General features: G+C 73.8%; 54 protein-coding genes and 1 tRNA gene (2 of these 55 running past the window's edge). 40 read left to right on the top strand and 15 right to left on the bottom strand.

Annotation, left to right across the window (positions count from 1 at the left end):
- The 3 genes from NP048_RS13910 to NP048_RS13900 form a co-directional block, all read right to left on the bottom strand.
- Nucleotides 1-897, bottom strand: the 5' portion of a protein-coding gene (locus NP048_RS13910) for a PPK2 family polyphosphate kinase (RefSeq protein WP_227576214.1). It extends 156 nt beyond the left edge of the window; 897 of the gene's 1053 nt are visible here — the first part of the coding sequence; the start codon lies at nucleotides 895-897; its stop codon lies beyond the left edge, outside the window.
- A gap of 107 nt (nucleotides 898-1004) precedes the next feature.
- Nucleotides 1005-1637 carry a potassium channel family protein gene (locus tag NP048_RS13905; RefSeq protein WP_227576645.1) on the bottom strand — a complete coding sequence of 211 codons (633 nt, stop codon included), beginning with the start codon at nucleotides 1635-1637 and terminating at the stop codon, nucleotides 1005-1007.
- An 88-nt stretch (nucleotides 1638-1725) separates the two neighbouring features.
- Nucleotides 1726-3099: a TrkH family potassium uptake protein gene (locus NP048_RS13900; protein WP_227576213.1), complete on the bottom strand. Its 1374-nt coding sequence runs from the start codon at nucleotides 3097-3099 to the stop codon at nucleotides 1726-1728.
- Between the two features lie 146 nt (nucleotides 3100-3245).
- Between NP048_RS13900 and NP048_RS13895 the strand changes: the two genes are divergently transcribed.
- The 4 genes from NP048_RS13895 (at nucleotide 3246) to NP048_RS13880 (ending at nucleotide 6591) form a co-directional block, all read left to right on the top strand.
- Entirely contained in the window at nucleotides 3246-4466 is a 1221-nt protein-coding gene (locus NP048_RS13895; RefSeq protein ID WP_227576212.1) for an acetoin utilization protein AcuC, read from the top strand.
- Nucleotides 4467-4627: 161 nt separating this feature from the next.
- Entirely contained in the window at nucleotides 4628-4864 is a 237-nt protein-coding gene (locus NP048_RS13890) for a helix-turn-helix domain-containing protein (protein ID WP_227576211.1), read from the top strand.
- Between the two features lie 185 nt (nucleotides 4865-5049).
- A complete protein-coding gene (locus NP048_RS13885) occupies nucleotides 5050-5148 on the top strand; it encodes a 30S ribosomal protein bS22 (protein ID WP_003792170.1) in 99 nt (32 codons plus the stop codon).
- 126 nt (nucleotides 5149-5274) lie between these two features.
- Nucleotides 5275-6591 (top strand): glycoside hydrolase family 27 protein, encoded by a 1317-nt coding sequence (locus tag NP048_RS13880; protein ID WP_227576210.1) that lies wholly within the window; start codon nucleotides 5275-5277, stop codon nucleotides 6589-6591.
- 22 nt (nucleotides 6592-6613) lie between these two features.
- Here NP048_RS13880 and NP048_RS13875 read toward each other — a convergent pair whose 3' ends face one another.
- Together NP048_RS13875 and NP048_RS13870 are read right to left on the bottom strand one after the other, a co-directional pair.
- Entirely contained in the window at nucleotides 6614-7159 is a 546-nt protein-coding gene (locus NP048_RS13875) for a GNAT family N-acetyltransferase (protein WP_227576209.1), read from the bottom strand.
- Nucleotides 7156-8022, bottom strand: a complete 867-nt coding sequence (locus NP048_RS13870; RefSeq protein WP_227576208.1) for an HAD family hydrolase — start codon at nucleotides 8020-8022, stop codon at nucleotides 7156-7158. The genes NP048_RS13875 and NP048_RS13870 overlap by 4 nt, the downstream gene beginning before the upstream one ends.
- Before the next feature lie 82 nt (nucleotides 8023-8104).
- On the opposite strand from NP048_RS13870, the gene NP048_RS13865 reads away from it, so the two are divergent.
- Both NP048_RS13865 and NP048_RS13860 read left to right on the top strand, forming a co-directional pair.
- The gene (locus NP048_RS13865; protein ID WP_227576207.1) at nucleotides 8105-8383 is read left to right on the top strand and encodes a glutaredoxin family protein; all 279 of its coding nucleotides are present in this window, start codon (nucleotides 8105-8107) and stop codon (nucleotides 8381-8383) included.
- A 52-nt stretch (nucleotides 8384-8435) separates the two neighbouring features.
- Entirely contained in the window at nucleotides 8436-9134 is a 699-nt protein-coding gene (locus NP048_RS13860; RefSeq protein ID WP_227576206.1) for a redox-sensing transcriptional repressor Rex, read from the top strand.
- A 126-nt stretch (nucleotides 9135-9260) separates the two neighbouring features.
- On the opposite strand, the gene NP048_RS13855 is transcribed toward NP048_RS13860, so the two are convergent.
- Nucleotides 9261-9806: a YceI family protein gene (locus tag NP048_RS13855; protein ID WP_227576205.1), complete on the bottom strand. Its 546-nt coding sequence runs from the start codon at nucleotides 9804-9806 to the stop codon at nucleotides 9261-9263.
- A gap of 110 nt (nucleotides 9807-9916) precedes the next feature.
- On the opposite strand from NP048_RS13855, the gene NP048_RS13850 reads away from it, so the two are divergent.
- From NP048_RS13850 to ccsB, 6 genes are read left to right on the top strand one after another with little or no spacing between them, the layout of a single operon-like run.
- Nucleotides 9917-10495 carry a MarR family winged helix-turn-helix transcriptional regulator gene (locus NP048_RS13850; protein ID WP_227576204.1) on the top strand — a complete coding sequence of 193 codons (579 nt, stop codon included), beginning with the start codon at nucleotides 9917-9919 and terminating at the stop codon, nucleotides 10493-10495.
- 45 nt (nucleotides 10496-10540) lie between these two features.
- On the top strand, nucleotides 10541-11197 hold the full coding sequence (locus NP048_RS13845) for a histidine phosphatase family protein (protein WP_227576203.1): 657 nt from the start codon (nucleotides 10541-10543) through the stop codon (nucleotides 11195-11197).
- 1 nt (nucleotide 11198) lies between these two features.
- The gene (locus NP048_RS13840) at nucleotides 11199-11822 is read left to right on the top strand and encodes a TlpA family protein disulfide reductase (protein ID WP_227576202.1); all 624 of its coding nucleotides are present in this window, start codon (nucleotides 11199-11201) and stop codon (nucleotides 11820-11822) included.
- The gene (locus NP048_RS13835; RefSeq protein WP_227576201.1) at nucleotides 11819-12760 is read left to right on the top strand and encodes a cytochrome c biogenesis CcdA family protein; all 942 of its coding nucleotides are present in this window, start codon (nucleotides 11819-11821) and stop codon (nucleotides 12758-12760) included. The genes NP048_RS13840 and NP048_RS13835 overlap by 4 nt, the downstream gene beginning before the upstream one ends.
- Nucleotides 12757-14568 carry a cytochrome c biogenesis protein ResB gene (gene resB, locus NP048_RS13830; RefSeq protein ID WP_227576200.1) on the top strand — a complete coding sequence of 604 codons (1812 nt, stop codon included), beginning with the start codon at nucleotides 12757-12759 and terminating at the stop codon, nucleotides 14566-14568. Before NP048_RS13835 ends, resB begins: the two co-directional genes overlap by 4 nt.
- Entirely contained in the window at nucleotides 14565-15584 is a 1020-nt protein-coding gene (gene ccsB, locus NP048_RS13825) for a c-type cytochrome biogenesis protein CcsB (protein ID WP_227576199.1), read from the top strand. The genes resB and ccsB overlap by 4 nt, the downstream gene beginning before the upstream one ends.
- 49 nt (nucleotides 15585-15633) lie before the next feature.
- Here ccsB and NP048_RS13820 read toward each other — a convergent pair whose 3' ends face one another.
- Nucleotides 15634-15993 carry a PLDc N-terminal domain-containing protein gene (locus tag NP048_RS13820; protein WP_227576198.1) on the bottom strand — a complete coding sequence of 120 codons (360 nt, stop codon included), beginning with the start codon at nucleotides 15991-15993 and terminating at the stop codon, nucleotides 15634-15636.
- Nucleotides 15994-16036: 43 nt separating this feature from the next.
- On the opposite strand from NP048_RS13820, the gene NP048_RS13815 reads away from it, so the two are divergent.
- Nucleotides 16037-16318, top strand: coding sequence for a DUF4229 domain-containing protein (locus NP048_RS13815; protein WP_227576197.1), 282 nt, complete (start codon nucleotides 16037-16039; stop codon nucleotides 16316-16318).
- 28 nt (nucleotides 16319-16346) lie between these two features.
- On the opposite strand, the gene NP048_RS13810 is transcribed toward NP048_RS13815, so the two are convergent.
- Both NP048_RS13810 and menE read right to left on the bottom strand, forming a co-directional pair.
- Entirely contained in the window at nucleotides 16347-17216 is an 870-nt protein-coding gene (locus NP048_RS13810; protein WP_227576196.1) for a 1,4-dihydroxy-2-naphthoate polyprenyltransferase, read from the bottom strand.
- Nucleotides 17217-17263: 47 nt separating this feature from the next.
- On the bottom strand, nucleotides 17264-18409 hold the full coding sequence (gene menE / locus NP048_RS13805) for an o-succinylbenzoate--CoA ligase (protein ID WP_227576195.1): 1146 nt from the start codon (nucleotides 18407-18409) through the stop codon (nucleotides 17264-17266).
- 252 nt (nucleotides 18410-18661) lie between these two features.
- On the opposite strand from menE, the gene NP048_RS13800 reads away from it, so the two are divergent.
- Together NP048_RS13800 and NP048_RS13795 are read left to right on the top strand one after the other, a co-directional pair.
- The gene (locus tag NP048_RS13800; protein ID WP_227576194.1) at nucleotides 18662-19747 is read left to right on the top strand and encodes a DUF3048 domain-containing protein; all 1086 of its coding nucleotides are present in this window, start codon (nucleotides 18662-18664) and stop codon (nucleotides 19745-19747) included.
- A 158-nt stretch (nucleotides 19748-19905) separates the two neighbouring features.
- Nucleotides 19906-20097, top strand: coding sequence for a hypothetical protein (locus NP048_RS13795; protein WP_227576193.1), 192 nt, complete (start codon nucleotides 19906-19908; stop codon nucleotides 20095-20097).
- A gap of 34 nt (nucleotides 20098-20131) precedes the next feature.
- On the opposite strand, the gene NP048_RS13790 is transcribed toward NP048_RS13795, so the two are convergent.
- Complete coding sequence (locus NP048_RS13790; RefSeq protein WP_227576192.1) at nucleotides 20132-21115, bottom strand: 1,4-dihydroxy-2-naphthoyl-CoA synthase; 984 nt, start codon at nucleotides 21113-21115, stop codon at nucleotides 20132-20134.
- A gap of 95 nt (nucleotides 21116-21210) precedes the next feature.
- Between NP048_RS13790 and NP048_RS13785 the strand changes: the two genes are divergently transcribed.
- The 3 genes from NP048_RS13785 (at nucleotide 21211) to NP048_RS13775 (ending at nucleotide 25755) form a co-directional block, all read left to right on the top strand.
- The gene (locus NP048_RS13785) at nucleotides 21211-22167 is read left to right on the top strand and encodes an o-succinylbenzoate synthase (protein ID WP_227576191.1); all 957 of its coding nucleotides are present in this window, start codon (nucleotides 21211-21213) and stop codon (nucleotides 22165-22167) included.
- On the top strand, nucleotides 22167-24101 hold the full coding sequence (menD, locus tag NP048_RS13780; RefSeq protein WP_431355887.1) for a 2-succinyl-5-enolpyruvyl-6-hydroxy-3-cyclohexene-1-carboxylic-acid synthase: 1935 nt from the start codon (nucleotides 22167-22169) through the stop codon (nucleotides 24099-24101). Before NP048_RS13785 ends, menD begins: the two co-directional genes overlap by 1 nt.
- Nucleotides 24102-24237: 136 nt before the next feature.
- Complete coding sequence (locus NP048_RS13775; RefSeq protein ID WP_227576189.1) at nucleotides 24238-25755, top strand: S1C family serine protease; 1518 nt, start codon at nucleotides 24238-24240, stop codon at nucleotides 25753-25755.
- A 208-nt stretch (nucleotides 25756-25963) separates the two neighbouring features.
- Here the strand turns inward: NP048_RS13775 and NP048_RS13770 are convergent, their stop codons facing one another.
- A complete protein-coding gene (locus tag NP048_RS13770) occupies nucleotides 25964-27289 on the bottom strand; it encodes an isochorismate synthase (protein WP_227576188.1) in 1326 nt (441 codons plus the stop codon).
- A 61-nt stretch (nucleotides 27290-27350) separates the two neighbouring features.
- Nucleotides 27351-28400 (bottom strand): TRM11 family SAM-dependent methyltransferase, encoded by a 1050-nt coding sequence (locus NP048_RS13765; RefSeq protein WP_227576187.1) that lies wholly within the window; start codon nucleotides 28398-28400, stop codon nucleotides 27351-27353.
- Nucleotides 28401-28514: 114 nt separating this feature from the next.
- Here NP048_RS13765 and NP048_RS13760 point away from each other — a divergent pair, with 114 nt between their 5' ends.
- From NP048_RS13760 to NP048_RS13670, 19 genes are all read left to right on the top strand, one after another.
- Complete coding sequence (locus NP048_RS13760; protein ID WP_227576186.1) at nucleotides 28515-29207, top strand: demethylmenaquinone methyltransferase; 693 nt, start codon at nucleotides 28515-28517, stop codon at nucleotides 29205-29207.
- A 248-nt stretch (nucleotides 29208-29455) separates the two neighbouring features.
- Entirely contained in the window at nucleotides 29456-30757 is a 1302-nt protein-coding gene (locus NP048_RS13755) for a geranylgeranyl reductase family protein (protein ID WP_227576185.1), read from the top strand.
- Nucleotides 30758-30826: 69 nt separating this feature from the next.
- On the top strand, nucleotides 30827-31189 hold the full coding sequence (locus tag NP048_RS13750; RefSeq protein ID WP_227576184.1) for an NADH-quinone oxidoreductase subunit A: 363 nt from the start codon (nucleotides 30827-30829) through the stop codon (nucleotides 31187-31189).
- 75 nt (nucleotides 31190-31264) lie between these two features.
- The gene (locus tag NP048_RS13745) at nucleotides 31265-31816 is read left to right on the top strand and encodes a NuoB/complex I 20 kDa subunit family protein (protein ID WP_013117933.1); all 552 of its coding nucleotides are present in this window, start codon (nucleotides 31265-31267) and stop codon (nucleotides 31814-31816) included.
- A complete protein-coding gene (locus tag NP048_RS13740) occupies nucleotides 31813-32748 on the top strand; it encodes an NADH-quinone oxidoreductase subunit C (protein WP_227576183.1) in 936 nt (311 codons plus the stop codon). The genes NP048_RS13745 and NP048_RS13740 overlap by 4 nt, the downstream gene beginning before the upstream one ends.
- Nucleotides 32748-34100, top strand: coding sequence for an NADH-quinone oxidoreductase subunit D (locus NP048_RS13735; RefSeq protein WP_227576182.1), 1353 nt, complete (start codon nucleotides 32748-32750; stop codon nucleotides 34098-34100). Before NP048_RS13740 ends, NP048_RS13735 begins: the two co-directional genes overlap by 1 nt.
- Nucleotides 34100-34981: an NADH-quinone oxidoreductase subunit NuoE gene (nuoE, locus tag NP048_RS13730; protein WP_227576181.1), complete on the top strand. Its 882-nt coding sequence runs from the start codon at nucleotides 34100-34102 to the stop codon at nucleotides 34979-34981. The genes NP048_RS13735 and nuoE overlap by 1 nt, the downstream gene beginning before the upstream one ends.
- The gene (gene nuoF / locus NP048_RS13725) at nucleotides 34981-36315 is read left to right on the top strand and encodes an NADH-quinone oxidoreductase subunit NuoF (RefSeq protein WP_227576180.1); all 1335 of its coding nucleotides are present in this window, start codon (nucleotides 34981-34983) and stop codon (nucleotides 36313-36315) included. The genes nuoE and nuoF overlap by 1 nt, the downstream gene beginning before the upstream one ends.
- Nucleotides 36312-38966: an NADH-quinone oxidoreductase subunit G gene (locus NP048_RS13720; RefSeq protein WP_227576179.1), complete on the top strand. Its 2655-nt coding sequence runs from the start codon at nucleotides 36312-36314 to the stop codon at nucleotides 38964-38966. The genes nuoF and NP048_RS13720 overlap by 4 nt, the downstream gene beginning before the upstream one ends.
- Nucleotides 38963-40339: an NADH-quinone oxidoreductase subunit NuoH gene (gene nuoH, locus NP048_RS13715; protein ID WP_227576178.1), complete on the top strand. Its 1377-nt coding sequence runs from the start codon at nucleotides 38963-38965 to the stop codon at nucleotides 40337-40339. The genes NP048_RS13720 and nuoH overlap by 4 nt, the downstream gene beginning before the upstream one ends.
- A gap of 118 nt (nucleotides 40340-40457) precedes the next feature.
- Nucleotides 40458-41141 (top strand): NADH-quinone oxidoreductase subunit NuoI, encoded by a 684-nt coding sequence (nuoI, locus tag NP048_RS13710; RefSeq protein WP_227576644.1) that lies wholly within the window; start codon nucleotides 40458-40460, stop codon nucleotides 41139-41141.
- On the top strand, nucleotides 41138-42106 hold the full coding sequence (locus NP048_RS13705; protein WP_227576177.1) for an NADH-quinone oxidoreductase subunit J: 969 nt from the start codon (nucleotides 41138-41140) through the stop codon (nucleotides 42104-42106). The genes nuoI and NP048_RS13705 overlap by 4 nt, the downstream gene beginning before the upstream one ends.
- Nucleotides 42103-42402: an NADH-quinone oxidoreductase subunit NuoK gene (gene nuoK, locus NP048_RS13700; RefSeq protein WP_046529033.1), complete on the top strand. Its 300-nt coding sequence runs from the start codon at nucleotides 42103-42105 to the stop codon at nucleotides 42400-42402. Before NP048_RS13705 ends, nuoK begins: the two co-directional genes overlap by 4 nt.
- A 10-nt stretch (nucleotides 42403-42412) precedes the next feature.
- Nucleotides 42413-44398: an NADH-quinone oxidoreductase subunit L gene (gene nuoL, locus NP048_RS13695; protein ID WP_227576176.1), complete on the top strand. Its 1986-nt coding sequence runs from the start codon at nucleotides 42413-42415 to the stop codon at nucleotides 44396-44398.
- 30 nt (nucleotides 44399-44428) lie between these two features.
- Complete coding sequence (locus tag NP048_RS13690; RefSeq protein ID WP_227576175.1) at nucleotides 44429-45976, top strand: NADH-quinone oxidoreductase subunit M; 1548 nt, start codon at nucleotides 44429-44431, stop codon at nucleotides 45974-45976.
- The gene (gene nuoN / locus NP048_RS13685) at nucleotides 45973-47676 is read left to right on the top strand and encodes an NADH-quinone oxidoreductase subunit NuoN (RefSeq protein ID WP_227576174.1); all 1704 of its coding nucleotides are present in this window, start codon (nucleotides 45973-45975) and stop codon (nucleotides 47674-47676) included. Before NP048_RS13690 ends, nuoN begins: the two co-directional genes overlap by 4 nt.
- A gap of 97 nt (nucleotides 47677-47773) precedes the next feature.
- Nucleotides 47774-48781, top strand: a complete 1008-nt coding sequence (locus tag NP048_RS13680) for a polyprenyl synthetase family protein (RefSeq protein WP_227576173.1) — start codon at nucleotides 47774-47776, stop codon at nucleotides 48779-48781.
- 10 nt (nucleotides 48782-48791) lie between these two features.
- Nucleotides 48792-49562, top strand: a complete 771-nt coding sequence (locus NP048_RS13675; protein WP_227576172.1) for a PP2C family protein-serine/threonine phosphatase — start codon at nucleotides 48792-48794, stop codon at nucleotides 49560-49562.
- A gap of 70 nt (nucleotides 49563-49632) precedes the next feature.
- Entirely contained in the window at nucleotides 49633-51192 is a 1560-nt protein-coding gene (locus tag NP048_RS13670; protein ID WP_227576171.1) for an RDD family protein, read from the top strand.
- A gap of 65 nt (nucleotides 51193-51257) precedes the next feature.
- Here NP048_RS13670 and rarD read toward each other — a convergent pair whose 3' ends face one another.
- On the bottom strand, nucleotides 51258-52178 hold the full coding sequence (gene rarD, locus NP048_RS13665) for an EamA family transporter RarD (protein ID WP_227576170.1): 921 nt from the start codon (nucleotides 52176-52178) through the stop codon (nucleotides 51258-51260).
- A gap of 209 nt (nucleotides 52179-52387) precedes the next feature.
- Between rarD and NP048_RS13660 the strand changes: the two genes are divergently transcribed.
- Nucleotides 52388-53773 (top strand): FAD-dependent oxidoreductase, encoded by a 1386-nt coding sequence (locus NP048_RS13660; RefSeq protein ID WP_227576169.1) that lies wholly within the window; start codon nucleotides 52388-52390, stop codon nucleotides 53771-53773.
- A 174-nt stretch (nucleotides 53774-53947) separates the two neighbouring features.
- Entirely contained in the window at nucleotides 53948-54817 is an 870-nt protein-coding gene (htpX, locus tag NP048_RS13655) for a zinc metalloprotease HtpX (protein WP_227576168.1), read from the top strand.
- A gap of 70 nt (nucleotides 54818-54887) precedes the next feature.
- On the opposite strand, the gene NP048_RS13650 is transcribed toward htpX, so the two are convergent.
- Complete coding sequence (locus tag NP048_RS13650; protein ID WP_227576167.1) at nucleotides 54888-55385, bottom strand: YajQ family cyclic di-GMP-binding protein; 498 nt, start codon at nucleotides 55383-55385, stop codon at nucleotides 54888-54890.
- 236 nt (nucleotides 55386-55621) lie between these two features.
- Here NP048_RS13650 and NP048_RS13645 point away from each other — a divergent pair.
- Nucleotides 55622-55703 (top strand) — tRNA-Tyr (locus tag NP048_RS13645).
- A 103-nt stretch (nucleotides 55704-55806) separates the two neighbouring features.
- Here the strand turns inward: NP048_RS13645 and NP048_RS13640 are convergent.
- Nucleotides 55807-56209, bottom strand: the 3' portion of a protein-coding gene (locus NP048_RS13640) for a hypothetical protein (RefSeq protein ID WP_227576166.1). 29 nt of this gene lie beyond the right edge of the window; only the last 403 of its 432 coding nucleotides appear in the window; its start codon lies beyond the right edge, outside the window; the stop codon is at nucleotides 55807-55809.

Below are 56209 nucleotides of genomic sequence, written 5' to 3'. Positions count from 1 at the left end.
CACGTCCGTGCTCGTGCGGTCCAGGACCTCCTGGTAGGCGGCCTCGTAAGCCGCGCGCCTGCTGCGGACGTCGACGTCGGACGGGTTGTACTTCCAGTGCTTGTCCGGGCGCTCGAGCCGCTCGCTCAGGCGCTCGTCCTGCTCTTCGGGTGAGACCCACAGCGCGACCTTGATGATCGTGGTCCCCGAGGCGGCCACCTGTGCCTCGAACCGGTTGATCTCGTCGAACCGCTTCTGCCACACCTCGGGTGCGACCGTCCCGTCCACCCGCACCACCAGGACGTCCTCGTAGTGCGACCGGTCGAAGACGCCGATGCTGCCCGCGGGAGGCAGTGCCCGACGGACGCGCCACAGGTAGTGGTGGCGACGCTCCTCAGCCGTCGGTACGCCGAACGAGCGCAGGGCGACACCCTGGGGGTCGACCAGCCCCAGCACGTGGCGCACGATCCCGCCCTTGCCCGCCGTGTCGAGGCCCTGCAGGACGAGCAGGACCGACCTGTCGCCGCCCGTACGGCCGTGGGCGAAGAGCCGTTCCTGCAGGTCGGAGAGCTCCGCGCCCACGCCGGCGAGGGCACTCTCGCCGTCGGTCCGGGAGCCGTCGAACCCCGGGGTCGCGGCGGCGTCGAAGTCCGCGATCCGGAACCCGGGACCGACGCGCAGCAGGTCCACGATGGCGTCCCGCCGTGCCAGGAGGCTCGCGGCGGCGTCCTGCGCCGCGGCCTTCTTCTTCTCCGTCTTGCGCTCGGCCTCGGCGGTCTTGCGGTCGGCCTTGCGCTCGGCCTTGGCGGCGGCCTTGCGCTCGGCCTTGGCGGCCTTCTCGGCCGCCTTCCTCGTGGCCTTCACCTCGCTCTTCGCCGTCGCCTTGTCGGCCTTCTTCTTCTTCGAGCCCTTCGCCATTGCGGTCCTCCTCGTTGCCACGTCGGGTGCGGGAACTGCGACGTTCGGAACTGCGGCGTGCGGAACTGCGGCGTGCGGAGCGGCGGCGTGCGGCCGCTGCGGTGCGCTCAGGGACGAGCCGCGAAGCGCTCGAGCAGGTCGGCGTGCCCGCCGACGATGATGAGGTCGTTGGCCGAGATGCGCGTCTCGTCCGTCGCGTACTGGAAGTCGATGCCCGGTGACTTGACGCCGATGACCGTCACGCCGTACCGCTCGCGCACCTTGGACTGCGCGAGCGTGAAGCCCTGGGTCTCCTTGGGCGGGCGCATCTTGACGACCGTGAAGCCGTCCTCGACCTCGATGTAGTCGAGCATCTTGCCGCTGACCAGGTGGGCGACCCGGGAGCCGGCGTCGGCCTCGGGCAGCACCACGTGGTGCGCGCCGATGCGCTGCAGGATGCGTGCGTGCTCGGAGCTGATGGCCTTGGCCCAGATCTGCGGCACGCCGATGTCGACCAGGTTGCCGGTGATGAGCACCGAGGCCTCCAGGTACGAGCCGACGCCCACGACCGCGACGGGGAAGTCGCGTGCGCCGAGCTGCTCGAGCGCGTCGGGGTTGACGGCGTCCGCCTCGACCAGGGGGACGCGCCCGGCCCACTGCGCGACGAGCTCGGGGTTCCGCTCGACGGCCAGCACGTCCTGCCCCAGGCGGTCGAGCGTCGCCGCGATGGCGGACCCGAACCGTCCCAGGCCGATGACCAGGACGCCCGAGTCCTTCTTGGGGGTGCGCGGTGCCGTCCGGTGGTCGGCACCAGCGGAGCCGGCCTCGCGGCCGTCCGCGCGCTTGCTGTCAGCCAATGATGGGCCTCTCCTCCGGGTAGCGGATGACACGACGACGGTTGCGGAGCGCGAGCGCCGCCGCAAGCGTCATCGTGCCGGTCCGCCCGATGAACATGAGCACGACGAGCACGTACTTGGCCGGTGTCGGCAGGGACGCGGTGATGCCGGTCGTCAGCCCGCACGTCGCGAACGCGGAGATGACCTCGAACAGGATGCGGTCGAGCGTGAGCCCCGTCATCGCCAGCATGAGCAGCGACGCGACGAGCACGATGGTCGCGGACACGAAGCTGACGGCGATCGCGACCTGCAGGGTCTCGCGCGAGATGCGGCGTCCGAACGCCTCGACGTCGCGGTCGCCGCGGCCCTCGGCGACGATCGCCAGGAGCATCACGGCGAGCGTCGTGACCTTGATGCCTCCGGCGGTCGAGGCCGAGCCGCCGCCCACGAACATCAGCGCGTCGAGCAGCAGCCAGGTCCCCTCGTGCATCTGGCCGACGTCGACGGTCGAGAACCCGCCGGACCGGGGCATGACGCCGGCGAACAGGGACGCGAGCGCGGTCCCCCCGCCGTCCAGGGGACGGAACGTGCCGGGGTTGGTCCACTCGAACGCCGCGACGACGACGGACCCGAACGCGACCAGGCCCAGGCTCGTGGTGATCGTGAGCTTGGAGTGCAGGCTCCACCGGCGGGCCTCGCGCAGGTGGTTCGCGACGTTGAGGATCACGGGGAAGCCGAGCGACCCGATGAACACGCCGATGATGATCGGCAGGAGCATCCACCAGTCGGAGACGAACGGGTCGAGCCCGTCCGGGGTCGGCACGAAGCCGGCGTTGTTGAACGCCGAGACCGCGTAGAACAGCGCGTGCCACGCAGCCGTCCAGGCGGGCTCGCCGTGCACCAGGAGCCGCGGGAACAGGACGATCGCGATGGCCACCTCGAGCACCGTCGAGGCGATGATGACCGTGCGGACCAGGGAGCCGACCTCGCCGAGGCGGGTGACCTTCGTCTCCGACGAGACGAGCAGGCGCTGCGTCAGCCCGATGCGCCGGGACACGGCCATGCCGAGCAGCGAGGCCAGGGTCATGACGCCCAGGCCGCCGATCTTGATCGCGACGAGGATCACGAGCAGGCCCCAGCCGGACCAGTACTCGCCGGTCGGCACGACCACGAGGCCTGTCACGGTCGTCGCGGAGGTCGCCGTGAAGAGCGCGTCGATGAAGGGCGCGCGCCCGCCGCTCGCCGTCGCCCAGGGGGTGGACAGCAGCACCGTGATCACCGCGATGACCAGCGCGAACACGCCCAGCGCCAGCCGTGCGGGCGACTGCCGGGCCGACCGGTCGACGTACTCGCGCGCGCGCCACAGCAGGCCGGGCCCCGCCGCCATCCGACCTCCCCCTGCTCACCAGTGTGCCGACAGGCACACTCTGGCACGCGCAGCCTGCGTGCACGTCCTGGCCGGGCCGGCGTCGGGTCGGGGTGCGGCGGCCCGTCGGGTCGACATGTCGGCCGCGGCGGTGGCAGCGTGGCCCCATGACCGCCACCGACGCGACACCCGCTGCGTCGGGTGACGGGCCCGCGACGTTGCGCGTGGTGTGGTCCACCGAGCTGCTCGCGTACGACTTCGGGTTCGGCCACCCGATGACGTCGGACCGGATCGACCTGACCATCGCGCTGGCCGCACAGCTCGGGCTCCTCGACAGGCCCGGCGTCGAGGTGGTGGGCGCCGAGCCCGCGTCGGACGCCCTGCTGGCCACGGTGCACGACCCGGAGTACGTCGCCGCGGTCCACGCGGCGGCCGAGCGTGGTGTGCCCGACCTGGTCCGCGGCCTCGGGACGCGCGACGACCCGCTGTTCCCGCAGATGCACGAGGCCGCGGCCCGCATGGTGGCGGGGACCGTCGATGCGGCCCGGGCCGTGTGGGACGGTCGCGCGGAGCACGCCGTGAACGTCGGCGGCGGGCTGCACCACGCCCGGGCGGGAGCCGCGTCCGGCTTCTGCGTGTACAACGACGCCGCGGTGGCGATCCGCGACCTGCTCGACGCGGGTGCCCGGCGCGTCGCGTACGTCGACGTGGACGCGCACCACGGCGACGGTGTGCAGTCCGTCTTCTGGGACGACCCGCGGGTGCTGACCGTGTCGGTGCACGAGACCGGGCACGCCCTGTTCCCCGGGACGGGGTACCCGACGGAGACCGGCGGGCCGCGCGCGGACGGGACGGCGGTCAACGTCGCGCTGCCGTCGCGGACGGGGGACGCGGGCTGGCTGCGGGCGATCGACGCGGTCGTGCCGGCGGTGGTGCGCGAGTTCGCGCCCGACGTACTCGTCACGCAGCACGGCTGCGACACGCACCTCATGGACCCGCTCGCGACGCTGCGGGTGTCGGTCGATGCGCAGCTGGTGGTCTCGACGCTGCTGCACGACCTCGCCCACGAGGTGTGCGGCGGGCGGTGGGTCGCGCTGGGCGGCGGCGGGTACGCCCTGCTCGACGTCGTGCCGCGCACGTGGGCGCACCTGCTGGGCGTGGCCGCGCACCGTCCGGTGGACCCGGCCACCCCCGTCCCGCAGGTGTGGCTGGACGTCGTGCGGCAGCGGTACGGCCGCGACGCCGTGCCGATGATGACGGACGGCGCCGCGGCGACGTTCAAGCCCTGGACGGGCGGGTACGACCCGGCCGACGACGTCGACCGCGCCGTCCGCGCCACGCGCGCGGCCGTCTTCCCGTCCCTGGGACTGGACCCCGACCTCGACTGACGGTCGCGACCCGCCGGGACGCAGGACCCGTGCCGCACGGGTGGGCCGGGCGGGTGTCTCCTCTTTCCCACCCGTCACACGCGCCACTACTGTGAGGTCAGTGCCCGGGCAACCTCGGGTGAGCGAAGCCGGCGCGCCCCGGCCATCGGGAGGGCCGGAGCATGAACGAGGAGCAGGGCGTGCCGCAGGGTCGCGTGCGGTTCCTCACGGTCGTCGAGGTCGCGGACCTCATGCGGGTCTCGCGGATGACCGTGTACCGGCTCGTCCACGCGGGCGAGCTGCCGGCCGTGCGCGTCGGGCGCTCGTTCCGCGTGCCGCAGGACGCGCTGGACGCCTACCTGCGCTCGTCGGCGACCGTCGAGCCGGAGACCTTCGGCGAGGGCCGCCGCACCTCCTGACGGTGCGCGCCGCGGGTGGTCCGGCGTCGAGCGCGGTTCGCGGTCGCGGCGCCGGATCGCGTAAGGTGGGTTCTCGGACTTCTGCGTGCGTGGGTGAGTCGGGTGGGCCCGATGCGCACCGCGCGTCGATCGACCACCAACTCGCGGCCATGTCGGGTCGCGACCGGACACGAGTGAGGACCGCTATGGGCTCCGTCATCAAGAAGCGTCGCAAGCGCATGGCGAAGAAGAAGCACCGCAAGCTGCTGCGCAAGACGCGCCACCAGCGTCGCAACAAGAAGTGAGCTGAGCGCCGTTCGTCGGCGCGCAGTGCACCACGGGCCCGGTCGACGACCGGGCCCGACGTGTGTCCGCCGCCGGGCGCAGCCTGCACGACGACGACGACGTCGACGTCGAGAGGGAGGGGCGCCATGGCGACCGCACTGACCCCACCCATGGGGTGGAACAGCTGGGACTGCTACGGCACGACCGTCACCGAGGCGGAGGTGCTGGCCAACGCGAGGTTCATGGCCGAGCACCTCCTGCCGCACGGCTGGGACACCGTCGTCGTCGACATCGACTGGTCCGACCCGGCGGCGCGGCCCCACGGCTACACCGACGACGCCGACCTCGTGCTCGACGTCCACGGCTACCCGCAGCCCGCACCGGGACGCTTCCCCTCGGCCGCCGGCGGTCGCGGGTTCGCCGACCTGGCCGCGCAGGTGCATGCGCTCGGTCTGCGGTTCGGCGTCCACGCGCTGCGCGGCATCCCGCGTCGCGCCGTCGCGGCCCGGCTGCCCGTCGTCGGCGCGTCCGACGACGTGACCACGGCCGACATCGCGGACACGGCGTCCACGTGCCCGTGGAACGGTCACATGTACGGGCTCGACCACGCCCACCCGGGGGCGCAGGTGTGGCTCGACGGCCTGGTGGCGCAGCTCGCCTCGTGGGGCGTGGACCTCGTCAAGGTCGACGACATGCTGGCGCCGTTCCACGCCGACGCGGTCGCGGCGTGGTCGCGTGCGATCGAGCGGTCGGGACGCGACATCGTGCTGTCGCTCTCTCCCGGTACCGCCCTGTCGACGGCGCACCTTCCGGTGCTGCGCACGCACGCGCAGATGTGGCGGGTGTGCGACGACCTGTGGGACCGGTGGCAGGACGTCCACGCCAACTTCGCGCGGCTCGCGCGCTGGGCGCCGTTCCAGCAGCCCGGTGGCTGGGCGGACGCCGACATGCTGCCGCTGGGTCGCATCGGCATCCGCGCCGAGCGGGGCGAGGACCGGGCCTCGCGCCTCACGCCGGACGAGCAGCGCACGCTGCTGACGCTCTGGGTCATGGCGCGCTCGCCGCTCATGATGGGCGGCGACCTTCCGACGTCGGACGCCGCGACGATCGCGCTGCTCACGACCCCCGCCGTGGGCCACGTCCTGCGGACGTCGACGGACGGTCGCGAGCTGCTGCGCGAACCGGCCGACGACGGCGAGGTCGTCGTGTGGTCGGCGCGCTCTGCCGCGGAACCGACCCGTTACGTCGCGGTGTTCTGGACGGGGACGGGGACCCGCACCCAGTCGCTCGCGCTGTCCGCCCTCGTGGGGGACGCGGCGGCCGCCCGCCGGTGGATCGTCCGGGACCTGTGGACGGGTACCCCGCTGCCGGACCCCGCCCTCGATCCCGGGCGGCTCGACGCGCAGCTGACGTTCCAGGTGCCGTCGCACGGCGTGCGGTGGGTCGCCCTCGACCCCGTCTGACCCCGCAGCGGTGCGCCTCGGGTCAGAGCGGGCGCTCCAGCACGTAGTCGTCCTCGAGGCGGGCCCCGACCTGGAAGCGCTTGACCCCGACGACGGCGAACCCCTCGCGCGCGTAGAACGCCTGGGCGCGGGCGTTGTGCTGGTTGACGCCCAGCCAGATGCCCGCGCCGCCCAGGGCTCGGGCGTGGTCGAACGACGTGCGCAGCAGAGCGGACGCCACACCCGCGCCGTGGTGGTCGGGGTGGACGTAGCACTTCGAGAGCTCGATCGCGGGGCGGATGTGCACGGCCGCCCGGGCGTCGTCGTCGGTGGGCTCGCCGGCGACGAGCATCGTGTAGCCCAGGAGCTCGTCGTCAGGGGTCGCTGCGACGAGGACCGCACGGTCGGCGTCCGACATGTGCTGCGTGAAACGCTCGGCGCTCAGGTTCTCCTGGAGGAACGCGCGCTGGTCGTCCGCCGTCGAGCCCGGGGGGCACGCGAGGGGGAACGTCACGGCGGCGAGCGAGGCGAGCGACGTCGCGTCGTGCGGCCGCGCGGTGCGCACGGCCCAGTCGGTGCGGGTCCTCATCCTGCTCCTAGCCGTCGTCGGACCGAGCGGCTCACGGCGCGCACCACGACGGCCACGGCCCAGGCCAGACCGGCGAGGCTCGCGGCGTTCACGCCGCGCCGCGCCTGGCGGCGTCGTGACCGGAACTCGCGCACCGGCCAGCCGACCTCGGCGGCGTGCCGGCGCAGCCGCCGGTCCGGGTTGATGGCGCACGGGTGCCCGACGGCCGAGAGGATCGGCACGTCGTTCGTCGAGTCGCCGTACGCGTGGCACGCGCTCAGGTCGTACCCCTCGCGCTCGGCCAGCGCGCGGACCGCGTTGGCCTTGGCCTCGCCGTGCAGCAGGTCGCCGACCAGCCGGCCGGTGTAGAAGCCGTTCTCGTGCTCCGCGACCGTCCCCAGCGCGCCCGACGTCCCCAGGCGGCGCGCGATCAGCTCACCGATCTCCACCGGCGTCGCGGTGACGAGCCACACGGCGTGCCCCGCGGCCAGGTGCGCGTCGAGCAGCGCACGCGTACCCGGGTAGATGCGCAGGCTGAGCACCTCGTCGTAGACGTCCTCGGCGATGGCCGTCACCTCGGCGACCGAGCGCCCCCGCATGATCTCGAGCGCACGGCTGCGCAGCTCGTCGATCTGGCGCCGGTTCTCGCCGAAGGTGAGGTAGCGCGCCTGCTGCACCGCGAACCGGACGAGGTCGCGCTTGCGGAAGAAGCCGCGCCCGTACAGCCCGACCGCGAGGTGGAACGAGCTGGCCCCGCGGATGATCGTGTTGTCGACGTCGAAGAACGCGCCGACGCGGGTGTCGTCCGGGACGAGCGCGGCACGCGGCGTCTCGACTGTCGCGGCGACGACGGAGCGCTCGTCAGTACCGTCGCCCGCGTGCATCCGGCCACTCTAACGAGACGGACGCCGCGCGTCGCGGACCGGCGGCACGGCGAGTGCGCGTGGCGGTCTAGCGTGGTCGTCCATGAGCGAGGCGACGACGGCCCGGGTCGTCCTGTACGGGCGTGCCGGCTGCCACCTGTGCGACGACGCGCGTGACCTCGTCGAGCGCGTGTGCGCGGACGTGGGGGCGACGTGGGCGGAGGTCGACGTGGACCGTCCGGGGCCCGACGGGAGCGTGCTCGCGGACGAGCTGGGGGAGATGGTGCCGGTCGTCGACGTCGACGGGGTGCGTCGTGGCTACTGGCGGATCGACGAGGCGCGCCTGAGGCGGGCCCTCGCGACGGGCGGCAGCAGGCCCTAGCGTGTGACACCTGGCGCCGGGGCCGTGCCCGGTGCAGGGGTCGGAGGCTCGGGTGGACGATCGGCGCAGCGCTGCGCGACGGGACGGCGAGCGGCGTGCCGCTCGCGAGGGCCAGCCGGTGCCGCCCGCGACGGTCGGCCGCCTGCCGGGCTACCTGCGCGCGTTGGAGGTGACGGCGTCGGAGGGTGCCGTCCTGACGTCGTCCGACGAGCTCGCGGCCCGCGCGGGGGTCACGCCGGCGCAGCTGCGCAAGGACCTGTCGTTCCTCGGGTCGTACGGGCGTCGGGGCATCGGGTACGACGTGGGGCACCTGCGGGAGCAGATCACCGTGGTCCTCGGCCTGGCGGACGTGCGCCGGGTGCTGCTGGTCGGGGTGGGCAACCTGGGGCACGCGCTGGCGAACTACGCGGGCATCGCGGACCGCGGGTTCGTGCTGGTGGGCCTGCTCGACGTGGACCCCGCGGTGGTCGGCACGACGGTGGCGGGCCTCGAGGTCGAGCACGCCGACGACCTGCGCGCGGTGGTGCGACGCACCGGTGCGACCATCGGGGTGCTGACGACGCCCGCGGCGGTCGCCCAGGGCGTGTGTGACGAGCTGGTCGCGGCCGGGGTCGTGGGCATCCTGACGTTCGCACCCGGGGCGCTGCGCGTCCCTGCGCACGTGGACGTGCGGACCGTCGACGTCGCGTCCGAGCTGCAGATCCTGGCGTTCCACGACCGTGCGCGCAGCGTCGGCGGCGGAGCCTCGTGAGGTCCGTGGCGTGCTGCGGGGCGGGAGGTCGGCGGTCGGTGAGGTGGGCTGCGCGCCGCGAGGGCGCGACCCGTGGGGTCGCGCCCTCGCGGGGACGTGCGTGCCGGCGGGCGCCGGCCGGGGGTGTCAGGCCTTGATGGCCGAGACGTCCAGGTCGATGCGGACCTTGTCGGCCACGAGCACGCCGCCGGCCTCGAGTGCCGCGTTCCAGGTCAGGCCGAAGTCCTTGCGCGAGATGATCACCTTGGCCTCGAAGCCCGCGCGCGTGTTGCCGAAGGGGTCGACGGCGGTGCCGTTGAACTCGGTCTCGAGCTCGACCTCGCGCGTGACGCCGTGGATCGTCAGGTCGCCGACGATGACGTGGTCCGACCCGGACGTGCGGATCGCGGTGGACCGGAACGTCCACTCGCCGAAGGTCTCGACCTCGAAGAAGTCGTTGCTCTTGAGGTGCCCGTCGCGGTTGGCGTCGCCCGTGTTGACGGTCGCCGGGTCGAGCGTGACGGCGACGGACGACGACTCGAGGTCCTCGCCGACGGTCAGGATGCCCGAGGTCACCGCGACGGTGCCGCGGACCTTGGAGATGCCCGCGTGGCGGACCGTGAAGGACGCCTCCGTGTGCGAGGGGTCGATGTTCCAGGTGCCGGCGGTCAGGCCGGTGGGCAGCGCGGTCATGGGGTCCTCCGTGGTCGGTGCCGAGCAAATCATTGATTCGACAAGTATCTGTGGTTGATATTTCTACTACAATGGGGTGCCAGCCGCAACCCCCCACCGAGGAGGACGACGTGCCGACCCGCAGCACGACCCCTGATCGATGGGCCGACGACGGCGGTACGCCCCAGGGTCGACCCGCCCCGGCGGACCCGCAGACCGGGCAGGACGACGTGCGTTGGCTCACCGAGACCCAGCAGCGTCAGTGGCGGGCCTTCCGCGACGGCACCGCCCTGCTCTTCGACGTCCTGGCCCGGGAGCTCGACGACGGGAGCGGCCTGTCGCTGGGGGAGTACGAGGTGCTCGTGCGGTTGTCCGAGGCGCCCGCGCACGCCCTGCGCATGTCCGAGCTGGCCGACGACCTCGCGCACTCCCGCAGCCGGCTCACCCACACGGTGGCACGCATGGAACGGGACGGGATCGTGCGCCGTGAGCCCGCCCGTGACGACGCCCGCGGCGTGAACTGCGTGCTCACCGAGCGCGGGCTGCAGGTCCTGGTGGCCGCAGCGCCCGGGCACGTGGAGTCGGTCCGCGCGCACCTCGTCGACGTGCTCGACGACGAGCAGCTCGCGGCGCTCGGCACGGCCATGCAGGTCGTGATCGAGCACCTGCGCGCGCCGGCCGGCGACGACGACACGACTCCCACCGCCTGAGGTCGGGCGGACCGGACACCCCCCAGACTTTGCGAGACTGTGCACATGGTCGCCACGACGGTCCACCTGCTGCGGCACGGTGAGGTCCACAACCCCGAAGGCCTGCTCTACGGCAGGCTGCCCGGCTACCGGCTCTCCGAGCGCGGTCAGCAGATGGCCGAGCTCGTCGCGCGCACGCTGGCCGGCGAGCACGACGCGCCCGCGCGCGACGTCGTCGTCGTCACGGCATCCCCGCTGCAGCGCGCGCAGGAGACGGCCGCCCCCATCGCCGCGGCGTTCGGGCTCCCCGTCGGGACCGACGACCGGCTGATCGAGGCCGACAACCACTTCCAGGGCAAGCGGTTCGGTGTCGGCGACGGCTCGCTGCGCCACCCCGAGCACTGGCCGCACCTGCGCAACCCCTTCCGCCCGTCCTGGGGGGAGCCCTACGTCGAGCAGGTCGACCGCATGCTCGCCGCGGTGGACGCGGCACGCGTGGCCGCACGCGGCCACGAGGCCGTCCTCGTGAGCCACCAGCTGCCGATCTGGGTGACGCGGCTGGCGCTCGAGAACCGCCGCCTGTGGCACGACCCCCGCCGTCGCCAGTGCTCGCTGGCCTCGCTCACGTCCCTGCGCTTCGAGGACGACGCGCTCGTCGGCGTCGGCTACGGCGAGCCCGCCGCCGCGCTGCTGCCCGGTGCGTCACCGGTCGCCGGAGCCTGATGTGCGCGCACGTCCCGACCGGAACCGGCCCGCCGTCGCCGTCGTGACGGCGGCGACCGCGCTCGCCCTCGCGCTCGGCGGCTGTGCCGACGACTCGGGGGGCGGCGCCCAGGGCGGTTCGGCGCAGGACGTCGTCGACCAGGGTTACCAGTCCGGGGACGGCACGACGACGACCTGGGCGCCCGCCGACCGCGTCGGGCCGCTCGAGATCACGGGCACCGACTACGAGGGCACGGCGCAGGACCTGGCGACATGGCGCGGCGACGTCGTGCTGCTCAACACCTGGTACGCCGCGTGCCCACCGTGCCGGGCCGAGGCCCCCGACCTCGCCGCCGTCGCGACCGACTACGCCGACCAGGGTCTGCGCGTGCTGGGGATCAACAGCCGCGACGCGGCCGGGACCGCCCAGGCGTTCCAGCGTCAGCTCGAGGTGTCGTACCCGTCGCTCGACGACAGGGGCGGCGAGGCGATCGCCGCGCTGCAGGGCGTCGTGCCGGTCAACGCCGTGCCCACGACCATCCTCCTCGACCGTGAGGGCAAGGTCGCCGCGCGCGTGCTCGGCCTCGTGCGGGCCTCGACGCTGCGTGCGCTCGTGGAGGAGCTCCTGGCCGAGGAGACGGCGTGAGCGCGGCGGTGCTCGCGCTCGGGATCGGCTCGACCGTCGTCGAGGGCTCGCTGCTGCTCGCGGTGCCCGTCGCGCTGCTCGCCGGCCTCGTGTCGTTCGCGTCGCCGTGCGTCCTGCCCCTCGTCCCCGGCTACGTCGGGCTGCTCGGAGGGCTGGTCGGCGGGGAACGGCGCTCACCCGGCGCGCGGCTCGGGCTCGTGGACGCCACGGACGTCGCACGCATCGGCGCGCGCCCCGGGCGCACCGGGAGCCGCGGGGCCTTCGTCGCGGACGTGCCCGTCGTGCACGACGCGGACGCGGCAGTGCCGCTACCGGCGGCCGGCGACGCGCTGCCGTCGGTCGCGCCCGCCGCCCGCCGCACGCTCGCCCTGGGCGTCTCCCTGTTCGTCGCCGGGTTCTCCGCGGTCTTCGTCGCCTTCGGGGCGCTCGCCGGATCGCTGGGTGCCGCTCTGTGGCAGTGGCAGGACCCGGTGAGCCGCGTGCTCGGTGCGCTGACCGTGGTGCTCGGGCTGGCGTTCCTCGGGGCCGTCCCGTTCCTCGCCCGGGAGCGCCGCCTGCGGCTCGCCCCGCGCGCCGGCGTGTGGGGCGCACCCCTGCTCGGGGTCGCGTTCGGCCTGGGTTGGACCCCGTGCATCGGCCCGACCCTCGCGGCGATCCTCACGCTGTCCCTCACCGGTGGCTCCGCGGGACGCGGCGCGCTCCTTGCCGCCGCGTTCTGCGTCGGGCTGGGGCTGCCGTTCGTGCTCGTGGGACTCGGTCTGCAGCGGTCGCGGCACGCGCTGCGGTGGCTGCGACGGCACCGGCTCGCCGTGCAGCGGGTCGGCGGCGGCCTGCTCGTCGTGCTCGGCCTGGCGCTGCTGACCGGCGCCTGGGGGACGTGGTCGGCGTGGCTGCAAGGCGTCCTGACCGGTGGCGACCCGTTCGTGCCCGCGCTGTGAGCGGCGACACGACCCCGGGCGGCGTCGGGACGGGCTACCGCCCCGACGGCCTCGACGACCCCTTCACGGACGGCGGCGAGCCGGCACCCACCGGCCGGAGCGGCCTCGACGCGCAGCTTCCCGCCCTCGGCGCGGTCGGCTGGCTGCGCTGGGCGTGGCGCCAGCTCACCAGCATGCGCGTCGCGCTGCTGCTCCTGGTGCTCCTGGCCGTCGCGGCCGTGCCCGGCACGATGTTCCCGCAGCGTCCCCAGGACCCCGCGGCCGTGGCCGAGTACCTCACGGAGCACGCGTCCACCGGCCCCTGGCTCGACCGGCTCGGGTTCTTCGACGTGTACGCCTCGGTCTGGTTCTCGGCCATCTACCTGCTGCTGTTCGTGTCCCTGGTCGGCTGCATCGTGCCGCGGGCGCGGGTGCACGCGGCAGCGCTGCGGGGCCGTCCGCCGCGCACGCCGCGCCGGTTCGGCCGGTTCCCCGCCCAGGGCGCGGGGACGTCGCCCGACGCACCGCAGGCCGTCGCGGAGCGCGCTGCCGCGGTCCTGCGCCGCCGCCGGTTCGGCGTCCCGGCGTTCCGCGTCGACGTCCACGACGAGGGCGCCGGGACCTGGTCGGTGTCCGCCGAGCGCGGCTACCTGCGGGAGACCGGCAACCTGCTGTTCCACCTGGCGTTGCTGGGCCTGCTCGTGGCTATGGCGACCGGCCAGATGCTGCACTACCGCGGCCAGGCGATCGTCGTGCAGGGGACCGGTTTCGCCAACGTGCAGGCGTCCTACGACACCTTCGAGCGAGGGGCCGCGTTCGACCCCGCGGACCTCGTGCCGTTCACGATGCGTCTCGACGACTTCGAGGCCCGGTTCGACCCGCAGACCCTGCAGTCGCGCGACTTCACCGCGCACGTCACGGTCACCGAGCCCGGGGGCGAGCCCGAGCAGCGCACGGTCAAGGTGAACCACCCGACCGTCGCCGGTGACGCCAAGGTGTACCTCCAGGGCAACGGCTACGCGCCCGAGCTCACGGTGCGCGACGCTGCCGGTGAGGTCGCGTTCTCCGGTGCCGTGCCGTTCCTCCCGCAGGACGACGTGTACACGTCGCGGGGTGTCGTCAAGGTGCCCGACGTGTCCGGTGACCAGCCGCAGGTCGGCCTCGTCGGGTACCTCCTGCCCACGGCCGTCGAGCCGGCCGAGGGGCTGTGGCGCTCGATCGACCCGCAGCCGGTCGACCCGCTGCTGGTGCTGTCCGTCTGGTCGGGCAACCTCGGGCTCGACACGGGTGTGCCGCAGAACGTGTACCGGCTCGACGAGTCGCGCATGGAGCAGGCCGTCGACGCGGCGGGTGACGCGGTGACGCTGTACGTGCGCCCGGGCGAGACGGTCGAGCTGCCCGACGGGCTGGGCACCCTGACGTTCGAGTCGCTGCCGCGCTTCGTCGCCCTCGACCTGCGGCACGACCCGTCCCTCGCCTGGGTCCTCACGTTCGCCCTGCTCGCGGTCGGCGGCCTCATGGCCTCGCTGTTCGCGCCGCGGCGGCGACTGTGGGTGCGCGCGGCGCCCGGCGGCACCACGGACGAAGGTCCTGGTGGTGCGACTACAGTGGTCACGGCCGCCGGGCTCGCCCGTGGTGACGACCTCGGCCTGCAGCCCGAGCTCGACCACGTCCTCGCGGAGGTGCTCGGCGCACGACCGGCCGTGTCGGGCGACACGACCGAGCACGACACGACCGAGCACGACACGACCGAGCACGACACGAACGTCCACGACACGACCGGTCCTGGCACGACCAGGCCCGGCGCCCCGCAGGAGGACAGGACATGAACGTCGCCGAGCTGAGCGACCTGTTCGTCTGGTCGGCCGCGACCGCCCTGACCATCACGCTGATCGCGTACTCGGCCGAGCTGGCCCGCATCACCGAGGCAGCGCAGGCCGCGCGCGGGGCGCGCGAGCTCGTCACCGTCGGCGGCGGCGCCACGGCCACGGCGGTGACGCCGCCGGCAGCGGACGAGGGGACGGCGCCGCGCGGGCGGGCTGCGGGCATCGCACGCTCCACCCTCGTGCTGGGGACGCTCCTGCTGCTGGTGGGCATCGTGCTGCGGGGGGTCGCGGCCGGTCGGTCGCCGACCGCCAACATGTACGAGTTCACGATCGTCGGGATGTTCTGCGCGCTCGTCGCGCTCGTCGTCCAGCAGCGCCGCCGCCCCATCGCGTTCGTCGGGGTCGTCGTGTCCGGCATCGCCGTGCTGGGCCTGGTCCTCGCGCTCAACGTCCTGCACGTGCAGGCCGACGCGGTGCAGCCCGCGCTGCAGCGGTACTGGCTCGTCATCCACGTCGGCGTCGCGATCATCGCCACGGGCATCTCCACCGTGGCCTTCGCCACGACCGTCCTGCAGGTGCTGCGCGACGCGCGCGACCAGGGCCGGTCCCGCCTCGAACAGCCCTGGGCGCGGCTCGACGGCGTACGTCAGGCGTTCCACGGCGCCCGCGTCACCGGGCCCGGGTTCGCCTGGCTCGAGCAGGTGCCCGAGGCTCGCCGCCTCGAGGCCTCGGCGTTCCGGCAGCACGCGGTCGCGTTCGTCCTGTGGACGCTGACGCTCGTCGGCGGCTCGATCTGGGCCGAGGAGGCCTGGGGCCGGTACTGGGGCTGGGACCCCAAGGAGGTCGGCACGTTCGTCACGTGGGTCGTGTACGCCGCCTACCTGCACGCGCGCACCACACGCGGCTGGGCCGGGCGCCGCGCCGCGTACCTCGTGTTCGTCGCCTACGGCGTCGTGATCGCGAACTTCACGGTCGTCAACCTGTTCCTGCCCGGCAACCACTCGTACTCCGGGCTCTGAGCAGGCGCCCGGCGGGTCCGCGCACTGCGGGCCCGTCGCGAGCGGACGCTCAGGCGGCCGGCGTGCCGTCCGCGGAGCCGGTGCCGTCCGCGCTCTCGTCCCGCGGTCCCTGCCCCTGCGCGCCGTCCTGACGCTCGCGCCGGCGGCGTTCCTGGTCGAGCCGGAAGAGGAACTCCGGGTCGTCGTCCGGGGCGACGGGGCCACCGCCGCGACCCGCGGCGCCCTGGTGCGGGGTCCAGCGGCTCACGAGGAGCCACACCACGCCGCCGACGACCGGGACCAGCACGACGAGCAGCAGCCACAGTAGGACGGGCAGCCCGCGCCGTCTGCGCTCGTCGCTGCCCACCACGTCGAAGACGCAGTAGACGACGAAGGCGACGAGGAGCACGAGCGGCAGGTACCTGAGCACCTGTCCACCCTAGACGTGACGGCGGGCGCCTACGCTGGGGAGCGTGCCCGTCGCCATCTACTCCCTGCTCCGCGCCGCACTGTTCCTCGCCGCCACCGGCCTGCTCTGGTGGGCAGGCATGCAGTCGTGGCTCGCGCCCCTCCTCGCCGCCGTGATCGCCTGGGGCCTGTCCTACGTCCTGCTGACCCGGCAGCGCGACGCGGCCGCGCTGCACCTCGCGCAGCGGGCCGAGGAGCGTCGCGCCCGCGGCGGCCTCGGGACCCGCGCCCGGCAGGACGCGGAGGCCGAGGACGCGGCGACGGGCGGAGCGCCGGAGGACCGCTGAGCGACGTCAGGACGTGTCGCCCCCGACGTCAGAGCGACAGGCCCAGGCCGAGCAGCATGCCGAACGCGAGCTCGAGCATCCCCGTGCCGCCGAGCACCGGGACGAGCGCGATGCCGCGGGCGCCCGCGATCACGACCCCGGCCAGCAGCACGGCCGGCCCCAGGAGCAGCAGCACGAGCAGCGACCACGGCGCGACGACGGCGCACGCCGCGCCCAGCAGGACGGGCAGCACGACCATCACGGCGTACAGCCGCCGTGCGCGGTGGTCGCCGACCCGCACCGCGAGCGTGCGCTTGCCGGCGAGCACGTCGGTCGGCACGTCACGCAGGTTGTTGACCATGAGCAGCGCGCAGGCGAGCAGCCCGATCGAGACCGCGCCGAGCACGGCGGGCCACGTGACGTACCCCGCCTGCGTGTACGTCGTCCCCAGGACGGCGACGAGGCCGAAGAACACGAACACCCCGACCTCGCCGAGGCCCAGGTAGCCGTACGGCCGCTTCCCTCCCGTGTACGTCCACGCGGCGACGACGCACAGCACGCCGACGGCGGCCAGCCACCAGGCGCCCGTCAGGACGATGAGCCACATGCCGAGCACGCCGGCCACCGCGATCGCCAGGAACGCGGCGGTGCGCACCTGGTGCGGCGGGGCCGTGCCCGACGCCGTCAGGCGCAGCGGTCCGACGCGGTTCAGGTCGGTACCGCGGACCCCGTCGGAGTAGTCGTTGGCGTAGTTCACCGCGACCTGCAGAGCGAGCCCCACGCCCGCGGCGAGCAGCGCCCGTCCCCCGTGCGCCGCGTCGACCTGCGCGGCCGCGCCCGTCCCGACCAGGACGGGCGCCACCGCGGCGGGCAGCGTGCGGGGCCGTGCACCGGCGAGCCATTCGGAGGCGGTGGCCATCATGCTCCTGTCATGGGAGGGCGTCGGGCGGCGCCCGCGCGGGTGGGTCAGCTTGACGAGGTCATCAGCCGGGTCGCGAGCCGGGCGACCGCGCGGCGGTCCGGCTTGCCGGGACCGCGCAGCGGTAGCTCGTCGACCACCAGGACCTGGCGGGGCGCGCTGGCCGGCCCGAGCGTGGCGGCGACGGCCGTGCGGACCTGCGTCAGCGGCGGTGCCGTGCCGTCCTGGGTCACGACGACGGCGACGACCGACTGCCCCCAGTGCTGGTCGGGCACGCCGACCACGCAGACCTCGCGCACGCCCGGCAGACCGCTGACGACGACCTCGACGGCGAGCGGGTCGACCTTGACGCCCCCCGTGACGAGCACGTCGTCCAGGCGTCCGAGCACGTGCAGCACGCCGCCGTCGAGGCGTCCGCGGTCGGCGGTCCGCAACCAGCGGCGCCCGGCGCGGCTCGTGAACGTGGTGGCGTCCAGGTCGGGGCGGTGCAGGTAGCCCGTCGCGAGGACCGGTCCCGCGAGCGCGATCCGCTGCTCGGCGTCCACCGTCACCGTGACGCCGTCCAGCGGGCGCCCGTCGTACACGCAGCCGCCGCACGTCTCGGTCATGCCGTAGGTCGTGACGACGCGCAGCCCGGCGTCGCGGGCCCGCGCCAGCAGCGGCGGCGGGCACGCGGCCCCGCCGACGAGGACGGCGTCGAACGCACGGGTCGCGGCCGTCGCGTCCGGGTCGTCGAGCACGCGGACCAGCTGCGTGGGGACGAGCGACGTGTAGTGCGGCCCTGGCCCGTCGGTCGCGGCGTGCACCGCCTGCGTGAACACGCGCGCCCGGAACGGGCCGGCGGGGATCGTCTCCAGGGGCCGGTCCGCGAGCAGCGCACGCAGGATCACCTGGAGCCCGGCCACGTGGTGCACGGGCAGCGCGAGCAACCAGGACCCGGGGCCACCCAGTCGGGCGGCCGTGGCGTCGCCGGACGCACGCAGCGCCGCGGCCGACAGCATGACGTCGCGGGGGCGGCCGGTCGATCCGGAGGTGCGGACGACGAGCGCGACCTCGGCGGGCACGTGCCCTGCCGCTCCGGGGGAGGGGTCGTCGAGAGCCCGCACCGCCGGGCCCGTGCCGTCCAGCGCCGCGGTCAGTGCGGGCACGAGCTCGCGCGCCCGAGCGGGCACGTCGCGCAGCGGCCGGTCCACCCGCACAGCCTAGGTCGTCCGTCCCGCCGTTCGCGCCGCGGGCCGGCGGACCCGGCACTGCGGGGGTCGCGCGAACCGGTACGGACCGCCGCCGACGTTCCCGACGAGCGGCGTGAGCGTCGTAGAGTGTGGCGCGATCCGGCGGACCGGGGCGGTTCCGCTCGGGCGCAAGCCAGGTCGCGCGGTGGCAGATGGCCGCAGCGGCGGGGGACGGGAGCGAAGATGGCAGCGACGGTGGCACGCAGGGGTTCGATGCGCAGGGGTGCGGTGCGCACGGGTCCGCCACGCGCGTGGCGGGGCCGGGCCGGTGCCCTGGTGGCCACCGGTGCGCTCCTCGCGCTCGCGGCGTGCGGGTCCCCGGCGGCGGCGCCGGCACCCACCGTCACCGCCCGCGCCGACGTCGCCGCCGACAAGCAGGCCGTCCCCGCGCCGGAGGTGCCGTCGACGTGGCCGCTCACGGGTGTGGAGGGCGCGCCCGACCCGCGCCCGGCGATCGGCGTGAAGATCGAGAACACGTCCGCCGCGCGCCCGCAGTCGGGTCTCGACCAGGCCGATGTGGTCTGGGAGACCATCATCGAGTTCGAGGTCTCGCGGCTGGTCGCGGTCTTCCACTCCCAGGCCCCCGAGCAGGTGGGCCCGATCCGGTCGGTCCGACCCATGGACCCCCAGATCGTGGCGCCGCTGGGCGGCATGCTCGCGTTCTCGGGCGGGCAGCCGGGGATCGTCCAGCTGGTGGCCGCGTCGGGAGTGCAGCAGATCTCGCACGACGCCGGTGCGCCGGGCCTGGAGCGCGTGCGCACGCGCAAGGCCCCGCACAACGTGTACGGGTCGCTCGCCACGTGGTGGGGCATCGCCGAGGCCGGGCGCACCGCACCGGCCGAGCAGTTCGGGTTCGCGCGCAGCGCCGACCGCGCGGCGGCCGTGACCGCGGGGACCCCCGCGGGGACGCTCGCGTTCCGCCTCTCGGGCCAGTCGCAGCCGACGTGGACCTGGGACGCCGGCACGGGCACGTGGCTGCGGTCCGAGGGCTCGACGCCCGCGACGGCCGCGAACGGTGCCCGGCTCTCGGCCGTCAACGTCGTCGCGATCACCGCGTCGCACCCGAACACGGGGTACGGCGCGCAGGGCGGTGCACCCGTGCCCACCTACGAGCTCGTCGGCTCCGGGGACGCGGTCATCGCGACGGGTGGCAAGACGGTCGCTGCGCGGTGGCAGAAGGACGCGCAGGACCAGCCGATGCGGCTGCTGCTGCCCGACGGGTCCGAGGCGAGCCTCGCGCCCGGCAACACGTGGGTCGAGCTGGTCCCCGCCGGGAAGGGCTCGCTGACGATCTCCTGACGGGTCCGCGGCCCCGCCGCGATACCGGGGGATGACAACGGTGGCCGTCCCGTCGTCCTCACGGTGGAGGCGGTGCGACCCCGGGGGGGCGGTCGGGCCGTCACGGACCGTCCTGGGGGGCGACGCGACTGCTCCCCGGCACCGGCGACGCTGGGGGCATGGCCGCACACACCCCGCTCCCCGTCACCGTCCGTCCGGCGTCGTCGCGTCGCCGTGAGCCCGAGGACCACTCGGTGCGCTCCGCCGTCGCCGTCGTGGTCGCCGGGGTCGTCCTGGTCGCGCTGCTCGTCGGCGGAGGCGCGATGGCCGCGACGCTCCTCGACCTCTCGACCTGGGTGGGGACCTCCTGACGGCACGTCGCGACGCCGCCCGACGGGCACCGCGTCAGTACGCGTACGGGAATCCCGACCAGTCGGGGTCGCGCCGCTGCAGGAACGCGTCGCGCCCCTCGACGGCCTCGTCCGTCATGTACGCCAGGCGGGTCGCCTCCCCGGCGAAGACCTGCTGACCGGCCAGCCCGTCGTCGGCCAGGTTGAACGCGAACTTCAGCATCCGCACGGCCTGCGGCGACTTCGTCGCCAGGATGCGCGCGTACTCCAGGCCCGCGTCCTCGAGGTCCGCGTGGGCGACGACGTCGTTGACGGCGCCCCACGCGAGGGCGTCGTCCGCCGAGTACTCCCGCGCCAGGAAGAAGATCTCCCGCGCGCGCTTCTGCCCCACCTGCCGTGCCAGCAGGGCCGAGCCGTAGCCGCCGTCGAAGGACCCGACGTTCGCGTCGGTCTGCATGAAGCGCGCGTGCTCGCGGCTGGCGATCGTCAGGTCGGCGACGACGTGCAGCGAGTGCCCGCCGCCGGCGGCCCACCCGTTGACGAGCGCCACGACGACCTTCGGCATCGTCCGGATGAGGCGCTGCACCTCGAGGATGTGCAGGCGGCCCGCACGGGCCGGGTCGACGGCTGCGGCCGTCTCGCCGTCGGCGTACCGGTAGCCGTCGCGCCCGCGGATCCGCTGGTCCCCGCCGGAGCAGAACGCCCAGCCGCCGTCCTTGGGTGACGGGCCGTTGCCGGTCAGCAGCACGGTGCCGACGTCGGACGTCGTCCGGGCGTGGTCCAGGACCGCGTACAGCTCGTCGACGGTGTGCGGGCGGAACGCGTTGCGCACCTCGGGGCGGTCGAACGCCACCCGGACCACCGGCAGGTCACGCTCGGTCGCACCGGCCGCGGCCTGCTCGGCCGTGGGCCGCGCGCGCCCGCGGTGGTAGGTGATGTCGGTGAGGTGCTCGAACCCGGCGACCTCGCGCCACCGCGTCGGGTCGAACGTCTCCGAGACGCGCGCGGGCAGGGGGGCGGGGCTGCCGTTCTCACTCACGCCACCACCCTAACGACGCCCCCGCGGACACCCCGCCACCTCGCCCGCCCGCGGCGGCGGTCGGCGCAGGTGCGCGTGCGGCTTAGCCTGGGGACGTGGGTACGGAGCCGGACGTCGTCGTGTGGGACGTGCCGCTGCGCACCCGCTTCCGCGGTCTGACCCGACGTGACGGCGTGCTCGTGCGCGGCGACGCGGGGTGGGGCGAGTTCAGCCCCTTCTGGGACTACGACGACACCGCCGCGGCGCGCTGGTGGCGCGCGGCGCGCGAGGCCGCCGACGACGGCTGGCCGGCGCCGGTGCGCACGCACGTCCCCGTGAACGTGACGGTCCCTGCGGTCGACCCCGCGCACGCCCACCGCATCGTCACCGGGTCCGGGGGGTGCCGCACCGCGAAGGTCAAGGTCGCGGAGCCCGGGCAGCCCGCCGGCGCCGACGAGGCCCGGCTCGAGGCCGTGCGCGACGCGCTCGGTCCGCACGGCGCGATCCGTGTCGACGCGAATGCAGCCTGGGACGTCGACACGGCCGTGAGGCGCCTGGCGGCTCTCGACCGTGCCGCCGGGGGCCTGGAGTACGCCGAGCAGCCCGTGCCGGGGGTCGACGACCTCGCGGCCCTGCGGCGCCGTACGCACGTGCCGCTCGCGGCGGACGAGGCGGTGCGACGCACCGACGACCCGCTCGCGGTCGTCCGGCGGCACGCGGCCGACGTGATCGTCCTGAAGGTGCAGCCCCTCGGTGGCGTGCGCGCCTGCCTGCGGCTCGCCGAGCAGGCCGGTCTGCCCGTGGTCGTGTCGTCGGCGCTCGAGACGTCGGTCGGGCTCGCCGCAGGTCTCGCCCTGGCCGGCGCGCTGCCCGAGCTGCCGTACGCGTGCGGTCTGGCCACCGCGGCGCTGCTCGCCGACGACCTCGTGAGCGACCCGTTGCTGCCGCGCGACGGCGCGATCGAGGTCCGGCGCCCCGAGCCGTCCGCGGCGCTGGTGGGCGCGGCGGCAGCACCGCCCGCGCTCGTGGCGCGCTGGGGCGGCAGGCTCACCGCCGTGCGGGCTCGGGCATGATGGCGGACGTGACGCCCGAGGACCCGCCCGCCCGCCGCCGGCAGCGCCGCGACGCGACGGCCCTGCCGGGCGACGGCGCGCGTCCGCCGTCGCCGGCCGTGGCGGCCGCCCGGGTCCTGGTGCAGGCCCTCGCGGCGCTCGGCGTGCGGGACGTCGTGCTCGCGCCCGGGTCGCGCAGCGCGCCCCTCGCGTACGCCTTCGCCGACGCCGCCCGTCCCGACGACGAGCGCCCCGCCGGGGCGCCCGCGATCCGGTTGCACGTGCGCGTCGACGAGCGCGACGCGGGGTTCCTGGCGCTCGGTCTGGCCAAGGCGTCCGCGCACGCGGGGCTGCGCGGGCCGGGTCCCGCCCGCCCGGTCGCGGTCGTCACGACGTCCGGCACGGCCGTGGCGAACCTGCACCCCGCGGTCCTCGAGGCGCGCCACGCCGGCCTGCCGCTCGTGCTGCTGACGGCCGACCGGCCGCACGAGCTGCGCGGGACCGGCGCCAACCAGACGACCGAGCAGGCGCAGCTGTTCGGGTCCTCCGTGCGCCTCGCGGTCGACGTCCCCGCACCGAGCGGTCTGCCGGGTGAGGACCGGGACCTGCGCCGTGTGGTGTCGCGCGCCCTGGCTGCCGCGACCGGTGCCCGCACGGGCGACCCGGGGCCGGTGCACCTCAACCTCGCGTTCCGCGAGCCGCTGGTGCCGGGCGACGAGCCGTGGCCCACCGCCGCGGACGCCGGCCTGTCGCACGTCGGCGGGCGCGCGCAGCCCGCGGAGCAGTCGGCCGCGTCGACGGGCGCGGTCCCGCTCGTCGTCGAGGCCGTCGACGACGAGCGGGAGCGTGCTCGGCCGTCGCGGCGGGCGCGCGGCGCGGTCCCCACGGTCGTCGTGGCGGGCGACGGCGCGGGGCCCGGGGCGGCCCGCCTCGCGGAGGCGAACGGGTGGCCGCTCCTGGCCGAGCCGTCGTCCGGTGCGCGGCAGGGCCCCAACGCGGTCGGCGCCTACCGGCTCCTGCTCGCGGACGAGCGGCTCGGAGGGCGCGTCGGCCGTGTCGTCGTGCTCGGCCGCCCGACCCTGAGCCGACCCGTCCAGGTGCTGCTCGCGCGGCCCGACGTCGACGTGCTGGTCGTCGCGCCCCGTGGCACGGACTGGCCCGACGCCGCGCGCAACGCCTCCCAGGTGCTGCTCGAGGTCCCGTGGCGCATGCGGCAGGGCCGGGTCGGCGCCCCCGCGGGATGGCTCGACGCGTGGCGCACCGCCGACGCCGCCGCGCAGGATGTGCTCTCCGGCGTCCTCGACGCGCCCGAGGACGCGCGCCGGTCGCGCAGCGGTCCGCGTGTCAGCGGCTGGGCCCTGGCGCGTGCTGTGGCGCGTGCCAGCGCGCCGGACGACGTGCTCGTCGTCGGCTCGTCCAACCCGGTGCGGGACCTCGACCTGGTCGCCCGCTGGGACCTGGCGCCGCTCGTGCTCGCCAACCGGGGCCTGGCCGGCATCGACGGCACGATCGCCACGGCCACGGGCGTGGCGCTCGCGCTGCCGGACCGTCGCGTGCGCGCCTACCTCGGCGACCTGACGTTCCTGCACGACGTGGGCGGGCTGCTGCGGGGCCCGGCGGAGCCGTCGGTCGACCTGCAGATCGTCGTCTCGAACGACGACGGGGGCTCGGTGTTCACGACGCTCGAGCACGGCGCCCCGGAGCGTGCCGACGTGTTCGAGCGGGTGTTCGCGACGCCGCACGGGGTCGACATCGCCGCGCTGTGCGCCGCGTACGGGGTGCGGCACACGCGGGTCGTCGACACCGACGGCCTGCTGCCCGCACTCGCCGCGCCCGGGACGGGGATGAGCGTCGTCGAGGTGCGGGTGGACCGCGCGCACCGGCGCTCCCTGGGGGAACGTCTGGCGGCGGAAGTCGCGGCGGCCGTCGACAAGGCCTTGTCGCCGCTGTCCTGACCGCTGCGCGGGCCGTCTGCCCGGTCCTGACCGCTGCGCGGGCCGTCTGCCCGGCATACTCCCAGGAAACTCCCAGCCCCCTGGGAGGCCGATCTCAGGACGACGCGGTGTGATGGGATTCGACAAGGAGGCACCCATGACCACTTCCACCCCCGAGCCGCGGTCCGCCGCCGGAACCACCGGGCCGGACGTCCGCGCCACCCAGCCGCTCCCCGCCGCCGGCGCCACCCCGCCCGCCGGAGAGCCGCGTCTGACGCCCGCGGAGCAGTGGGCGCGCTACGAGACGGCCCACCGTGCCGCACCCGCGTCGACCGGGCACGCACCCGGTGCTGCCTTCGGCGCCACCACGACCGGGCCCGGCCAGGCGCCCCCGGGGGCGACCCCGCCGTCCGACCCGTGGGCGGCGCCCGCGGACCCGCAGCGCCGCAAGAGCTCGCGGACCTGGGCGTGGATCGCGTCCGCCGCGGTCGTCGGGCTGCTCGTCGGTGGCGGGTCGATCGCGACCCTCGACTACCTGGACCAGCCCGGCTCGTCCGACCGCGCGTCGTCGATCGCCGGCCTCGGCAGCTCCGACAGCGACAAGGCGCCCGTCACGGGATCGAGCGCGCAGGACCCGGACTGGCAGCGGGTCGCCGCAGCCGTGCAGGACTCCGTCGTCGCGATCGACGTGCAGACGCAGTCCGGCGGCGGCCAGGGGTCCGGCTTCGTCATCGACGACTCCGGGTACGTGCTGACCAACGACCACGTGGTCGCCGGCGCGCAGGGCAACGTCCGCGTGACGCTCACCGACGGCCGCATCTTCGAGGCCGAGGTGGTCGGCACGGACGCCGCCACGGACCTCGCGGTCGTCCGCATCCTCGACGCCCCTGACGACCTGCAGGCCGCCTCGCTCGGCAACTCCGACGACGTCAAGGTGGGCGACCCGGTGATGGCCGTGGGCAACCCCCTGGGGCTGGCCAACACGGTGACCACCGGCATCGTCTCGGCCGTCGACCGTCCGGTCTCCACGCAGGGCGTGGACGGTGCCGACGGTGCGGTGACGAACGCCATCCAGGTCGACGCCGCGGTCAACCCGGGCAACTCCGGTGGTCCGCTGTTCGACGCCACGGGGAAGGTCATCGGCATCACGTCCTCGATTGCGACGCTGAGCCAGGCGTCGGGATCCATCGGGCTGGGCTTCGCGATCCCCGTGAACCTGGCGAAGAACATCGCGTCCCAGCTCATCGACAACGGGCAGGCGGAGCACGCGTTCCTGGGCGTCACCCTGTCCGACGGCACGGCTACCGCCGACGGGATCACGCGTCGGGGCGCCGTCGTCGAGAGCGTCACCGAGGGCTCGCCCGCCGGTGAGGCGGGGGTCCAGCCCGGGGACGTCATCGTCGCGATCGGGGACGAGCCCGTGGGCGGCGCCGAGTCCCTCACCGCGTTCGTCCGGGCGATGTCCTCGGGCGACGAGGCCACGCTGACGGTCGTGCGCGACGGCAAGGCAATTGAGCTGGACGTCACGCTCGCCACGCGGCCGGACGACTTCGGCACGGCCCCGCAGCAGGATCAGGGCGACCAGGGCCAGGGCCAGGGTGGGTTGCCTGAAGGCATGACGCCCGAGGACCTCTGGGAGTGGTTCCAGCAGCAGCAGCAGCAGGGTCAGGGCTGATCAGGCCCGGGCGCGGCCCCCGCGACGGGGCCGCGCCCGAGCGCCGCGCCACGGCCGAGCGGCGCCGACCGCGTCACGTCCGCGGTGCCGGCGTCGCGCCGTGTGCGCGGTGCATGCACGGGCCCGCCGTGAGATCCCCCCTCTCGCGGCGGGCCCTCACGCGTCCCGTCGCTCGCGCTCCGCGCCCCGCTCCCGGGTCGCGACGACGTCAGGACAGCGCGTGACGCATGGGGTCGAGCTTCGCGCGTGACTCGGCCAGCTCGGCTGCCGGGTCGGACGCGGCGACGACACCGCAGCCGGCGAACAGCCGCAGGCGGCGCGGGTCGTCGCGGTCCACCTCTGCGGAGCGCAGCGCGATGCCCCACTCGCCGTCGCCGTCGGCACCGAACCAGCCGACCGGGCCCGCGTACCGGCCGCGGTCCATGCCCTCGATGCGCGTGATGAGCGCGCGCGCAGCCTGCGTCGGGGTGCCGCAGACCGCGGCGGTCGGGTGCAGGGCCGCGGCGAGCGCGAGCGAGGAGGGGTGTGCGTCGTCCCCCTGCGGTGCGGTCAGGACGCCGGTGACGTCGGACGCCAGGTGCAGCACGTTCGGCAGCGGCAGGACGAACGGCACGTCGGGGACGTTCGACGACGAGCAGAACGGTGCGAGCGCCCGCGCGACCGACGTCACGGCGTACTCGTGCTCCTCGAGGTCCTTCGACGAGTGCGCGAGGATCGCGGCGCGGCCCATGTCCGCGTCGTCGTCACCCGTGCGCCGGATGGTGCCCGCGAGCACCCGGGACGTGACGAGCCCGCGCTCCGAGCGCACTAGCAGCTCGGGTGTCGCGCCGATCATCCCGTCGACGCTGAACGTCCAGCACGAGCGGTACCGGTCGGCGAGCCGCTGCAGGGCCCACCGCACGTCGAGCGGGTGCTCCGTGCGGGCGTGGACCTCGCGCGCGAGCACGACCTTCTCGACCTCGCCCCCGCGGATCGCGGCGATCCCCCGCGCGACCACGTCGAGCCAGGCATCGGCGTCGACGGCGCCGTCGGTGTAGGTGACCTCGCCCGGCGAGGTCGGTGCGTGGTGGTGCGGGACGACGTCGCGCAGCCGCGGTGCGGGACCGAGCTCGCCGGCGGTGCTCAGGGTCGTCAGCCACGTCCGGCCGTCGCGGCGGCCCACGACGACCCGTGGCACGACGACGACACCGCCCGCGGGGGAGTCGTCGTCGAACGCGAAGGAGCCGAACGCGACCGGGCCGGTCCCCGGCAGCCGGACCTCGTCGCGGATGATCGCGTGCTCGAGGACCCGCTGCCACGCACGCTCGGCGGCCGCGAACCTGTCGGCGCCGTGCACCTCCACGCGGACGGCCTCGCCCCAGGCGACGAGCCCGTCGCCGCGGCGCACCCACGCGAGGGGGGCGTCGGGGCCGAGCAGGTCGAGCAGGTCGGCGGCGTCCGGGGCGTCACCTGTGGGGAGGTCGCACTCGACCGTGCGCACGAGCAGGGGGCGGGGGACGCCGCCGGTGACAGGGGTCTCGGGCGACGTGCTCATCGTCGTCCAGCGTAGGCCCTCGCGGGCCGCTGACCGGGTGCGGAGCGGTGCGACGCTCGTCTCAACGCGGCTTGCGGGCCACCACGACGTCGCGCTCGATGGCCTGGTCCACGCGGTGCGCCAGGCCGAGGAACGCCGGCCCGTCGAGCGGCTCCAGCCCGGCGTCGCGGAGCATCGCGACCAGGTCCTCGCGCGGGAGCACCTTGGTGTTCCACGACAGGCCCATCGCGCCGCCGCGGCGCAGCACGGTCGTCCACACCGGGATCGCGTCGGTGAGCAGGTCCCGCGGGGAGCGCGACGGCGTCCGCGGCCCGGTCACCGACCCGTGCTGGATGCCGTACGGCGCGTCCGCGACGACGACGTCGAAGAAGCCGGCGCGGTACATGCGGTCCGTGTCGAGCGTGTCGCCCTGCGTGATCTCGAGCGTCTGCACGTCACCGGCGCGGTACTCGTCCTTGGTGGCGGCGAGCTCGAACGTCGTGCGGCGGCCCAGGTTGCGGCCGGCGACCCGCACGCGGCTCGAGCTCGACCGGTGCTTGAGCCGCTTGTCCTGCAGCCAGCGCGCGGCGAACGCGGTGTACGCCTCGACGTCGCGCCGGTCGACGTCGACGCCGTACGCGTCCCAGCCGTACATCAGCGCCTGGTTGAGCGTCGTCCCGCGCCCGCACATCGGGTCGAGCACCCGCACGCGCGAGCCGAGGAACCCCTCGACCGGGAGCGCGGCTGCCGCCGTGAGGTTGAGCAGCAGCCGGGTGAGCTGCTCGTTCGTCTTGCCGATGTACTTGAGGATCGTCAGCAGGTCGTCGTCGTAGCGGTCGAGGCGCGGTGCGTCGAGCGGCAGCAGCGAGCCGTCGTCCCGCAGCTCGAACAGCGCGAACAGCGACGACAGGTTGGCCAGCACGCGCAGGTCGTCCACGGTGAGGTCCGGTGCGTCGAGCACGAGGTACGGGACACCGCCCAGCCTGCGCTCGACGGGACCACCCGCGGCGGCGACGCGGCCGCCCAGGAGCAGGTCGTCGAGCGCGAGCAGCTCGTTGCTCAGCAGGCGCGCGGCGTTCTGGGTGTACACCCGGTTCGCCGACGGCTGGACGAGGATCGCGTACTGCGGCATGGGTGGTGACGCCCCCGGGGGTCGGATCGGTGGCGCGACCCGGCGGCGCGCCCACGCCGCACGCTACCCGAGCACGGTGCGCGCCCGACCGCTCGGACCTGCGACCATGGGCGCATGCCTCGCGCCGCCCTCGACAAGGACCCCCGCGACGTCGCCGCCATGTTCGACGCGGTCGCGCACCGGTACGACCTGACGAACGACGTCATCTCGCTCGGGCAGGACCGCGCGTGGCGCAAGGCCACGCTCGCGGCGCTCGGCGCCGAGCGCGGCGAGACGGTGCTCGACCTCGCCGCCGGCACGGGGACGTCGAGCGAGCCGCTCGCGGACGCGGGCGTGCACGTCGTGCCGTGCGACCTGTCGACGGGCATGCTGCGCGTCGGCCGCCGCCGCCGCCCGGACCTGCCGTTCGTGGCGGGCGACGCGCTGCACCTGCCGTTCGCCGACGAGTCCTTCGACGCGGTGACCATGTCGTTCGGGCTGCGCAACGTGTCCGACGTCGACGCCGCGCTGCGCGAGCTGCTGCGCGTCACGCGGCCCGGGGGACGCCTGGTGGTGTGCGAGTTCTCCCGGCCGACGTTCGCGCCGTTCCGCACGGTCTACACCAACTACCTCATGCGGGCCCTGCCGCCCGTCGCGCGGGCGGTGTCCAAGGAGCCGGACGCCTACGTGTACCTCGCGGAGTCGATCCGCAGCTGGCCGGACCAGCGCGAGCTGGGCCTGCTGGTGCGGGGTGCCGGATGGGACAAGGTGGCCTTCCGCAACCTGTCGGGCGGCATCGTCGCCCTGCACCGCGCGACCCGGCCCTGACCTGCGAGGTGTGCGCTGCGCGGCGCTCGCGCCGGGGCGCGCCGGGTCCGGGGAGGATGGGTCACGCCGGTGCGTCCCGCGCAGGGAGCGGGACCGCGGGCGGTGCGTCGTGGCCGCTCGGGAGCCGGGCGCGGGACCAACGTCCGGCGCTGTCGCTGAGGTAAGCCAACCCTTCGCAGACATGCCCGGACGGGCTGGTTACACTCGCCGGGGTTGCACGTGAACAACGTCACAAGTGGGGTGGCAGGGTGGTCGGGACGATCGATGACGCGGACGTCATCGTCGTCGGCGCCGGTCCCGCCGGGTCCTCCGCGGCCTTCCACTGCGCCGCCGCCGGGCTGGACGTCCTGCTGCTGGAGAAGGCGACGTTCCCGCGCGACAAGATCTGCGGCGACGGCCTGACGCCCCGCGCCGTGGCCGAGCTGGTGCGCATGGGTGTGCCGATCCGCGAGCAGGACGGCTGGATCCGCAACCGCGGCCTGCGGGTCATCGGAGGCGGTCACCGCCTCGAGCTGCCCTGGCCCGAGCTGTCGAGCTACCCGTCGTACGGCCTGGCGCGGGCGCGCACGTCGTTCGACCAGATCCTCGCCGAGCACGCGCGTGCCGGCGGCGCGAAGCTGCTCGAGGGCACGGCCGTCACCGCCCCCGTGCGCGACGAGCGCACCGGTCGCGTCGTCGGCGTGCGGGCCAGGCCCGTCGCGACCGACGGGCGGCGCACCGTCGACGCGGGGGACGAGGTCGAGTACCGCGCGCCCGTCGTGATCGCCGCCGACGGCGTCTCGGCGCGGCTCGCGACGTCCGTCGGGCGCGCCAAGCGCGACGACCGGCCGATGGGCGTGGCCGTCCGCACGTACTTCCGCACGCCCCGCCACGACGACCCCTGGATGGAGTCGCACCTCGAGCTGTGGGACGGCCCCCCGGGCCGCTCGAACCTCATGCCCGGGTACGGCTGGATCTTCTCGCTCGGCGACGGCACCGCGAACGTCGGCCTGGGCTCGGTGAGCTCGACGGCGGCCGCCACCAAGGTCGACTACAAGGACCTGTTCGCCCGCTGGATGGCCAACGCGCCGCGCGAGTGGGAGTTCACCCCGGAGAACCAGGTCGCACCCGTGCGCGGCGCGGCGCTGCCCATGGGCTTCAACCGCGGCCCGCTCTACGCCGACGGGCTGCTGCTCGCCGGCGACGCCGCCGGGATGGTCAGCCCGTTCAACGGCGAGGGGATCGCCTACGGCCTGCAGGCGGGTAGGGTCGCGGCGGACGCGATCGCGCAGGGTCTGGCGCGCGGTTCGGCCGCTGGACGGGAGCGGGCGCTGGCGACGTACCAGCAGCGCATGAAGGACGATCTCGGCGGGTACTACACGCTCGGCCGGGTGTTCGTGCGGCTCATCGAGCACCCCCAGGTGATGCACCTGTGCACGCGCTACGGGCTGCCGCGCCCGCTGCTCATGAAGTTCGTGCTCAAGCTCCTGTCCGACTGCTACGAACCCCGCGGCGGCGACCTGGTCGACCGCGTCATCGCCGCTCTCGCCCGGCTGGCGCCCGATGCGTGAGGCGGCGAGCATGACCCACGTGACGCTGGGCCGCACCGGCCGGACGTCTTCGACGAGGAGGATCGCTCGATGAGCAACCCGTACGTCCCGCTCCTGGTGATGATCGGGATCGCGGCCGTCCTCGCCCTCGGTGGGGTCGGCGCGAGCGCGATCCTCGGCCCCAAGCGGTACAACCGCGCCAAGCTCGAGGCCTACGAGTGCGGCATCGAGCCCACGCCCCACGCGATCGGTGGCGGGCGCTTCCCGATCAAGTACTACCTGGTCGCCATGACCTTCATCATCTTCGACATCGAGGTCGTCTTCCTCTACCCGTGGGCCGTGGGCTTCGCGGAGCTCGCGACGTTCGGCCTCGTGGCGATGATGGTGTTCCTGCTGATCATCACGGTCCCGTTCGTCTACGAGTGGAAGCGCGGCGGTCTGGAGTGGGACTGACCCCCGGGGGCCCGGCGCAGCCGGCCCCGACACCTGCCAGGACGTGCAGCCGACCGACACCGAGGAGGGACTGACATGGGGATCGAGGAAGCGCCCTCGGGCTTCCTGCTGACGACGGTCGAGGACCTCGTCGGCTACTTCCGCAAGGCATCGCTGTGGCCGGTGACCTTCGGGCTCGCGTGCTGCGCGATCGAGATGATGGCCGCCGGCACCAGCCGGTACGACATCTCGCGGCTCGGCATGGAGGTCTTCCGCGCGTCGCCGCGCCAGTCGGACCTCATGATCGTCGCGGGACGTGTCAGCCAGAAGATGGCGCCCATCGTGCGGCAGGTCTACGACCAGATGGCCGGCCCGAAGTGGGTGCTGTCGATGGGCGTGTGCGCGTCGTCCGGCGGCATGTTCAACAACTACGCGATCGTCCAGGGCGTCGACCACATCGTGCCTGTGGACATCTACCTGCCCGGTTGCCCGCCGCGTCCCGAGATGCTGCTGCACGCGATCCTCGCGCTGCACCAGCAGATCCAGGACGAGCCGCTGGGCGTCAACCGCCAGGAGGCGGCACGCAAGGCGCAGGAGGCCGCGATGGCCGCGACCCCGACGTCGCACATGACGGGACTGCTGCGATGAGCGACGAGAGCACGAAGCCCTCCGAGGGCACCGACCCCACGACGGGCACCAAGCCGGTCGCGCAGTCCACGCCGGCGGAGGACGCGACGTCCCCCGTCGCCGACCGCCCGACGGAGGGCACCAAGCCGACGGCCGAGAAGGCCGACGCGTCCGCCGCGGTCAAGCCGGGGGAGCCCGCGCCCGCCGGGACGCAGCGCACGAGTGCCGCGGCCCTCGAGGCCGGGTCCCAGAACGTCCCGGCCGGCCTCGACCCGACGAGCCCGCGCACGCCGCTCGACATCGTCGACGTCCGCACCGGCATGTTCGGCGTGGCCGGCACCGGTGACACCTCCGGGTTCGGCGGTCTCGTGCGGACCGTCGCGATGCCCGGCCCGAGCGAGCGCCCGTACGGCGGCTGGTTCGACGAGGCCGTCGACGTCCTCACCGAGGTGCTCGACGAGTCCGGCACCGGTTTCGCGAACGCGGTGGAGGCCGTCGTCGTCGACCGCGGCGAGCTCACGCTGGAGGTCGCGCGCGAGCACCTCGTCGAGGTCGTGCAGGCCCTGCGCGACGACCCCGACCTGCGCTTCGAGCTCTCGCTCGGGGTCTCCGGGGTCCACTTCCCGCACGACGCGGGGCGCGAGCTGCACGCGGTCTACCACGTGGCGTCCGTGACGCACGGCCGCCGTCTGCGGCTCGAGGTCGCGGCGCCCGAGGGTGACCCGCACATCCCGTCCACGGTGGCGGTCTACCCCGCCAACGACTGGCACGAGCGCGAGACCTGGGACTTCTTCGGGATCGTTTTCGACGGGCACCCGGGCCTGGCCCGCATCGAGATGCCCGACGACTGGCCGGGCCACCCGCAGCGCAAGGACTACCCCCTCGGCGGGATCCCGGTCGAGTACAAGGGCGCGACCATCCCGCCCCCGGACCAGCGGAGGTCGTACAGCTGATGACCGCCCCCACGTCGCAGACACCCCACGCGACCCGCCACGTCCCGCTGGACGACACCGCGGGAGTGCCCTCGTTCGAGGCCTCCGGCGGCGACTGGTCCGACATCGCCGAGGAGGCCGCTCGCCTCGGCGAGGAGCGCATCGTCGTCAACATGGGCCCGCAGCACCCGTCGACCCACGGCGTGCTGCGCCTCATGCTCGAGATCGACGGCGAGACCGTCACCGAGGCCCGTGCCGGTATCGGCTACCTGCACACGGGCATCGAGAAGAACATGGAGTACCGCACCTGGACCCAGGGCGTGACGTTCTGCACCCGCATGGACTACGTCGCCCCGCTGTTCCAGGAGGCGGCCTACTGCCTCGCGATCGAGAAGCTCCTGGGCATCACGGACGACGTCCCCGAGCGCGCCTCGGTCATCCGCGTCCTGATGATGGAGCTCAACCGCATCTCCTCGCACCTGGTCTTCCTGGCCACGGGCGGCAACGAGCTCGGCGCCACGACCATCATGATCCTGGGCTTCACGGCCCGCGAGGAGATCCTCAAGATCTTCGAGATGATCTCCGGGCTGCGCATGAACCACGCGTACATCCGCCCCGGCGGCGTCGCGCAGGACGTGCCCCCGGGCGCGATCGACTCGGTCCGCGAGGGCCTCGTCAAGGTCCGCGGCTACATGCGCCAGCTCGAGGACCTCATGCTGGCCAACCCGATCCTGCACGCCCGCATGAAGGACGTCGGCGCGCTGAGCCTCGCGGCCTGCATGTCGCTCGGTGTCACGGGCCCGCTCCTGCGCGCGACCGGCCTGCCGTACGACGTGCGCAAGACCGACCCGTACTGCGGCTACGAGACGTACGACTTCGACGTCCCGACGCAGGAGGCCGCGGACTCGTGGGCCCGCCTGCTCGTGCGCGTCGAGGAGTGCTACCAGTCGATGCGGATCGTCGAGCAGTGCCTCGAGCGGCTCGCGAAGCCGGGACCCGTCATGGTCGCCGACAAGAAGATCGCGTGGCCGGCGCAGCTGGCCATCGGCACCGACGGCATGGGCAACTCGCTCGACCACATCAAGGAGATCATGGGCACCTCGATGGAGTCCCTGATCCACCACTTCAAGCTGGTGACCGAGGGCTTCCGCGTGCCCGCGGGCCAGGTCTTCCAGACCGTCGAGCACCCGCGCGGCGAGCTGGGCGTGCACCTGGTGTCCGACGGCGGCACCAAGCCGTACCGGGCACACTTCCGCGACCCGTCGTTCAACAACCTGCAGGCCGTCTCGATGATGTGCGAGGGCGGGCAGATCGCCGACGTCGTCGTCGCCGTCGCGTCGATCGACCCGGTGCTGGGAGGGGTGGACCGCTGATGTCCGTCGAGCACGCGGGCGCAGCAGCGCCCCACGAGCACGGCCGTGTCCCGGGTGAGCGGCACGCCGTCGGGTACGACGAGGAGACGCGCGCGCGGCTGACGGCCGACGCGCAGGAGATCATCGCCCGCTACCCGCAGGCGCGCTCCGCGCTGCTGCCGATGCTGCACCTGGTGCAGTCGGAGGACGGCTACGTGAGCCCGCGCGGCATCGCGTTCTGCGCCACGACGCTGGGTATCTCCACGGCCGAGGTGTCGGCCGTCGCGACCTTCTACACGCAGTACAAGCGGCACCCCAACGGCACCTACACCGTCGGGGTGTGCACCAACACGCTGTGCGCGGTCATGGGCGGCGACGCGATCTGGGAGGAGCTCTCCGAGCACCTCGGGATCGGTCACGACGAGACGACCGAGGACGGCGCGGTCACGCTCGAGCGCATCGAGTGCAACGCGGCCTGCGACTACGCGCCGGTGATGATGGTCAACTGGGAGTTCTTCGACAACCAGACGCCGGCCTCGGCCGTCGAGGTGGTCGACCGGCTGGTCGAGGGCGCACCCGTCGCGCCGACCCGCGGGGCGTCGAGCGTCTGCACGTTCAAGGAGATGAGCCGCGTCCTGGCGGGCTTCCCCGACGGGCGCGCCGACGAGGGCGTGGGCGCCGGTCCGGCGACGGTGCGCGGCACCGTGCTGGCCCGGGAGCGGGGCTGGACCGCCCCGTCGTTCGACGCGGACGAGCGCACCACCGCGACGGGCGCCACCCACGGCGAGCCGGACGCGGGCGAGGCGCAGTCGAGCGCCGAGCGCCCGGAGACGACCCCTGCCGACGTCTCGCCCGCCGGCGAGCAGCGCAAGCAGAAGTCCGACGACGCGAAGGAGTCGTGATGACGACCCTGACCCCCGTGCTGTCCGCGCACTGGGACGCGGACCGGTCGTGGAAGCTCGCCCGGTACGAGGCCGACGGCGGCTACCGCGGTCTGCGTCGTGCGCTGACCATGGCGCCTGCCGACGTCGTGACGGCCGTCAAGGACTCCGGCCTGCGCGGCCGTGGTGGCGCCGGCTTCCCGACCGGCATGAAGTGGGGCTTCCTGCCCGCGCCGGACGGCGGACCGCGCTACCTCGTGGTCAACGCCGACGAGTCCGAGCCGGGCACCTGCAAGGACATCCCGCTCATGCTGGCGAGCCCGCAGGACCTCATCGAGGGCGTGATCATCACGTCCTACGCGATCGGCTGCCACCACGCGTTCATCTACGTGCGCGGCGAGGTCGTGCACGTCTACCGCCGGCTCCTCGAGGCCGTGCGCGAGGCGCGCGAGGCCGGTTACCTGGGGACCGACATCCTCGGGTCGGGCTTCGACCTCGAGATCACCGTGCACGCCGGCGCCGGCGCGTACATCTGCGGTGAGGAGACGGCGCTGCTCGACTCGCTCGAGGGCCTGCGCGGTCAGCCGCGTCTCAAGCCGCCGTTCCCCGCGGTCGCGGGCCTGTACGCCCGGCCGACGGTCGTGAACAACGTCGAGTCCGTCGCGTCGGTGCCCGGGATCCTGGTCGGCGGGGCCGACTGGTTCACGTCGATGGGCACGGAGCGCTCGGCCGGTCACGGCCTGTTCTCCCTCTCGGGACACGTCACGCGCCCCGGGCAGTACGAGGCGCCGCTGGGCATCACGCTGCGCGAGCTGCTCGACATGGCCGGTGGCGTGCGCGAGGGCCACGAGCTGAAGTTCTGGACGCCCGGCGGCTCGTCGACGCCGATCTTCACCGCGGAGCACCTCGACGTGCCGCTGGACTACGAGTCCGTCGGTGCCGCAGGGTCCATGCTCGGCACGCGCGCCCTGCAGATCTTCGACGAGACGACGTCCGTCGTGAAGGCCGTGTCGCGGTGGATCCAGTTCTACAAGCACGAGTCGTGCGGCAAGTGCACGCCCTGCCGCGAGGGCACGTTCTGGCTGGAGCAGATCATGGGCCGCCTCGAGGCGGGTCAGGGCACCACGGCGGACATCGACCTGCTGCTGGACCTGTGCGACAACATCCTGGGCCGCGCGTTCTGCGCGCTCGGGGACGGCGCCACCAGCCCGGTGACCAGCGCCATCCAGTACTTCCGGGAGGAGTTCGAGGCGGGCACGCACACGCCCGCCGACGTCCTCTTCCCGCCGGAGCGCAGCTCGCTCTTCGACTACACGCCGCGTCGCAGCACGCAGCTGGCGGGGGTGCACGCATGACCATCACGACCCCGAGGGGCTCGTCGACCACGCCGTTGGTGCCGGCCGCACCGCCGGCCGCGCCCGCGGAGCCGTCGGACACCGTCACGTTCAGCGTGGACGGGATCGAGACGACCGTGCCGAAGGGCACGCTCGTCATCCGGGCCGCCGAGCAGCTGGGCATCCAGATCCCGCGCTTCTGCGACCACCCGCTGCTGGCGCCCGCCGGTGCGTGCCGCCAGTGCCTGGTCGAGGTGTGGGCCCCCGGGCGCGACGGCAACCTGGCGAAGATGCCGAAGCCGCAGGCGTCCTGCACGCTGCAGGCCACACCCGGCATGCAGGTCAAGACGCAGCACACGTCGCCCGAGGCCGACAAGGCCCAGCACGGCGTCATGGAGCTGCTGCTCATCAACCACCCGCTCGACTGCCCCGTCTGCGACAAGGGTGGCGAGTGCCCCCTGCAGAACCAGGCGATGAGCAACGGGCGCGCCGCGACCCGGTTCGTCGACGTCAAGCGCACGTTCCCCAAGCCGATCGCGGTCTCGACGCAGATCCTGCTCGACCGCGAGCGGTGCGTCCTGTGCCAGCGGTGCACCCGGTTCTCCGAGGAGATCGCGGGCGACGTGTGGATCGACCTGCAGAAGCGGGGCGCCGCGCAGCAGATCGGGACGTTCGACACCGAGGTCCTCGGCTTCACGGGTGACGCCCCGGTGGGGGCGTCGACGCTCGACACGAGCGGTCGGCCGTTCGCGTCGTACTTCTCCGGCAACACCGTGCAGATCTGCCCGGTCGGTGCGCTCACGTCCGCCGCCTACCGGTTCCGCGCCCGCCCGTTCGACCTCGTGTCCGCAGCCTCGATCGCGGAGCACGACGCCAACGGGTCGGCGATCCGTGTCGACCACCGCCGCGGCGTCGTCCTGCGACGCCTCGCGGGCGACGACCCGGCGGTCAACCAGGAGTGGGTCAGCGACAAGGACCGGTTCGCGTTCCACTGGCAGTCGGCACCGGACCGCGTCACGACGCCGATGGTGCGTCGGCGGCTGGCGGACGGCACGCGCAGCGAGCTCGAGCCGTGCTCGTGGACCGAGGCGCTCGACACCGCCGCGGCCGGGCTGCGCGGCGCGACCGTCGGCGTGCTCCCCGGTGGCCGCGTGACGCTCGAGGACGCCTACGCGTACTCCAAGCTCGCGCGCACCGTGCTCGGCACCAACGACGTCGACCACCGCGCGCGTCCGCACTCCGCGGAGGAGGAGACGTTCCTCGGGTACCACGTCGCCGGTCGCACGCTGCAGGTGACGTTCGGCGACCTCGTGGCCGCGCCGGCTGTGCTGTGCGTCGGGTACGAGCCCGAGGAGGAGGGCGGCATCCTCTTCCTGCGCCTGCGCGGCTCCGTCGTGGCCGGCCGCACGCGGGTGTTCTCGCTCGCCGCTCTCGCGAGCCGCGGCCTCGAACGGCTCGACGGCACGCTGCTGCCGGCGGCCCCGGGCACGGAGCCCGAGGTGCTCGACGCGATCACCACGGGCGCGCAGGACGTGCTCGGCACCACCGCCGAGGCGCTGGCCGCCGACGGCGCGGTCATCCTCGTGGGCGAGCGCGCGGCGACCGTGCCGGGCGCCCTGACCGCCGTGCTCCGGCTCGCGGAGCGCACGGGTGCCCGCGTCGCGTGGATCCCGCGGCGCGCCGGCGAGCGCGGCGCGGTCGAGGCGGGCACGCTGCCGACGCTGCTGCCGGGCGGTCGTCCGGTGAGCGACGCGTCGGCCCGCGTGGACGTGGCCGCCGTGTGGGGCGTCGACGACCTGCCGGCCGCACCGGGACGCAGCGCGGACGAGATCCTCGCTGCCGCGGCAGCGGGGCAGCTCGGTGCGCTCCTCGTCGGTGGCGTGGACCCGGCCGACCACGGCGACCCCGTGCTGGCTCGTGCCGCGCTGGCCGCGGTCCCGTTCCTGGTGTCGCTCGAGGTACGGCGCAGCGAGGTCACCGACCTCGCGGACGTCGTGCTTCCCGTGGCGCCGCCGGTCGAGAAGGCCGGGACGTACGTGACGTGGGAGGGGCGTCCGCGCCCGTTCGCGCAGGTGCTGACGACGACGCAGCTGTCGGACTTCCGCGTGCTCGACCGGCTCGCCGACGCGCTCGGGGCCGACCTGGGCCTGCTGACGCTGGCGGACGTGCACGCCGAGCTCGACCAGCTCGGTGGCTGGGACGGCGCGCGGGTCGAGCGGCCCGCGACGGGCTCGGACGAGCCGCCCGCGGTGCCCCCGGGCCACGCGGTGCTCGCGACGTGGCACCAGCTCCTGGACGCCGGTCGCCTGCAGGACGGTGAGCCGTACCTGGCGGGCACGGCGAAGCAGCCGGTCGCCCGCGTCTCGCCGGTCACGGCGCAGGCGGCGGGTGTGGCCGACGGCGACGACGTGGCTGTCAGCACCGACCGCGGCACGATCACGGTCCCCGTGCAGGTCACCGAGATGGCGGACCACGTCGTGTGGCTCGCGACGAACCCGCGTGGCGCCGCGGTGCGCGACGTGCTGGGCGCGGTCGGTGGCACGGTCGTGGCGCTCGCGCCGGTGGGCCGCAGCGACGCCCCCGGCGTCACGGCACATGCGGACTCCGGGCTCACCGGGGACGCTGCGGAGGCCGTCGCCGGCGTCCGCGTGGACGAGGAGGAGCGGGCATGAGCGTGCTGGCCACGGCGCTGGGCGCGCTGCCGACCGCCGTCGGCGACGGGGCTGTCGCCCCGGTCGTCGCGGACTTCAGCCAGGACGTGTTCTGGGTCTGGCTGCTCAAGGCGGTCGCGATCATCGTCTTCCTGCTGACCAGCGTGCTCATCGCGATCTGGTTCGAGCGCCGCGTCGTGGGTCGCATGCAGCTGCGGCCCGGACCCAACGTGCACGGACCTTTCGGCCTGCTGCAGTCGCTCGCCGACGCGATGAAGCTCCTGGTCAAGGAGGACGTCACCGTCAAGGCGGCCGACAAGCTGGTCTACATCCTCGCGCCGATGATCGCGGTGCTGTGCTCGCTGCTGGTGTTCGCGGTCATCCCGTTCGGACCCGAGGTGAGCATCTTCGGCGTCGTGACGCCGCTGCAGCTCACGGACTTCTCGGTCGCGGTGCTGTACATCCTCGCGTGCGCCGCGGTCGGCGTGTACGGCATCGTGCTCGGCGGCTGGTCGTCCAACTCGACGTACCCGCTGCTCGGCGGGGTCCGTTCCACCGCGCAGGTCATCTCCTACGAGCTCGCGATGGGCCTGTCCCTGGTCAGCGTGTTCATCATGGCCGGGTCGATGTCGACCTCCCAGATCGTCGACTCCCAGACGCAGGTCTGGTGGTTCCTGCCGCTGCTGCCCGCGTTCGTCATCTACCTCATCTCGATGGTCGGCGAGACGAACCGTCTGCCGTTCGACCTGCCCGAGGCCGAGGGCGAGCTCGTCGGCGGCTACACCACCGAGTACTCGTCGATGAAGTTCGCGTGGTTCTTCCTCGCCGAGTACATCAACATGCTCAACGTCTCGGCGGTCGCGACCACCCTGTTCTTCGGCGGCTGGCGTGCCCCGTGGCCGATCTCGGCCATCAACGACGGCATGTTCAACACCGGCTGGTGGCCCGTCCTGTGGTTCGTCGCCAAGGTCTGGCTGTTCATGTTCGTGTTCGTGTGGATCCGGGGCTCGGTGCTGCGGTTCCGCTACGACCAGTTCATGAAGATCGGGTGGAAGGTCCTCATCCCGGCCGCGCTCCTGTGGGTCGTGTGCGTGACGTTCGTCCAGGCCGCGCGCCAGCTGTGGGACGTGGACCTGCGCACGCTGCTCTTCTTCCTCGCCGGTCTCGTCGTGGTCGGGCTCGTCGCCTCGTTCCTCGTGCCGGAGAAGAAGCCGGAGCCGGCACCCGAGCCGACCGGCCCGCAGGAGTTCGACCCGTTCGAGAACGGCTACCCGGTGCCACCCCTGCCGGGGCAGGTCCTGCCGCCGTCCCCGCGCGCGCAGCGCCGCCTCGCGGCGACGCAGCCGACCGACCCGTCCGGACCCGAGACCCCGTTGGAGGTGCGCGGTGGCTGAGCAGCGCAAGAAGAAGCCCGCGTCGGGCGCACCGGCGCCCGGCGCACCCGGTCGTGACGTGCGGCGCACGGCACCGGACCGGGGCGAGGTCGACCGTCCGGCCGCCTACGAGTCGCTCATCGAGAAGCGCTCGGGCCTGAGCGAGCTGCTCGCGCCCGTCGCCGGCTTCGGCGTGACGTTCGCGAACATGTTCAAGCCCACGGTCACCGAGCAATACCCGCGCGAGCAGGTGCCGACCAAGCCGCGGTACCACGGGCGCCACCAGCTCAACCGGTACGCCGACGGCCTCGAGAAGTGCATCGGCTGCGAGCTGTGCGCCTGGGCGTGCCCGGCCGACGCGATCTACGTGGAGGGTGGAGACAACACCCCCGACGCGCAGTTCTCGCCGGGGGAGCGGTACGGCCGCGTCTACCAGATCAACTACCTGCGCTGCATCTTCTGCGGCCTGTGCATCGAGGCGTGCCCCACGCGGGCGCTGACGATGACCAACGAGTACGAGCTCGCGGGTCCGACCCGCCCGGGGATGATCTGGGAGAAGCAGGACCTGCTCGCGCCGCTGCGCTCGGGTCAGCTCGCGGCGCCGCACCCGATGGTCGAGGGGACGTCCGACACGGACTACTACCGCGGCCAGGTCACGGGCGTCACCGACGACCAGGTCGCCTGGGTCTCCGAGCACCGCCCGGACGACCCGACGCTGCCGGAGAACGCCGCGAAGGGCGCGAAGGTCCCCGACCTCGGCGAGACGCGCCTCGCGCAGCGCGCGATCACGGCGGCCGCGCACCGCCAGGGGGGTGCCAGGTGAACCTGTTGTCCACCGTGCTGCCGGCGGCTGCCGGCGCGCTGACCGAGAGCGGCCAGACGAGCACGGCCGAGGCCGTGCTGTTCTGGGTCCTCGGCCCGCTCATGGTGCTCGCCGCGCTCGGGCTGCTGCTCGCGCGCAAGGCGGTGCACGCGGCGCTGGCCGTCATCTTCATCATGATCTCGCTGGCGTTCATGTACGTCGCCCAGGGCGCGGAGTTCCTCGGCGTCGTGCAGGTCGTCGTCTACACCGGCGCCGTCATGATGCTGTTCCTGTTCGTCCTCATGCTCGTCGGTGTCGACCGGTCGGACTCGCTCGTCGAGACGATCCGCGGGCAGCGGTGGATCGGTGTCCTGGCAGGGCTGGGGCTCGGCATCGTCCTCGTCGGTGTCGTCGGGCGCGCCACGTACGGACCTCCCACCGGGCTGGGCACGGCGAACGCGCCCTCCAACCCCCAGGCTGTCGCCCACGTGATCTTCGGCCAGCACGTGCTGGCCGTCGAGGTCGTCGGTGCGCTGCTCGTGGTCGCCGCGCTCGGTGCGCTGGTGATGACCCACCGGGGACGCCTGGTGCCCAAGGTCGGCCAGCGTGAGCGGGCCGAGCGCCGGCTGCGGGAGGGCGGGCACCCCGTGTCGCTGCCGGCCCCCGGCGTCTACGCCCGGCACAACGCCATGGACGTCCCGGCGCTCCTGCCGGACGGCACGCCCCTGGAGACCTCGGTGCCGCGCGTGCTGCGCGTCCGGGGCCAGGAGGCCGACGCACGCGAGTACGCCGCGCGGATCGACCGGGTGCTGGCCGGCGGCTGGGCCGTCGGTGCAGGCACGTTCACGTCCGACGACGAGTACCTGGGAGGGCCGGACGGAGCCGTCACCGGCGGGGTGGTCCTGCCTCGCCCCGACGGCGCGTCCCCCGACCCGGCGGACCGGTCGACCGACGCCCCGACGCACGACGAGGAGGACGGCCGGTGAGCCTCACCCACTACCTGGTGCTGGCCGCGATCCTGTTCGCGATCGGCGCGACGACGGTCCTGCTGCGACGCAACGCGATCATCGTGTTCATGGGCGTCGAGCTCATGCTCAACTCGACGAACCTCCTGCTCGTGACGTTCTCGCGGATGCACGGCAACCTCTCGGGTCAGGTGCTCGCGTTCTTCGTCATGGTGGTCGCGGCCGCCGAGGTGGTCGTCGGCCTGGCGATCATCGTGACCATCTTCCGGACCAGACGCTCGGCGTCGGTCGACGACGTCAACCTGCTGAAGAGCTGAGGGGCAGCACGTGCACACCCTGATCTCCCTGACCGCGCCTGCCGTGTTGCCGGTGGTGACCCCGGTCGTCGCGGCCCCCGAGTGGGCGGGCGGGCAGGCGGCCGTCTGGCTCGTCGCGCTGCCGCTGCTGTCGGCGGCGGTGCTGCTGCTGCTCGGCCGTCGTGCCGACCGGTGGGGCCACTGGCTGGGCGTCCTCGCCTCGGCCGGCGCCTTCGTCGTCGGCGTCGTGCTGCTCCTGGCCGTGCTCGGCCAGCCCGCCGGCGAGCGCGTCCACGACGTTCACCTGGCGAGCTGGCTGGACGCCGGTGCGTTGAGCATCGACGCCGGCCTGCGCGTGGACCCGCTGTCGCTGACCTTCGTGCTGCTCGTGACCTTCGTCGGCACCCTGATCCACGTGTACTCCGTGGCGTACATGGAGCACGACGCGGCGCGGCGCCGGTTCTTCGCCTACCTCAACCTGTTCGTCGCGGCGATGCTGCTGCTGGTCCTCGCGGACTCGTACGTGCTGCTGTTCGTCGGCTGGGAGGGCGTGGGCCTCGCCTCGTACCTGCTCATCGGCTTCTGGAACCACCACACGCCGTACGCGGTCGCCGCGAAGAAGGCGTTCGTGGCCAACCGCGTCGGCGACGTCGGTCTCCTGATCGCGATGGGGCTGCTGTTCGCGACGTTCGGCAGCCTGGACTTCGCGACGGTCGAGGCGGGTGCCGCGTCCGGCGACGTGCCGCAGGGCACGCTCACCGCGATCGGCCTCATGCTCCTGCTCGCGGCCTGCGGCAAGTCGGCGCAGTTCCCGCTGCAGTCCTGGCTCGGTGACGCGATGGCGGGCCCGACCCCGGTCTCCGCGCTCATCCACGCCGCGACCATGGTCACCGCCGGCGTGTACCTCATCATCCGCTCGGGTGCGGTCTTCACGGCGGCGCCGACGGCCCAGCTCGTCGTCGCGATCGTCGGCGCGATCACGCTGCTGTTCGGCGCGATCGTCGGCTGCGCCAAGGACGACATCAAGAAGGCGCTGGCCGCGTCCACGATGTCGCAGATCGGCTACATGGTGCTGGCCGCCGGCCTCGGGCCCATCGGCTACGCGTTCGCGATCTTCCACCTGGTGACGCACGGCTTCTTCAAGGCCGGCATGTTCCTCGGCGCCGGGTCGGTCATGCACGGCATGGACGACCAGGTGGACATGCGCCGGTTCGGCGGCCTGGGCCGCTACATGAAGATCACGTACTTCACGTTCATGGCCGGCTGGCTCGCGATCCTCGGCATCCCGCCGTTCGCCGGGTTCTTCAGCAAGGACAAGATCATCGAGGCGGCGTTCGTGCCCGTCGACGGGCAGCCGTGGCGCGCGTGGGTCTTCGGTGGCGTCGCGCTGATCGGTGCGGGCATCACCGCGTTCTACATGTCGCGGCTGTTCTTCATGACCTTCGAGGGTCAGAAGCGCTGGAGCACGAAGAAGGACGGCAGCGAGCAGCACCCGCACGAGTCCCCGGCGCTCATGACGTGGCCCATGATCGTGCTCGCCGTCGGCTCCGTCGGACTGGGCCTGATCCTGTCCCGCGTGGGCTTCGTCGAGTGGCTCGAGCCGTCGGTGGGGCACACGGAGCACCACGAGCCCGTGCTCGCCGTGCCCGTCCTGATCGCGCTCACGCTGATCGCCGTCGCGCTCGGGGTCGTCCTCGCGTGGCGTCGCTACGCGATCTCGACCGTCCCGGTGACCCCGCCGCTGGGTACCGCGCTCACGCGTGCCGCCCGGGTCGACCTGTACCAGGACACCGTCAACGACGCGCTCCTGGTCGCACCCGGCCAGTACCTGACCCGCTCGCTGGTGTACGGCGACAAGGCCGTCGTCGACGGGGCGGTGACCGGCATCGGCCGGGCGACCGTCGCCCTCGGCGACGTCGTGCGCCGCGCCCAGAACGGCTTCGCCCGCTCGTACGCGGCGGTCATGGTCGTCGGTGTGGTCGTGCTCGCGATCGTCGTCCTCGCCGTGCGCGGCTGACCGAAGAGTCGACAGGAGATCTGAGAACTGATGTCGAACTTCCCCTGGCTCACCGCGCTGGTGGTGCTGCCGCTGGTCGGGGCAGCCGCGCTGTGGCTGCTCCCCGCCGGTGCCCGCTCTCGCTCGCGGACCGTCGCGCTCGGGTTCGCCCTGGCCGAGGTCCTGCTCGTGGTCGCGGCCTTCACGGCCTTCGACACGGCCGACGCGGCGACCCACCAGCTGCTCGAGACCGCGCCCTGGATCCCCGCCCTGGGGGTGTCGTGGGCGCTGGGCGTCGACGGCGTGGGGCTCGCCCTGATCGCGATGTCCGTGGTCCTCGTGCCGCTCGTCGTGCTGGCGGCATGGCGTGAGCAGGGCTCCACGGACGAGCCGACCGACCGGCTGCGCCACTACCTGGCGCTCGTGCTCCTGCTCGAGGCGTTCATCGTGCTCGTGTTCGCGGCACGCGACGTCTTCCTGTTCTACGTCGTCTTCGAGGCGATGCTCATCCCCGTCTACTTCATGATCGGCGCGTTCGGCGGCGCCCAGCGGCGGTACGCGGCCGTGAAGTTCCTGCTCTACTCGCTCGCCGGCGGGCTGATCATGCTCGTGGGCGTCATCGCGCTCTACCTGCAGGGACCGGGCGGGCCCGAGGGCTTCCTGATCGAGAACCTGGTGGGCGTCGAGCTGGACCCGACGACGGAGAAGTGGATCTTCCTGTCGTTCTTCCTCGCGTTCGCCATCAAGGCGCCGATGTTCCCGGTCCACACGTGGCTGCCGGACGCGGCGCAGCAGGCGCCCGCGGGCACCTCGACCCTGCTGGTCGGCGTGCTCGACAAGGTCGGTACGTTCGGGATGCTCACCCTGTGCCTGCCGCTGTTCCCCGAGGCGTCGCGCTGGGCGGCCCCCGTGATCATCGTGCTCGCCGTCGTCTCGATCCTCTACGGCGCGCTGCTGGCCATCGGGCAGAAGGACATGATGCGCCTGGTCGCGTACACCTCGGTGTCGCACTTCGGCTTCATGGTGCTGGGGATCTTCGCGTTCACGTCGACGTCGATCGCCGGCTCGTCGTTCTACATGGTCAACCACGGGCTCTCGACGGGAGCGCTGTTCCTGCTCGTCGGGTTCCTCGCCGCGCGGCGCGGGTCCCAGCAGATCGTGGACTTCGGCGGTCTGCAGAAGGTCGTGCCCGTACTGGCCGGCCTGTTCCTCGTCGTGGGCCTGTCGGCGCTGTCGCTGCCCGGCCTGTCGACCTTCGTCAGCGAGTTCCTCGTCATCGTCGGCACCTTCGCGCGCCACCCGGCGGCCGCGATCGTCGCGACGCTCGGCGTCGTGCTCGCCGCCGTCTACGTCCTGTGGCTCTACCAGCGGGTCTTCACCGGCCCGGTGCGACCCGAGCTGGCGGGCATGTCCGACGTCTGGGCGCGCGAGCGGTGGGTGATCGGGCCGCTCGTCGCGCTCATGCTCGTCCTCGGCTTCGTGCCCGGGCCCGCGCTGGACCTGGTCCGGCCGCCCGCGCAGGAGAGCGTCTCGCAGCTCGGCATCGACGACGTGGCCCCCACGACGACCACCGCCGGTACGGAAGGGAGTGACCAGTGAGCGACTTCACCGCGCCCGAGATCGCATGGGGGCCGATGCTGCCCGTGCTGGTCGTGCTGGTGGCCGCCGTCGTCGGCGTGCTCGTCGAGGCGTTCGTGCCGGCCGCGCGGCGCCGCGTCGTGCAGGTCGCGCTGACGCTCGCGTCGCTCGCCGGCGCCCTGCTGGCGGTCGCCGCACTCTGGAACGACGTCGAGCTCACCGGTGGCACCGACGTGCTGGGCGGCTCGCTCGTCGTCGACGGGCCGACCCTCGTGCTCCAGGCCACGATCGCGCTGCTCGCGCTGCTGTCGACGCTGCTCTTCGCCGACCGCGTGGCCGGCGGGGAGGACGCGTTCGCGCCGTCCGTCGCCGCCGTCCCGGGCTCGGACTACGAGGAGATCGCCCGCAGCAAGGGCCTGCGCCAGACCGAGGTGTACCCGCTGCTGCTGTTCGCCACCGGCGGCATGATGATCTTCCCCGCGACCACCGACCTGCTGATGCTGTTCGTCGCGCTCGAGGTGCTGTCGCTCCCGCTGTACCTGCTGTCCGGCATGGCACGCCGCCGCCGCCTGCTGTCGCAGGAGGCGTCGATGAAGTACTTCCTGCTGGGCGCCTTCGTCTCGGCCGTCATGCTCTTCGGCATCGGGCTGCTGTACGGGTACTCCGGGTCGCTGCGGTACGCGGACATCGCGGCGGCGACGGCGACGCCCAACGGCATGGAGGGCCTGCTCGTGGTCGGGTCCCTGCTCCTGCTCGCGGGGCTCTTCTTCAAGGTCGGCGCGGTGCCGTTCCACATGTGGACCCCCGACGTCTACCAGGGCGCGCCGACGCCGGTCACCGGCTTCATGGCGGCGTGCACCAAGGTCGCCGCGTTCGGTGCGCTGCTGCGCGTCGTGTACGGCATGCTCCCGGGCATGGCGTGGGACCTCGAGGTCGTCCTGTGGGTCGTCGCGATCATCACCATGGTGGTCGGCACGGTCGCCGCGCTGGTGCAGACGGACGTGAAGCGCTTGCTCGCGTACTCGTCGATCGCGCACGCGGGCTTCGTCCTGACCGGCGTGGTCGCGCTGCAGGACTCGGGCATCACGGCGGTGCTGTTCTACCTGCTCGCCTACGGTGCGACCACGGTCGGGGCATTCGGCCTGGTGTCGCTCGTCCGGGAGCGGGGGACCGGTGACGACGACGCCCCGGCGGTGCTCGGCGAGGCCACGCGCCTGTCGCAGTGGGCAGGGCTGGGGCGCACCCACCCGGTCGTGGCGGTGACCTTCACGCTCTTCCTGCTGTCGTTCGCGGGCATCCCGCTCACGGCGGGCTTCGTCGGCAAGTTCGCCGTCTTCTCCGCCGCAGTCGAGGGCGGTGCCTGGCCGCTCGCGCTGATCGGCGTGCTCGCGTCGGCGGCCGCGGCCTTCTTCTACGTCCGCATCATCGTTCTCATGTTCTTCACGGAGAGCGACGACGCGACCGGCACGGTCCGCGGGGAGGTGTCCTCGCTCACGCCGGACGCTCCTGCGGCGCCGGTGGGCGGGACCGACGAGGAGACCCTGGCACGCCCGGCTGTCGCGACGGTCGAGGCCGAGCGGACCACGCGCGCGACCGTCGTCGGGGGCGAGGGTCTGACCGTGGTCGCCGTGGCAGTGTGCGCGCTGCTCACCGTCGTGCTCGGGGTCGCGCCGTCGCCGGTGCTGGACGCCATCGCGTCGGTGGCGGTCCTGCTGCCGTGAGCCGATGCGGGCGGGGTCCCGCCACCGGACCGGGAGCCATCGGACATCACACGTCCTCGGTTCCGTCCTGCGGGTGCCGTGCGGATAGGTTCGTGCTGTGACGACCGCTCTCGCCCTTCCCCTGCACGACGCCGCGCTCGCCGAGCGCCTCACGGGGCGCCTCAGGCTCGTCGAGGAGCTCCTGCGTGACGCCGTGACGTACGCCGACCCGATCGCCCACGACGCGTCGCGTCACCTCGTCGACGCCGGGGGCAAGCGGCTGCGCCCGCTGCTCACGCTGCTCACGGCCGAGCTCGGTGACGGCGAGCGTCGAGAGGTCGTCGACGCGGCGGCCGTCGTCGAGCTCACCCACCTCGCGACGCTGTACCACGACGACGTCATGGACTCCGCCCCGCTGCGCCGCGGGGCGCCGTCGGCGCACGAGGTGTGGGGCAACTCCGTCGCGATCCTCACGGGCGACCTGCTGTTCGCCCGTGCCTCCTCCATCGTCTCGGGCCTCGGCCCGGAGGCCGTGCGGATCCAGGCGCAGACGTTCGAGCGGCTGTGCCTCGGTCAGCTCCGCGAGACCGTCGGCCCGCGCCCGGACGAGGACCCCGTCGCGCACTACCTGCAGGTGCTCTCGGACAAGACGGCGTCCCTCATCGCGACGTCGGCGCGGTTCGGTGCCATGTTCGCCGGCTGCGGGCCTGACGTGGTGCGCACGGTCACGCAGTTCGGGGAGACCGTGGGTGTCGCGTTCCAGCTCGCGGACGACGTGATCGACCTGACGTCGGACGGCACGGTCACGGGCAAGACGCCCGGCACCGACCTGCGGGAGCGGGTGCCCACGATGCCCGCGCTGCTGCTGCGCGCGCGCGCCGCGGACGCCCCCGTGGGCTCCACGGACCGGGACGTCCTGGAGCTGCTCGACGCCGACCTGACCGACGACGCGGACCTCGCGGAGGCGGTCGCGGCGCTCCGCGAGCACGAGGTCGTCGCCGTCACGCGTCGGCGGGCCGTCGATCTGGCGCGGCAGGCCGTGACGGAGCTGGCACCGCTGCCCGCGGGCGCCGCGAAGGACGCGATGGTCGCTTTCGCCGACGCGCTGGTCGACCGGGCCTCGTGATGCGGCCGCGATGACCGTCCCCGGCGTGCGGCTGCGTTCCGGTGTCGCCAGCGACCAGGCGGCGCGCGAGACCAACGAGGACACGGCGTGGGCCGCGGACGGGCTGTACCTCGTCGCCGACGGCATGGGCGGTCACGAGGCCGGCGAGGTCGCGTCCCGCCTCGCGGTGGAGGTCGTCCGTGAGCTCGCGGGCTCCACCCCGACGATGGACGACGTGACGCGCGTCGTGCGCGACGCCCACCGCAGGGTCCGGGACCTCCCGGCCGAGGGGGAGCGGCGCCCCGGGACGACGATCACCGGTGTCGTCGTGACCGAGCACGCGGGTGTGCCCTGCTGGCTCGTGCTGAACGTCGGCGACTCGCGCACGTACCGCATGGTCGGGGGGATGCTCGAACAGCTCACCCGGGACCACTCCGAGGTGGCCGAGCTCGTCGAGCAGGGGCTGGTCGCGGTCGAGGACGCCGCACGGCACCCCCGCCGGCACGTCGTGACGCGCGTCCTGGGGGGCGGCGCCTCGCGCGTCGACCCCGACCTGCGGATGTTCCCGGTGAGCCACGGCGACCGCATGGTCGTGTGCTCCGACGGACTCACCGAGGCGCTGTCCGACGCTCGCGTCCAGGCCGTGCTGCGCACCGAACGGCACCCGCGTGCGGCGGCGGAGCGTCTGGTGCGCGAGGCGCTCGCCGCGGACGCCCAGGACAACGTGACGGTCGTCGTGGTGGACGCGGTCACCGTCCACCGGGAGTCGAGCGCGTCAGAGCCTGCCGACATGGCACGATGACCGCGCACCCGACCCCGGAGGACCGCCCGTGAGCACCCGCGCCTCGGCCCCGCGCTGCGCATCGTGCGGCATGCCGCTCGCCCCCGACGCCGAGTCCTGCGCGGTCTGCGGGGCCAGGGTCCCGCTGATCGCGCGCCCCGCCGCGGGTGAGGACGACGCGACCGACGCCGACGACGCGCCGCCCACGGCCGGCCTGACGGGTCGACGGGCGTCAGCAGGCCGTGCGCTGCCGCGCGCGGACGTGGGGGAGCCGGCCGCCGCGCCGGTCGCGACCGCTCCCGCGAACGTGCCGCGGTCCGCGTCGCGGCGTGCCGCGAGCCCGCCGCCGGGGTACGCAGCGCCCCCGGCAGCAGGGCCGGCCGCGTCCTTCGACGGGAGCGCGGCAGCGCGCGACGTGCGCCGGTCGGTGCGGGCGACGCGGTCGGGGCCGTCCCGCGTGGCGGACGTCCCGCCGTCCGTCGGCAGGCGCGTCCTCGCGTACGCGATCGACGTGGTCGCAGCGGCCGCGGCGGCAGGGGTGGGCCTCCTCGTCGCCAGCACGTCGGACGGCGGTCTGCAGCTGTTGCCCGCTCTGCTGGGCCTTCTCGTGGCGGTCGCGCAGGTCGTCGCCGAGGGGGTCGGCGGGGCCACGCTCGGCGCGCGTCTGCTGGGACTGCGCACGGTCGACGACCGCACGGGTGGTGTCCCCGGTGTGGGACGCGCGTTCGTGCGGCAGCTCGTGGTGGGCCTGGGGGTGCTGGCGTGCCTGGTCGGCAACTGGGTGGTGGCCGCCTCCGCCGCGTGGGACTCCGGCCCGCGGCGCCGGGGGTGGCACGACAAGGCCTCGGGGACGACCGTCGTGCGGGCGGCCGCACAGCAGGCCGAGGCGCGTCGGCCCCCGCGTGCCGCCGCGTCCGGTGGGTCGCAGGACGCGGCACGGCCGTGGACACCGTCGGTGCCGTCGGTTCCCCCGACGCCGACGTCCGCACCCGTCGTCGACGACTTCCTCCTCGCTCCCGCGCCGCCCACCTCGTCGGCCGCGCAGCCGCCCGTCCCCGCGCCCCCCGCCCCTGACCTGCTCCCCGCGGCGCCCGCCGGGTCCGCCCCGCAGCCCGTCGCGGCGCGGCCCGTGTCGGACCTGCTGCCGCCGCCGCCGCAGGCACGCCGGCAGGGCGGTGACGTGCTCCCGGCCCCGGCCCCGGCCCCGGCCCCGGCCCCGGTCCCGGTCCCGGCGTTCGACGAGGACCTCGCCGAGCTCGAGCACACGCGCGTGCGCGACCCCGAGTCGCTGCGGCGTCGGACGGGCACGCTGGCGCTGCACTTCGACACGGGTGAGCGGGTCCGCGTCGTCGGACGGGGTCTGGTGGGCCGTGGCCCACGCGCCGAGGACGGCGAGGACATCCTGCACGTGATCGTGCTGAACGACGCCGCACGCTCCCTGTCCCGGGTCCACGCCGAGTTCGGGCCGCAGGCGGCCACGGCGGACGAGGACTCGGCGATCTGGGTCGCGGACCGCGGGTCCACGAACGGCACCGTCGTCATCGACCCCGCGGGGACGGCACGCGTGCTGCCGCCGGGGACCCGTGCCCTGGTCGGTGCCGGGTGGACGGTGCGTCTGGGCGACCGCGAGGCGCGCGTCGAGTCGGACTGACGAGTCGGACTCACGAGTCGGACTGACGAGTCGGACCGACGACGCGCCCGTGACGCCGTGCGCCGTCAGGGCGCGGCGCGGGCCGCGGGGCCGGGCGAGGCGCGCCGCGAGTGCCGCAGCCCGTCGACGGTGAGCACGAGGAGGGCGAGCCACACGAGGCCGAAGCCCCACCAACGGGCCGGGGGCATCTGCTCGCCGGCGACGAGGACGCCGATCGCGAGCTGGAGCACGGGGGCGAGGTACTGCAGCAGCCCCACGGTCGTCAGCGGGAGCCGGCGGGCCGCGGAGTTGAAGAGCAGCAGCGGGACGGCGGTGAGCACCCCTGTGCCGGCGAGGGCCAGCCCGTGGAGGTCGAGTGCGAACGTGCCGCTGCCCGTCGCGTGGAGCCACCCGAGGTAGACCACGGCGACGGGGGTCAGGACGGCGGTCTCGGCCGCCAGCCCGGGCAGGGCGGCGACGCGGGGCCCGACGCGGCTCTTGATGAGCCCGTAGGCACCGAAGCTGCCGGCCAGGACCAGGGCGATCCAGGGCAGCCGTCCGTAGCCGACCGCGAGGACGACGACGGCGGCGGCGCCCGAGCCGACCGCGACCCACTGGACGGCGCGCAGCCGCTCCTTGAGGACGAGCACCGCCAGCGCGATCGTGACGAGCGGGTTGATGAAGTAGCCGAGCGCCGCGTCGACCACGTGCCCCGTCGTGACGCCGTGGACGAAGACGAGCCAGTTGACGGCGAGGAACAGGGCGGCGACCGTGAGGCGCAGCAGCAGCCCGCGGTCGCGCAGGATCGTGACGAAGGCGCTCCAGCCGCCCGTGAGCTGCAGCAGGACGAGGCAGAACAGCAGGGACCACACGACGCGGTGGGCGATGATCTCGACCGGGTCGGAAGGGGTCAGCAGGGGGAAGTACAGGGGCAACGCGCCCCACAGCGCGTAGGCGGCGATGCCGGCGGCGAGGCCGCCGCGACGGCCGGGTGCGGGTGCGTCCACCCGCCGACTGTAGGCGTACCGATCAGGTGTCCACATCGCGGACTGTCCGTATCGTGGAGTGGACGTCGAGCCCTGGCGCGCCCGCGTCCTAGACTTGTCGCGCACTGCTCTCGCACCGATGGCGGGGCGCGGCCGCGAGGCGCGACGTCCCCCCCGTCAGGACGCCTCGTCGTGCGAGGGCTCCCCACAGCGGAAGGCAACCAGGTCCCGTGAGCACCCCGACCCTGCGCGTCGCGATCGTCGGCGCCGGTCCGGCCGGCATCTACGCGGCCGACATCCTGTCGAAGACCGGTCTCGACGTCAGCATCGACCTGTTCGAGCGGCTCCCGGCACCGTTCGGCCTGGTGCGCTACGGCGTGGCCCCGGACCACCCGCGCATCAAGCAGATCATCGTCGCGCTGCACAAGGTCCTCGAGCGCGGCGACATCCGCCTCCTCGCGAACGTGGACTACGGCACCGACCTCAAGCTCGACGACCTGCGCACGTTCTACGACGCCGTGATCTTCTCGACCGGCTCGATCCGCGACGCGGAGCTGCCGATCCCGGGCATCGACCTCGAGGGGTCCTACGGCGCCGCGGACTTCGTGTCCTGGTACGACGGCCACCCCGACGTGCCGCGCACCTGGCCGCTGGAGGCGACGCAGGTCGCGGTGCTCGGCGCGGGCAACGTGGCGCTCGACGTGGCCCGCATCCTGGCCAAGCACGCCGACGACCTGCTGCCGACCGAGCTCCCGCAGAACGTCTACGACATCCTCAAGGCCAACCCCGTCACCGACGTGCACGTCTTCGCACGCCGCGGGCCGGCCCAGGCCAAGTTCTCGCCCCTGGAGCTGCGCGAGCTCGGCCACGTCCCGGACGTCGACACGATCGTCTACCCCGAGGACTTCGAGTTCGACGAGGGCTCGATGGCCGCGATCCACTCGAGCAACCAGACCAAGCAGGTCGTCAAGACCCTCACGGACTGGACCCTCAAGGAGCCCGAGGACCTGACGGCCTCGCGTCGCATCCACCTGCACTTCCTGCACAAGCCCGTCGAGGTCCTCGGCGAGGACGGCCACGTCGTCGGCCTGCGCACCGAGCGCACGGCGCTCAACGGCGACGGCAACGTCACCGGCACCGGGCAGTTCCACGACTGGCCGGTCCAGGCCGTCTACCGGGCGGTCGGGTACTTCGGCTCGCCCTTGGTCGACATCCCGTTCGACGACGTCGCGGGTGTGATCCCCAACCGCGAGGGGCGTGTCCTCGACGTGGACGGCGACCACCTGCCGGGCGTGTACGCGACCGGGTGGATCAAGCGGGGGCCCGTGGGGCTCATCGGTCACACCAAGTCCGACGCGTCGGAGACGATCCGGCACCTCGGTGAGGACGTCGCGGCTGCGGGTGAGGCCTTCTACACCGCGACGGAGCGTGACCCGCAGGCCGTGCTCGACTTCCTCGTGCAGCGCGGTGCGGACACCATCGAGTGGTCCGGCTGGGAGCTGCTCGACGCCTACGAGCGCTCCCTGGGCGAGCCCCAGGGGCGCGAGCGCGTCAAGGTCGTGCCGCGCGAGCACATGGTCGCGGTCGCGCTCGGACGCGAGGTCCCGCAGGACTGAGCACGTCGCCTGCAGGCCCCCGGACGGTCCGACCGTCCGGGGGCCCGCGTGCTGTGCCGCGCCGCCGGCGCGCACGGGTGTACCTCGGTGCCCCGCGGGAACGTCGTCGCCGCACCGGGCGTTGACGTTGACGGAGGCCGCGACCGGCTCCGAACGGGGGAGGCGAGGACGACGATGCAGCACAGGCACTACAACGGGCTGAAGACCGCGGCGTTGTTCGGCGTGATGTGGGCGGTCCTGCTCGGCATCGGCTGGGTCGTCGGGGGCCCGCAGTATCTGTGGGTGTTCACCGCCCTGGGCCTGGTGATGACGGGCTACAGCTACTGGAACTCGGACAAGATCGCGATCCGGGCGATGCGCGCCCGGCCGGTCAGCGAGATCGAGCAGCCGGCGATGTACCGCATCGTGCGCGAGCTCTCGACGGCGGCGCGGCAGCCCATGCCGCGGCTGTACGTGTCGCCCACGATGGCGCCCAACGCCTTCGCGACGGGACGCAACCCGCAGAACGCGGCGGTGTGCTGCACGGAAGGCATCCTGGGGATCCTCGACGAGCGTGAGCTGCGCGGTGTGCTGGGTCACGAGCTGATGCACGTCTACAACCGGGACATCCTCACGTCGTCCGTCGCGGCGGCGGTCGCGGGCGTGATCACGTCCCTCGCGCAGTTCGCGCTGTTCTTCGGCGGCGGTGACCGCCGCGAGGGCGGCAACCCGATCGCGGCCCTGCTGATGGTCGTCCTCGCGCCGGTGGCGGCGACGACGATCCAGCTCGCGATCTCACGGACGCGCGAGTTCGACGCGGACGAGGACGGTGCGCGCCTCACCGGCGACCCGCTCGCACTGGCGTCAGCCCTGCGCAAGCTCGAGGCGGGCACCCGCGCGCGGCCCCTGCCGCAGGACCGTGAGCTGGTCGACGTGTCGCACCTCATGATCGCGAACCCGTTCCGCGGTGCCGGCCTCGCGCGCATGTTCTCGACGCACCCGCCGATGCCCGAGCGGGTCGCGCGGCTCGAGGCGATGGCGGGTGGCGGGGTCACGCGCTGGTGAGGGCGGTGGTGACGGGCATGTGCGCGGCCCGGTGCCGCCGGGGGCACGCGGACGTGCCCCCGGGGGACGGCTACCGGTAGTTGACGAACTGCAGGGCCGCGTCGACGTCCGAGCCCTTGAGCAGCGCGATGACCGTCTGCAGGTCGTCCCGGCTCTTGGCGGTCACCCGCAGCTCGTCGCCCTGGATCTGGGTCTTGACGCCCTTGGGTCCCTCGTCGCGCACGATCTTCGCCAGCTTCTTGGCGATCTCGGTGCTCAGGCCCTCCTTGAGGGTGCCCGTCAGCCGGTACTCCTTGCCGGAGGGCTGGGGCTCGTTCTCCCCGGTGTCGAGCGCCTTGAGGGAGATGCCGCGCTTGATGAGCTTGGTCTGGAGGACGTCGAGCACCGCGAGCACGCGCTCGGGGGAGTTCGCGACCATGAGGATGCTCTCGCCGCTCCAGCTGATCGACGCGCCCACGCCCTTGAAGTCGTAGCGCTGCGCGATCTCCTTCGCGGCCTGGTTCAGGGCGTTGTCGACCTCCTGGCGGTCGACCTTGCTGACGACGTCGAACGACGACTCGCTCGCCATGCTGCTCCCTCCCTGCACCCGCTCGGGGTGCGTCTGCGGTCCGGTGGACGAGGTGCCGTGCGCCGATCGTGACGCGCGGCGCGGGCCGCGGTCGCGGACCGCTGGGCGGCGATGTGCACGAGCCCCTCCCGGAGTTGCTATCCTTCCATCCGCACGCCGTTCGCGCGGACGCGCCGGACCGTCGTACGAGCTCTCGTACGCACGACCGACGCCGACGACGTGGCCGCGCGCCCCTTGGCGGGTTACCCGAGTGGCCAAAGGGGGCTGACTGTAAATCAGCTGGCAACGCCTACGGGGGTTCGAATCCCTCACCCGCCACGCACCGAAGGGGGCGTCCTCACCAGGACGCCCCCTTCGTCGTACTCCGGCCCGTCGGCTGCCCACCCGGTGCCCGTGGGTCGCTGCGGCCGGCCGAGCCGTGTCAGCAGGTCCAGGTCCCCGTGGTGTGCGACACCGTGCTGCCTTCGTCGCGCGTGTCGAACACGCCGGCGTCCTCCTCGGAGGCGAAGGCCACGCCGACGCCGACGGGCTCGGTGAAGCCCGTGAGCGTGGTGAGTGGCTCCTGCGCCCCGGACTGGCAGCCGGGTGACCACGGCTCGACCTCGTACCCCTCCGCGGCGAGCCGCTCCACCTCGGCGGCCAGTGCGGGGTCCTCCGCGTTCTCGGCGATCGCGGTCCACACGACGACGAACTCGCCCTCGTGCGCGGCGGGGTCGACGGCCTGCGGCCAGTCGGCGGAGGAGGGGTCGACGCCCTCGTCCTCGCCGCCGCTGCAGGCGGCGAGGGTGAGCAGTGCGGCGACGGCCAGGCTGGCGGCGGCCAGG

It is taken from the genome of Cellulomonas xiejunii, from assembly GCF_024508315.1.
GTDB lineage: Bacteria > Actinomycetota > Actinomycetes > Actinomycetales > Cellulomonadaceae > Cellulomonas > Cellulomonas xiejunii.
This window is presented reverse-complemented; position numbering and strand designations above follow the sequence as displayed.

Bases quoted from the DNA above. Each gene is read 5' to 3' on its own strand.
- NP048_RS13900 (WP_227576213.1), bottom strand. From the start codon at position 3,099: ATGGCGGCGGGGCCCGGCCTGCTGTGGCGCGCGCGCGAGTACGTCGAC.
- NP048_RS13895 (WP_227576212.1), top strand. From the start codon at position 3,246: ATGACCGCCACCGACGCGACACCCGCTGCGTCGGGTGACGGGCCCGCG.
- NP048_RS13890 (WP_227576211.1), top strand. From the start codon at position 4,628: ATGAACGAGGAGCAGGGCGTGCCGCAGGGTCGCGTGCGGTTCCTCACG.
- NP048_RS13885 (WP_003792170.1), top strand. From the start codon at position 5,050: ATGGGCTCCGTCATCAAGAAGCGTCGCAAGCGCATGGCGAAGAAGAAG.
- NP048_RS13880 (WP_227576210.1), top strand. From the start codon at position 5,275: ATGGCGACCGCACTGACCCCACCCATGGGGTGGAACAGCTGGGACTGC.
- NP048_RS13875 (WP_227576209.1), bottom strand. From the start codon at position 7,159: ATGAGGACCCGCACCGACTGGGCCGTGCGCACCGCGCGGCCGCACGAC.
- NP048_RS13870 (WP_227576208.1), bottom strand. From the start codon at position 8,022: ATGCACGCGGGCGACGGTACTGACGAGCGCTCCGTCGTCGCCGCGACA.
- NP048_RS13865 (WP_227576207.1), top strand. From the start codon at position 8,105: ATGAGCGAGGCGACGACGGCCCGGGTCGTCCTGTACGGGCGTGCCGGC.
- NP048_RS13855 (WP_227576205.1), bottom strand. From the start codon at position 9,806: ATGACCGCGCTGCCCACCGGCCTGACCGCCGGCACCTGGAACATCGAC.
- NP048_RS13845 (WP_227576203.1), top strand. From the start codon at position 10,541: ATGGTCGCCACGACGGTCCACCTGCTGCGGCACGGTGAGGTCCACAAC.
- ccsB (WP_227576199.1), top strand. From the start codon at position 14,565: ATGAACGTCGCCGAGCTGAGCGACCTGTTCGTCTGGTCGGCCGCGACC.
- NP048_RS13810 (WP_227576196.1), bottom strand. From the start codon at position 17,216: ATGGCCACCGCCTCCGAATGGCTCGCCGGTGCACGGCCCCGCACGCTG.
- NP048_RS13800 (WP_227576194.1), top strand. From the start codon at position 18,662: ATGCGCAGGGGTGCGGTGCGCACGGGTCCGCCACGCGCGTGGCGGGGC.
- NP048_RS13795 (WP_227576193.1), top strand. From the start codon at position 19,906: ATGGCCGCACACACCCCGCTCCCCGTCACCGTCCGTCCGGCGTCGTCG.
- menD (WP_431355887.1), top strand. From the start codon at position 22,167: ATGGCGGACGTGACGCCCGAGGACCCGCCCGCCCGCCGCCGGCAGCGC.
- NP048_RS13775 (WP_227576189.1), top strand. From the start codon at position 24,238: ATGACCACTTCCACCCCCGAGCCGCGGTCCGCCGCCGGAACCACCGGG.
- NP048_RS13770 (WP_227576188.1), bottom strand. From the start codon at position 27,289: ATGAGCACGTCGCCCGAGACCCCTGTCACCGGCGGCGTCCCCCGCCCC.
- NP048_RS13765 (WP_227576187.1), bottom strand. From the start codon at position 28,400: ATGCCGCAGTACGCGATCCTCGTCCAGCCGTCGGCGAACCGGGTGTAC.
- NP048_RS13760 (WP_227576186.1), top strand. From the start codon at position 28,515: ATGCCTCGCGCCGCCCTCGACAAGGACCCCCGCGACGTCGCCGCCATG.
- NP048_RS13750 (WP_227576184.1), top strand. From the start codon at position 30,827: ATGAGCAACCCGTACGTCCCGCTCCTGGTGATGATCGGGATCGCGGCC.
- NP048_RS13745 (WP_013117933.1), top strand. From the start codon at position 31,265: ATGGGGATCGAGGAAGCGCCCTCGGGCTTCCTGCTGACGACGGTCGAG.
- NP048_RS13740 (WP_227576183.1), top strand. From the start codon at position 31,813: ATGAGCGACGAGAGCACGAAGCCCTCCGAGGGCACCGACCCCACGACG.
- NP048_RS13735 (WP_227576182.1), top strand. From the start codon at position 32,748: ATGACCGCCCCCACGTCGCAGACACCCCACGCGACCCGCCACGTCCCG.
- nuoE (WP_227576181.1), top strand. From the start codon at position 34,100: ATGTCCGTCGAGCACGCGGGCGCAGCAGCGCCCCACGAGCACGGCCGT.
- nuoF (WP_227576180.1), top strand. From the start codon at position 34,981: ATGACGACCCTGACCCCCGTGCTGTCCGCGCACTGGGACGCGGACCGG.
- NP048_RS13720 (WP_227576179.1), top strand. From the start codon at position 36,312: ATGACCATCACGACCCCGAGGGGCTCGTCGACCACGCCGTTGGTGCCG.
- nuoH (WP_227576178.1), top strand. From the start codon at position 38,963: ATGAGCGTGCTGGCCACGGCGCTGGGCGCGCTGCCGACCGCCGTCGGC.
- NP048_RS13690 (WP_227576175.1), top strand. From the start codon at position 44,429: ATGTCGAACTTCCCCTGGCTCACCGCGCTGGTGGTGCTGCCGCTGGTC.
- NP048_RS13675 (WP_227576172.1), top strand. From the start codon at position 48,792: ATGACCGTCCCCGGCGTGCGGCTGCGTTCCGGTGTCGCCAGCGACCAG.
- NP048_RS13670 (WP_227576171.1), top strand. From the start codon at position 49,633: ATGCCGCTCGCCCCCGACGCCGAGTCCTGCGCGGTCTGCGGGGCCAGG.
- htpX (WP_227576168.1), top strand. From the start codon at position 53,948: ATGCAGCACAGGCACTACAACGGGCTGAAGACCGCGGCGTTGTTCGGC.
- NP048_RS13650 (WP_227576167.1), bottom strand. From the start codon at position 55,385: ATGGCGAGCGAGTCGTCGTTCGACGTCGTCAGCAAGGTCGACCGCCAG.